Origin of the sequence: Paenibacillus sp. DS2015 (genome assembly GCF_050433705.1) — a bacterium.
In the GTDB taxonomy this organism is placed as follows: domain Bacteria; phylum Bacillota; class Bacilli; order Paenibacillales; family Paenibacillaceae; genus Paenibacillus_AQ.
Genome location: NZ_JBNPWS010000029.1, coordinates 1 through 57671, shown reverse-complemented (window position 1 = coordinate 57671; position 57671 = coordinate 1). Strand labels below are relative to the sequence as shown.

The 57671-nt window shown below is 42.5% G+C and carries 48 protein-coding genes (1 of these 48 running past the window's edge); 40 read left to right on the top strand and 8 right to left on the bottom strand.

What is annotated here, in order from left to right:
* On the bottom strand, window positions 1-676 hold the 5' portion of the coding sequence (locus J2T13_RS20425; RefSeq protein ID WP_429374212.1) for an IS256 family transposase. It extends 509 nt beyond the left edge of the window; the window shows 676 of its 1185 coding nt (coding positions 1-676); its start codon is at window positions 674-676; the stop codon falls past the left edge of the window.
* Window positions 677-1057: 381 nt separating this feature from the next.
* Here J2T13_RS20425 and J2T13_RS20420 point away from each other — a divergent pair, with 381 nt between their 5' ends.
* Window positions 1058-1408 (top strand): hypothetical protein, encoded by a 351-nt coding sequence (locus J2T13_RS20420; protein WP_429374211.1) that lies wholly within the window; start codon window positions 1058-1060, stop codon window positions 1406-1408.
* 221 nt (window positions 1409-1629) lie between these two features.
* Here J2T13_RS20420 and J2T13_RS20415 read toward each other — a convergent pair whose 3' ends face one another.
* Window positions 1630-2379, bottom strand: a complete 750-nt coding sequence (locus tag J2T13_RS20415) for a C40 family peptidase (protein ID WP_429374210.1) — start codon at window positions 2377-2379, stop codon at window positions 1630-1632.
* A 187-nt stretch (window positions 2380-2566) separates the two neighbouring features.
* Here J2T13_RS20415 and J2T13_RS20410 point away from each other — a divergent pair, with 187 nt between their 5' ends.
* The 3 genes from J2T13_RS20410 to J2T13_RS20400 all read left to right on the top strand — a co-directional run bounded on the left by J2T13_RS20410 (window position 2567) and on the right by J2T13_RS20400 (window position 5186).
* Entirely contained in the window at window positions 2567-2935 is a 369-nt protein-coding gene (locus tag J2T13_RS20410) for a PH domain-containing protein (RefSeq protein WP_429374209.1), read from the top strand.
* Between the two features lie 174 nt (window positions 2936-3109).
* Window positions 3110-4234 carry a GNAT family N-acetyltransferase gene (locus J2T13_RS20405; protein ID WP_429374208.1) on the top strand — a complete coding sequence of 375 codons (1125 nt, stop codon included), beginning with the start codon at window positions 3110-3112 and terminating at the stop codon, window positions 4232-4234.
* 370 nt (window positions 4235-4604) lie between these two features.
* Entirely contained in the window at window positions 4605-5186 is a 582-nt protein-coding gene (locus J2T13_RS20400) for a lysozyme inhibitor LprI family protein (RefSeq protein WP_429374207.1), read from the top strand.
* Window positions 5187-5297: 111 nt separating this feature from the next.
* On the opposite strand, the gene J2T13_RS20395 is transcribed toward J2T13_RS20400, so the two are convergent.
* The gene (locus J2T13_RS20395; protein ID WP_429374206.1) at window positions 5298-5957 is read right to left on the bottom strand and encodes a M50 family metallopeptidase; all 660 of its coding nucleotides are present in this window, start codon (window positions 5955-5957) and stop codon (window positions 5298-5300) included.
* Window positions 5958-6277: 320 nt separating this feature from the next.
* Between J2T13_RS20395 and J2T13_RS20390 the strand changes: the two genes are divergently transcribed.
* The 10 genes from J2T13_RS20390 to J2T13_RS20345 all read left to right on the top strand — a co-directional run bounded on the left by J2T13_RS20390 (window position 6278) and on the right by J2T13_RS20345 (window position 17770).
* The gene (locus J2T13_RS20390) at window positions 6278-6964 is read left to right on the top strand and encodes a response regulator transcription factor (RefSeq protein WP_429374205.1); all 687 of its coding nucleotides are present in this window, start codon (window positions 6278-6280) and stop codon (window positions 6962-6964) included.
* On the top strand, window positions 6961-8220 hold the full coding sequence (locus J2T13_RS20385) for a HAMP domain-containing sensor histidine kinase (RefSeq protein WP_429374204.1): 1260 nt from the start codon (window positions 6961-6963) through the stop codon (window positions 8218-8220). Before J2T13_RS20390 ends, J2T13_RS20385 begins: the two co-directional genes overlap by 4 nt.
* A 147-nt stretch (window positions 8221-8367) precedes the next feature.
* Window positions 8368-9129 carry an ABC transporter ATP-binding protein gene (locus tag J2T13_RS20380; RefSeq protein ID WP_429374203.1) on the top strand — a complete coding sequence of 254 codons (762 nt, stop codon included), beginning with the start codon at window positions 8368-8370 and terminating at the stop codon, window positions 9127-9129.
* 1 nt (window position 9130) lies between these two features.
* Complete coding sequence (locus J2T13_RS20375) at window positions 9131-11452, top strand: ABC transporter permease (RefSeq protein WP_429374202.1); 2322 nt, start codon at window positions 9131-9133, stop codon at window positions 11450-11452.
* A 344-nt stretch (window positions 11453-11796) separates the two neighbouring features.
* Window positions 11797-13386: an ABC transporter substrate-binding protein gene (locus tag J2T13_RS20370; protein ID WP_429374201.1), complete on the top strand. Its 1590-nt coding sequence runs from the start codon at window positions 11797-11799 to the stop codon at window positions 13384-13386.
* Between the two features lie 94 nt (window positions 13387-13480).
* Window positions 13481-14431: an ABC transporter permease gene (locus J2T13_RS20365; RefSeq protein WP_429374200.1), complete on the top strand. Its 951-nt coding sequence runs from the start codon at window positions 13481-13483 to the stop codon at window positions 14429-14431.
* Between the two features lie 13 nt (window positions 14432-14444).
* Window positions 14445-15353, top strand: a complete 909-nt coding sequence (locus J2T13_RS20360) for an ABC transporter permease (protein ID WP_429374199.1) — start codon at window positions 14445-14447, stop codon at window positions 15351-15353.
* Between the two features lie 22 nt (window positions 15354-15375).
* Window positions 15376-16386: an ABC transporter ATP-binding protein gene (locus tag J2T13_RS20355; protein ID WP_429374198.1), complete on the top strand. Its 1011-nt coding sequence runs from the start codon at window positions 15376-15378 to the stop codon at window positions 16384-16386.
* Window positions 16383-17366 carry an ABC transporter ATP-binding protein gene (locus J2T13_RS20350; protein WP_429374219.1) on the top strand — a complete coding sequence of 328 codons (984 nt, stop codon included), beginning with the start codon at window positions 16383-16385 and terminating at the stop codon, window positions 17364-17366. Before J2T13_RS20355 ends, J2T13_RS20350 begins: the two co-directional genes overlap by 4 nt.
* Before the next feature lie 17 nt (window positions 17367-17383).
* A complete protein-coding gene (locus tag J2T13_RS20345; protein ID WP_429374197.1) occupies window positions 17384-17770 on the top strand; it encodes an OsmC family protein in 387 nt (128 codons plus the stop codon).
* 86 nt (window positions 17771-17856) lie between these two features.
* Here the strand turns inward: J2T13_RS20345 and J2T13_RS20340 are convergent, their stop codons facing one another.
* Window positions 17857-18243: a hypothetical protein gene (locus J2T13_RS20340; RefSeq protein WP_429374196.1), complete on the bottom strand. Its 387-nt coding sequence runs from the start codon at window positions 18241-18243 to the stop codon at window positions 17857-17859.
* Window positions 18244-18463: 220 nt separating this feature from the next.
* On the opposite strand from J2T13_RS20340, the gene J2T13_RS20335 reads away from it, so the two are divergent.
* From J2T13_RS20335 to J2T13_RS20325, 3 genes are all read left to right on the top strand, one after another.
* Window positions 18464-23539: an AAA family ATPase gene (locus tag J2T13_RS20335; protein ID WP_429374195.1), complete on the top strand. Its 5076-nt coding sequence runs from the start codon at window positions 18464-18466 to the stop codon at window positions 23537-23539.
* The gene (locus tag J2T13_RS20330; protein ID WP_429374194.1) at window positions 23536-24189 is read left to right on the top strand and encodes a response regulator; all 654 of its coding nucleotides are present in this window, start codon (window positions 23536-23538) and stop codon (window positions 24187-24189) included. Before J2T13_RS20335 ends, J2T13_RS20330 begins: the two co-directional genes overlap by 4 nt.
* 333 nt (window positions 24190-24522) lie before the next feature.
* On the top strand, window positions 24523-25338 hold the full coding sequence (locus J2T13_RS20325; RefSeq protein ID WP_429374193.1) for an endonuclease/exonuclease/phosphatase family protein: 816 nt from the start codon (window positions 24523-24525) through the stop codon (window positions 25336-25338).
* Window positions 25339-25503: 165 nt separating this feature from the next.
* Here the strand turns inward: J2T13_RS20325 and J2T13_RS20320 are convergent, their stop codons facing one another.
* Both J2T13_RS20320 and J2T13_RS20315 read right to left on the bottom strand, forming a co-directional pair.
* A complete protein-coding gene (locus tag J2T13_RS20320) occupies window positions 25504-26490 on the bottom strand; it encodes an aldo/keto reductase (protein WP_429374192.1) in 987 nt (328 codons plus the stop codon).
* A gap of 226 nt (window positions 26491-26716) precedes the next feature.
* The gene (locus tag J2T13_RS20315; RefSeq protein WP_429374191.1) at window positions 26717-27952 is read right to left on the bottom strand and encodes a peptidase; all 1236 of its coding nucleotides are present in this window, start codon (window positions 27950-27952) and stop codon (window positions 26717-26719) included.
* 667 nt (window positions 27953-28619) lie between these two features.
* Between J2T13_RS20315 and J2T13_RS20310 the strand changes: the two genes are divergently transcribed.
* The 14 genes from J2T13_RS20310 to J2T13_RS20245 all read left to right on the top strand — a co-directional run bounded on the left by J2T13_RS20310 (window position 28620) and on the right by J2T13_RS20245 (window position 44915).
* Window positions 28620-29219 carry a glycoside hydrolase family 9 protein gene (locus J2T13_RS20310; RefSeq protein WP_429374190.1) on the top strand — a complete coding sequence of 200 codons (600 nt, stop codon included), beginning with the start codon at window positions 28620-28622 and terminating at the stop codon, window positions 29217-29219.
* Window positions 29198-30250 carry a hypothetical protein gene (locus J2T13_RS20305; protein ID WP_429374189.1) on the top strand — a complete coding sequence of 351 codons (1053 nt, stop codon included), beginning with the start codon at window positions 29198-29200 and terminating at the stop codon, window positions 30248-30250. The genes J2T13_RS20310 and J2T13_RS20305 overlap by 22 nt, the downstream gene beginning before the upstream one ends.
* Window positions 30251-30313: 63 nt before the next feature.
* Window positions 30314-31171 carry a DUF4380 domain-containing protein gene (locus tag J2T13_RS20300; RefSeq protein ID WP_429374188.1) on the top strand — a complete coding sequence of 286 codons (858 nt, stop codon included), beginning with the start codon at window positions 30314-30316 and terminating at the stop codon, window positions 31169-31171.
* Window positions 31172-31225: 54 nt separating this feature from the next.
* Window positions 31226-32248: a LacI family DNA-binding transcriptional regulator gene (locus J2T13_RS20295; protein WP_429374187.1), complete on the top strand. Its 1023-nt coding sequence runs from the start codon at window positions 31226-31228 to the stop codon at window positions 32246-32248.
* A gap of 277 nt (window positions 32249-32525) precedes the next feature.
* Window positions 32526-33851 (top strand): ABC transporter substrate-binding protein, encoded by a 1326-nt coding sequence (locus J2T13_RS20290; protein ID WP_429374186.1) that lies wholly within the window; start codon window positions 32526-32528, stop codon window positions 33849-33851.
* A 93-nt stretch (window positions 33852-33944) separates the two neighbouring features.
* Window positions 33945-34814 carry a carbohydrate ABC transporter permease gene (locus tag J2T13_RS20285; RefSeq protein WP_429374185.1) on the top strand — a complete coding sequence of 290 codons (870 nt, stop codon included), beginning with the start codon at window positions 33945-33947 and terminating at the stop codon, window positions 34812-34814.
* On the top strand, window positions 34811-35644 hold the full coding sequence (locus J2T13_RS20280; protein WP_429374184.1) for a carbohydrate ABC transporter permease: 834 nt from the start codon (window positions 34811-34813) through the stop codon (window positions 35642-35644). The genes J2T13_RS20285 and J2T13_RS20280 overlap by 4 nt, the downstream gene beginning before the upstream one ends.
* A gap of 53 nt (window positions 35645-35697) precedes the next feature.
* Window positions 35698-38007 carry an FAD-dependent oxidoreductase gene (locus J2T13_RS20275; RefSeq protein ID WP_429374183.1) on the top strand — a complete coding sequence of 770 codons (2310 nt, stop codon included), beginning with the start codon at window positions 35698-35700 and terminating at the stop codon, window positions 38005-38007.
* Window positions 38008-38240: 233 nt separating this feature from the next.
* Window positions 38241-41111, top strand: coding sequence for an ATP-binding protein (locus tag J2T13_RS20270; RefSeq protein ID WP_429374182.1), 2871 nt, complete (start codon window positions 38241-38243; stop codon window positions 41109-41111).
* Window positions 41092-42726: a GGDEF domain-containing response regulator gene (locus tag J2T13_RS20265; RefSeq protein ID WP_429374181.1), complete on the top strand. Its 1635-nt coding sequence runs from the start codon at window positions 41092-41094 to the stop codon at window positions 42724-42726. The genes J2T13_RS20270 and J2T13_RS20265 overlap by 20 nt, the downstream gene beginning before the upstream one ends.
* Window positions 42727-42740: 14 nt before the next feature.
* Window positions 42741-43103, top strand: coding sequence for a response regulator (locus J2T13_RS20260; RefSeq protein WP_429374180.1), 363 nt, complete (start codon window positions 42741-42743; stop codon window positions 43101-43103).
* Between the two features lie 197 nt (window positions 43104-43300).
* Complete coding sequence (locus J2T13_RS20255) at window positions 43301-43627, top strand: hypothetical protein (protein ID WP_429374179.1); 327 nt, start codon at window positions 43301-43303, stop codon at window positions 43625-43627.
* Between the two features lie 217 nt (window positions 43628-43844).
* Window positions 43845-44177, top strand: a complete 333-nt coding sequence (locus tag J2T13_RS20250; RefSeq protein ID WP_429374178.1) for an antibiotic biosynthesis monooxygenase — start codon at window positions 43845-43847, stop codon at window positions 44175-44177.
* Window positions 44178-44234: 57 nt separating this feature from the next.
* Window positions 44235-44915: a peptide-methionine (S)-S-oxide reductase MsrA gene (locus tag J2T13_RS20245; RefSeq protein WP_429374177.1), complete on the top strand. Its 681-nt coding sequence runs from the start codon at window positions 44235-44237 to the stop codon at window positions 44913-44915.
* 30 nt (window positions 44916-44945) lie between these two features.
* Here the strand turns inward: J2T13_RS20245 and J2T13_RS20240 are convergent, their stop codons facing one another.
* Window positions 44946-45149 (bottom strand): hypothetical protein, encoded by a 204-nt coding sequence (locus tag J2T13_RS20240; protein ID WP_429374176.1) that lies wholly within the window; start codon window positions 45147-45149, stop codon window positions 44946-44948.
* 1096 nt (window positions 45150-46245) lie between these two features.
* Here J2T13_RS20240 and J2T13_RS20235 point away from each other — a divergent pair.
* Window positions 46246-48621, top strand: a complete 2376-nt coding sequence (locus J2T13_RS20235; RefSeq protein WP_429374175.1) for a GH36-type glycosyl hydrolase domain-containing protein — start codon at window positions 46246-46248, stop codon at window positions 48619-48621.
* Here J2T13_RS20235 and J2T13_RS20230 read toward each other — a convergent pair.
* On the bottom strand, window positions 48618-49493 hold the full coding sequence (locus J2T13_RS20230) for an AraC family transcriptional regulator (protein WP_429374174.1): 876 nt from the start codon (window positions 49491-49493) through the stop codon (window positions 48618-48620). The two genes, J2T13_RS20235 and J2T13_RS20230, sit on opposite strands and share 4 nt — an antisense overlap.
* A 227-nt stretch (window positions 49494-49720) precedes the next feature.
* On the opposite strand from J2T13_RS20230, the gene J2T13_RS20225 reads away from it, so the two are divergent.
* The 8 genes from J2T13_RS20225 (at window position 49721) to J2T13_RS20190 (ending at window position 57589) form a co-directional block, all read left to right on the top strand.
* Window positions 49721-50677 (top strand): ROK family protein, encoded by a 957-nt coding sequence (locus J2T13_RS20225; RefSeq protein WP_429374173.1) that lies wholly within the window; start codon window positions 49721-49723, stop codon window positions 50675-50677.
* Window positions 50678-50755: 78 nt separating this feature from the next.
* On the top strand, window positions 50756-51526 hold the full coding sequence (locus J2T13_RS20220; protein ID WP_429374172.1) for a sugar isomerase domain-containing protein: 771 nt from the start codon (window positions 50756-50758) through the stop codon (window positions 51524-51526).
* Between the two features lie 61 nt (window positions 51527-51587).
* Window positions 51588-52541, top strand: a complete 954-nt coding sequence (locus tag J2T13_RS20215; protein ID WP_429374171.1) for a phosphotriesterase family protein — start codon at window positions 51588-51590, stop codon at window positions 52539-52541.
* Between the two features lie 124 nt (window positions 52542-52665).
* Window positions 52666-53310 (top strand): bifunctional 4-hydroxy-2-oxoglutarate aldolase/2-dehydro-3-deoxy-phosphogluconate aldolase, encoded by a 645-nt coding sequence (locus J2T13_RS20210; RefSeq protein WP_429374170.1) that lies wholly within the window; start codon window positions 52666-52668, stop codon window positions 53308-53310.
* Window positions 53311-53375: 65 nt separating this feature from the next.
* Entirely contained in the window at window positions 53376-54158 is a 783-nt protein-coding gene (locus tag J2T13_RS20205; RefSeq protein ID WP_429374169.1) for an SDR family NAD(P)-dependent oxidoreductase, read from the top strand.
* A 73-nt stretch (window positions 54159-54231) separates the two neighbouring features.
* Window positions 54232-55524 (top strand): FAD-dependent oxidoreductase, encoded by a 1293-nt coding sequence (locus J2T13_RS20200; protein ID WP_429374168.1) that lies wholly within the window; start codon window positions 54232-54234, stop codon window positions 55522-55524.
* 135 nt (window positions 55525-55659) lie between these two features.
* Window positions 55660-57396 carry a sensor histidine kinase gene (locus J2T13_RS20195; RefSeq protein WP_429374167.1) on the top strand — a complete coding sequence of 579 codons (1737 nt, stop codon included), beginning with the start codon at window positions 55660-55662 and terminating at the stop codon, window positions 57394-57396.
* A 28-nt stretch (window positions 57397-57424) separates the two neighbouring features.
* Window positions 57425-57589, top strand: coding sequence for a hypothetical protein (locus J2T13_RS20190; RefSeq protein WP_429374166.1), 165 nt, complete (start codon window positions 57425-57427; stop codon window positions 57587-57589).
* Window positions 57590-57671: the final 82 nt, after the last annotated feature.

Here is a 57671-nt window from a genome sequence, read left to right as displayed (position 1 = left end):
TAAATAGAAGGATTTCTTCGGTGCCACGCTCTTTTACGTCCTGGAGCAGTTCTTTCCAGATGTATGCAGATTCGGTCGGTGCAACGGCGTAAGAGAGTACTTCCTTGGTGCCATCCTCACGAATTCCTACGGCAATGTAGATCGCTTCCTTTGATACCGTTTTACGTTTAACAGCGATGTAAGTCGCATCGATATAGACGCACACATAACGCTTCTCAAGTGGTCGTTTCATAAAAGCATCAACATGTTCGACCATTACTTTGGTCATGTTCGATACGGTTTGCGGCGTGTAGTGGTGACCATACATTTTCTCAATTAGGTCGGCAATCTCCGTCATCGTTACACCCTTTTGAAACATGTGAATGACGAAGGATTCTAGCGTGTCATTCGAGCGTTTATACGGTGGTACAGTCTGTTGCTTAAACTCTCCATTACGATCTCGGGGAATGTTTAACTGTAGGTCCCCATACTCAGTGTGAAGCGTACGGCAATAGCCACCGTTACGAGAATTACCTGAATTCACGCCTATACGGTCATATTTTTCATAGTCTAGGAATGCAGTAAGTTCCGTCTCTAGCAGATGATTCATGGCAGACTCTAAGTGACTGCGAAATACTTCCGTTACATCTTGCTTTGTGACTAGAGCTTGGACTAAATCTGTTGTAAAATGATTCATAGGGAAGACCTCTCTCTGTGAATTTTGTGTGGTAACTCAATTCTACAAGAAAAGGTCTTCCTTTTTCTATTTATCTATTTACACATAATATTTTACGCTCTCCTAGTTAAACCAGAGAGAAGAGTGTAAAATATATTTATAATTATTACATCCTCTATTATTGAAATAATATTTTTTGGTTTAATATAATAACATCGAAGGAGTCTTGTAAATGAGGTTAATGAGTTTTCGAGTAAAACAGTTTCGATCTGTTGAAGATAGTGGTTGGATTAACACGAATGATGTATAAATAAGCTTGAGTGTGACCCTTTTGAACATGGTGTTATTTGTTCGGTAGCATATGGAAAATGTGAAAACTGTGGAATTACTCGTAATATTAACTTGGATGAATTTTATAATACAGTTAAAGATCTATCATACTTTAGCCCAATAGTTAATGTTGATGTATACCTAGACGATGATATGCCAAGCTATATGGTTGGCAATATAAGAATTGGTGCGGTAAACATAAATCGTATTGATGGAACAGTTACTCATAGTAATAATCTTTTGGATAATAGGGAATTTAGTGTTGAAGAAGATATTATTAAATATGTAAGTAGGGAGCTGAAAATTCAGGACGATATGGCCCGCTATTTGAAGTGGAATATTTTTACAAGTCCTGATGGGGACGCTCCCGAGCGTCCTTCCGGCAGCCGCAAAGGAAGGCCAGGAAGAGCCGGATTTGTTTGAGGAGGATTTTACGTTCTGACATTTGTTCGACCAAGAGAGGACTGCGTTTAACCGCTGTCCTCTCTTTTTCTATGACCTTGCACGCGTGGTCGCATGCGGTTAAAACATCCAGGCACCTATTTGTGTGACACGGCCGTCATTCTCTGTCGGTGCGGGAATGATTGAACCTGTGAAAGTATTCGGGCAATTCAAAACCACCAGAGACCAGCACAGCTAAAAAGTTAATCAAGAATACTTCCTCCAAGGATGAAGCGGTTATTCAGCTGCCTCCACGTCAATTCGCCAATATGAACGCCGCCGCTGTTCTTAGAAGGGCAATGAATGATCTTTCCATTCCCCATATAAATACCTACATGGGTAATGATCTTATCGGATGGCTTCAAATTTTCATAGTCAGATGCGTTGTCTCCTCTATAGCTAGAAAAGAATAACAAATCACCGCGCTGTGCCTCTTTCAGTGAAGTATATTTTTTTTTGGAAAAGGCCTTAACATATGCAGCTTGACTCCTCGAATCCCACGGCAAGTGCATATCCAATGAAGTCATGAACACCCACTGTATATAATCAGAACAGTCGAAGGTAGAAGGCTCAGTTCGGTCAGAACCATACACGTAAGGGGTTCCTATATAAGACTCAGCGGTTGTGATGACATTCTCCACATCATTCTTATGGCTCAGACCAATGGAAGGTTTAGGGTGTTGCTCGATGAGTGGTAATCCATTCGGATCTAATAATGTCTTTTGGTTCGGATCTGCAGTGTAACCCCGTAGGCGGTGGGCATTAAATCGTTGTTCAACACCTAAATCTCCGAAGTACAGATCGGGGTCATTGGTTTGTTCTTCTGTAACTATTTTTGTCTTGTGGTCATTAACGGAGCGTGGGCGTATATCATGGTTTGAAGAGCATGCAGATATCAGGATAAAGCTACAGCTTAATCCTAAGGTTAGCACCTGAACCCATAGCTTTTTCACAATTTCACGAGCCTCTCTAAGATAGTATGATTTTAGAATGTCTCTATTTGTTTTATTTGATTCAAAAATGATGGGAAGGTTCGAACGTTAGGCTTGGGAGAAGTCGAATTAGATGGATGATAGAGGAATAAAAGGGATAATGTCGAATAATACCATCAGATAATAATATGATCAGGGGGCTGGGTAAATGGCGGCAACTCAAAGTGTTTTAGAATGGACCTTGGTTTCAGAGTGTCCGATTCCGCAAGATGTTAACGATATCCTAGTAAGTGGAGAAGTAGCTGTTGCAGCATATAAAACCTTTCGAGATTCGGCTATTTTTACGAACAAGAGGCTAATTGTGAGGGATGCACAGGGTTTTACAGGCAAAAAGATTGAAATATATTCCTTACCTTATTCCTCTATTAATATGTGGTCCACAGAGAACGCGGGTGGATTTCTGGACACTAATTCGGAAGTTGAGCTGTGGACACGGGCAGGTCATATCAAAGTGAAATTGCAAAAAGGTGTAGATATTCGCAAGTTTGATAAGCTGATTGCTAATGCGATTTTGTGAGACTAATCGATAAAGATAACATGTAAATCCACAACCGCATAAGGGTGTGGATTTTGCTTTTTTTCGTTAAAACCCCAATATTTTAACACCTTATGTAGTTAACTTGTTTTCTAATGGATACATAAACACTTATTGGCTGATTCATATTTGGCTAACAACTAGGAGGAAACATTCTTGATATTCAGATTGATACAGGATCATGAACTAGGACAAGCGGTGACATTAGTGGAAGATGTATTCTGTACAGAGGGGGATCGTTATATGGAATCCTCGTTTCCAAGCCTATTCCGACCTGGAATAAGTCATTCTTATGGAGCATTTGATGAACAGGGTAAGATCGTGTCATTTATGGGGATGGTACCTGTAATGATTAAATCACTGAACGCTTCTTTATTCGCCTTTTCTATGGGTGCAGTATGTACGGATCCTCAATACCGAGGTCAGGGGATTGCAAGCAAATTATTAGATTTATGCCAGCAACATGCCCGTGAAGCTGGAGCCTCTTTGTTGTTCATATCGGGAGAGCGCTCCTTGTATACGAGAGTAGGTAGTGTCCATTTTGGTAAATCTAGAAAATTTGTGATTGACGCAGATATGACATACGGACTCACACAGGGTTCATTACCCTGGAAAATACGTGATATGGAACCTACGGATATTTTTACAATTCATGCGCTGCTACATCGTCAATCGGCAGCGATTCAATGGGGGATATCTGACTTACAACAAGCTATTTGTGCCCAACCTGTTGCCAATATTCAACGTCAGGACCAACACATATTCGTGGCTGAGTCCACTAACCAAGAACCCGCCGCTTTTGTTGTATTAGCCATTTCTAAGAGTCATGAGGGTGGCGAAGAACCCATAGGTACTGTTGTGGAGTGGGCAGGAACATCAGCTGCCGTCATTGCACTTCTATCCCATTCGATCCGACAATTCCATTTATCTTCGTTGACTCTCATGGTAACTTGGGAACAAACAGAGCTCGCAGATCTTCTGGATCATGCCGGAGTAAAACCGACTTCGTATGAATCCAATGCAGGAACCGTTCTAGTCGTGGATGGCGCTACACTAATCTCTCAAGTCGGATTAGATAGGACTAGTGATCAGAATATGAATATCGCTGTTCTGCCAGACGGCAGTTATGAATTGACTACGCTGGATAGCGTCACTACGATCGCTAACGAGGCTGAGCTCTGTTCGCTATTATTCGATCCCGATTCACCCATCACAACGTCTGGAAATACCAAAGTGAAGACTCTACCGCTACCCTACATGTATGGGTTGTACTTTATTTAGTTTATATAGAAGAGAGTGCTTCAAAATTAAGTGAACAACGCTGGAATGAGGTCTATGCATCCTCACGGGCGCGCATTACTGCACATTACTCGCTAAACTTTCTCAACATCACAAGACGTCGCTTTGTGGATTTACCACGCCACGGCTCGTTGCCATATCTAGTACCAGAAGAGACGCCTTAATGGGTGTCTTTTTTTCATCTTTGTATTCGTTAAGCCATCTTTTATTGCTAGCTATTTCTCCAACGGACTCCCATAACGCAACAATATTCGTCGAGTATTCGTCTATCGTTATAAGGTTGCCATAAATCAGACACCTGAAAATGGCGGAGGTAGAAAGAAAAATAATTGGATAATAGGAGAGACAACAGATGAGAAAGCTAATGATATCGACCTTGCTAACATGTATTTTAATAACAGGGTGCAGTAATAACGTGAATGAGGGTTCGAATATACAGCAACCAGTACCAATAGAACAAGAGGAAACGATCAAAGAAGAAAAGAACGAAGTAGATAAGGAAGTAGATAAGATTGAAGAAGAAAAGATTGAAAAAGAAGAAGCGCCTACGATAGAGAAAGAGATTGCCACTTCAGAGAAAAAGGAAGAGTATATCCAAAAGCTAAATGCTATAGAAGAAGGTCTTGCCGATTTACAAGACCTATACGAAGAGGGAACAACAGTATCCATGAAAACTGCGGCAGGAGAAACGTATAAAAGATGGGATACTGCCTTAAATGAAATATATAGTGTGTTAAAGGAACAGCTATCCACAAGCGAAATGGCTGGATTAAAGAAAAAGCAATTGAATTGGATAACATTTAGAGATGAAACAGCGAAGGATGAATCACTAGAATATAAAGGTGGAACTATGGAGTCATTACAATACACCGCTTCTCTATTACGAATTACAAAAGAAAGATGTTATGAGTTAGTGAAACAATATATGAAGTAATGAACAGGAAGTTTGTTTAAATAGAACAAGAATCAAACGGTGAGCATGTCAACAATGCACACCGTTTGATTCTTTTTTTGATTGTTTTACGGAACATGAATTTAAGCGGGTTCAACGTTTTCTCCAGAACAGCTGAAGGGCAACCTTAGCACACCCTAGGGAAAAGAGGAAAAAGAGCAGCCCCCATAAGAACGCTGGGAGAACGGTCATATTCGCCAGATTGGTGGCATCTCCAGCTTGTTTCGGATGGCTGAGCGCTCTCAGCCCGAGTGTGAGGGGCCCGACAACCGATTCTTCGAGACAGAGAAAGGCGAGCAGCAAATAATAGAAATTTCGAACTTTGGGTCCAAGATAATAAAAAATGAGATTCACGATGATGAATACAATCAGCCACCATAACCCGTAACCTGAGTGTACGAAGAAGATGATCGACAGGAGCGCTAGAGCGGTAATTGTTAGAAGACCTGTAGCCTGTTTTTGTTTGGCATAACCGTAGAACATCAGAATGGCGAATAGAGAGGCGGACGTGTAACCCGCCAAGGAAACAATGATCGGGCTCCAACCTGAAGTCAGGATGGAATACGTTACGCCACTGTGATCCGGGTTCAACTCGATGCTGAGTACTTGACCGGACATGATCAGGGTCATCACCGCGTGTCCAAGTTCGTGTATCATGGTGTCGAGAATACGAAACCAGGATGAAAAGGGAATCAGCCGAGTTAAAAAGGCAGAACTCACGAGAAATATAGCTGCTTTAAGCCATTTGTTCATTAGAATATCCTTTCAAGAATAAAGTCATTCGCTATAAATGGAGCCGTAATATAGGTTCGTTTAATAGGGAACATAGCAAGAAAAACCACGAATCATATAGATAGCATACGATATCCGAGCGTAAGCCACAACCGCATCCGCTTCGCTGGACTTGAGCAAAGTAAAGATGAGAAAAATGAATGTTTGGATCACCATTGTCATGAGTTGGGGGGAATGCCTTTCGATCATATTTAATTAAAGATACCGGAATCCTCCTAACTTATGGTACATTATCGAAGTAACAATTGGGTTATCATTCTATTGTCTAATGGAGAGCATATATGAACTATGATTGTTTAATTGTAGATGATGAGATTGTCCTTGCTGAGACAACAAGTGAGTACTTTAATATGTTTGAGGTCACATCTGCTTATGTCACTAGTGCAGATGCTTGTGTACAGTTCTTAGAAGAAAATGAAACATCACTGATCCTTCTGGACATTAATCTGGGTGATACATCGGGATTTGATTTGTGCAAAAAATTGCGGCAAACCACGCAGATTCCCATTCTGTTTATTAGCGCACGCTCTAGCGATGACGATATTCTGATTGCACTCAACATAGGTGGAGACGATTACATACACAAGCCATATACACTTAGCGTGTTGCTTGCCAAAGTTAAGGCCGTTCTCAAACGGTATGGGGGCAATAGCAACTCCGCTGAAATGCTAGAGTTTGGCCAGGTCAAGATCGATTGTATGCTTTGTCGTGTCCGTGTCAACGGTGTAGATATCAAGCTTAAGACGTTGGAATATAAACTGCTCTGTTATTTAGCGAACAATAAAAATAGAGTGGTCTCCAAGGATGAGTTGTTTCACAATGTATGGGGTGATTCCTTTACCGGAGATGGAACACTCAATGTACATATCCGTCATTTGCGCGAGAAGATTGAAGTCAATCCCACTGAACCACAATATATCAAAACCATATGGGGAACGGGATACGTCTTAGAGGATGGCGGAATATGAAGGCAAAATGGTTATTGTTAACGATCTCTGCTGTTTTAATTGCTGGCGTCATCTTGTCTATTCTAGTGATCGAGACTAAGTTAGAAACCGACGTGGATATTGTCGCTGTGAATAAGGTGTTAAAGACGATTGAAAGCCAATGGGGTCATTTGGAACAAGGAGACTACAGCGCTCTAAAGCAGCAATTTTACGTTATAGATAACAGTGAAAACCTACTATACCAAACTGCTAGCGTGACCCCCACGACAATAAACGATGCCATTAGAAATAGAAATACGATCGTAGACGTGATGCAAAAGGGTAGTCTCATGGGCAAGCTTATCATTCATAATGATGACAAAGAAATTGTGCGGCATATGAAGGAACGGCTTGTGGTCATCATCGTTCTGACATTTATGACGATAACGTTACTGTGCACGCTCTATATATTATTGTTAAATCATAGCGTATTTAAACCGTTCAAAAAGCTGCAGAGCTTTGCTGTAAATGTAGCGAGAGGCAATTTGGACATTCCTTTAACAATGGATAAAAACAACCTGTTTGGTGCTTTTACCGAAAGCTTTGACATCATGCGCGAGGAATTAGCTGCAGCGCGTCAGAGTGAATATGATGCAAATCGCAGCAAGAAGGAGCTAGTTGCCAGCTTAAGCCATGACATCAAAACACCAGTTGCCTCTATTAAAGCAGTGAGTGAATTGATGCTGATTCGTGCTGCCGATGACAAAGTAATGAAGCAGTTAAACACGATCTATTCGAAAGCAGAGCAAATCAATCTATTAGTAACCGATATGTTCCATGCGACTTTAGAAGAACTGCAAGAGTTAAAAGTAACGGTTACTGAGGAATTAAGTGGTGTCCTAAATGGGATGATTGAGAATGTGAATTACGATGATCAAATTAGCTGTGATCCGATTCCGGAGTGTATCATTTTAACGGATGTAACGCGCCTACAACAAGTATTTGATAATATTCTGAGCAATTCCTATAAGTATGCGGGTACCTCTGTCACAATTACTGCTCTTGTCACGTATACGCATTTAGAACTTCGTATTATGGATTATGGAAGTGGCGTCCATAGCGATGAATTACCGCTCGTGTTTAACAAATTTTATCGAGGGAATAACGTAGCAGGCCACAGTGGGTCAGGGCTTGGTTTATACATTTCCAAATATTTTACGCAGAACATGCAAGGGGATATTGAATGTCATAACCGTGAGGACGGTTTTACTGTTATCCTGAGAATCAAGCTCGCCTAAGCGATTTAAGAATTGGTTAAGGATTGGATAAAGATTAAATAAGAATTGCTCTTGTATGCTAGGACTGTAATCTTTATTGCAGTCTTATTTGTTTAGGAGCGAATAGGAGCAATGCAATTATAAATACGAGAATAGGGTGGTTAATCCATGCAAAATAGGCTATTAAGAACAGAGAAATTATGCAAAACGTTTTCCAGTGGTGGCGTTCAACAGCATGTACTGAAGAACCTGGACATCAGCCTGCTGGAGGGGGATTTTACGGTTATCATGGGCAGCTCGGGTTCAGGGAAATCCACCCTCCTCTATGCACTTAGTGGTATGGATAAGCCGTCATTAGGTGAAATACATTTTGAGAAGAGGAATATCTCCAAGCTGAATAACGACCAACTTGCGATTTTTAGAAGGAATAATTGCGGGTTTGTGTTTCAACAGGTCTATTTACTAGACAATATGAGTGTTCTAGATAATGCATTGGCGAGCGGCTTGCTGGTGAGTAAGAACAAGCGGGACATCGTGGCAAAAGCCAAACAGTTACTTTCCCAAGTGGGATTAAATGAAGCGGCATGGGGGAAATTCCCCTCACAGCTCTCAGGTGGTGAAGCGCAGAGGGCAGGCATCGTGCGCGCATTGATCAACAGTCCAAGAATCGTGTTCGCAGATGAGCCAACGGGTGCACTTAACTCTGCTGCAAGTGATAGTGTCCTGGATGTCTTGACCGCGGTCAATTTAAATGGACAGAGCATCGTGATGGTCACGCATGACATCAAAACAGCTTTGCGGGGAAACAGAGTACTCTACCTCCGTGATGGCGTGATTTGTGGAGATTTACAGCTCGGTGCCTTCGATGTGGAGCATAACGATGATCGGCATGAGAGGCTAAAAGCATTTCTCGCCGAAATGGGGTGGTAAGATGAAAATCATTAATCTTGCCAAGGCCAATATTAGAAAAGGAAAGAGTGCGGCATTATCATTATTTATTTTGATTTTTGTTGCCAGTTTACTGCTCAGCGTAGGCATAACCGTTATTTCCAAAATGAACACCTTCTACGACGATAAGGTTGAAGAACTGCATGATCCACATATAAGCATCATGATGAACCATGCAAACTATAAACAAGCCTATGGCGACTTCTTTAAAAACAATCCTGGCGTGAAAGAAACAGAAATGGAAACGATTATTTTGATGGAAGCAGCTAAATTTCGGTATGGTGATAGCGATATGAATAGCGACGCTGCGCTGCTTAATGCGGATGCCAAGCGGAATTTTTCACCTCTGAAGTTGACCGAGAAGCTGGATACGATTCATGACAATGATATCTATGTATCCTACAGCTTTAAAGCAAGTGGGGGCTACAAACTAGGGGATACCTTCACCTTGACCTATCAGGAAAAGGCCTATAGCTACCGTATCGCGGGATTCTATGAAGCAACTTTGCTGGGTACACCCAGTATGGGCATTATGAAATTCCTTTTACCGGATGTTGCGTATCATCAGTTGTCTGATCAATTAGGGGAGACAGCGGAAGGAAACTTTTTGTCCGCAACTCTTAACGATAATAAACAATCGACTACATTGCTTAATGATTTTAATAAGAAATTCCCGAATCAGAGTTGGGAGACGGATATCGAGACGACGAAAAGCGTGGGCACGATGACGATCAATATTGTCTCCATGATTTTGGTTGCGTTCGCAGCGGTAATTGTGCTTGTCGCCCTGATTGTCATTAAGTTCCGTGTGACGAACAGTATTGATGATGGCATCGTTAATATCGGCGTCCTGAAAGCAGTAGGTTACACGAGCAGGCAAATTCTTGCCTCTATCATTTTACAGTTTATGCTCATTACATTTTCTGCAGGTATTGTTGGCGTTGCTACCTCTTATGCTGTGATTCCCGTATTTGGTGACATTGTCTCATCTTTAACGGGACTGCAGTGGATTCAGAGCTTCGATATAGTGGCTAATGTTCTCAGTATTCTCATTGTTGCCGTATTGGTGATGGTAGTGACATTGCTCGCCTCCATACGCATCAGGGAACTTCATCCTGTCGCTGCGCTGCGGGGTGGTATTATGACGCACAGTTTCAAAAGGAATCCTTTCCCGCTTGAGAAGACCAAGGGTGGACTCCAGTTCGTGCTTGCTTGCAAGACAATCATTATAAATAGTAAGCAGAACATCATGATTGCTTTTATTATCGTCGCCATTACCTTTGCTTCGGTCTTCTCCATTGTGCTGTATTACAATGTTGCGTCAGATAAAACGGCGTTTGTTCATCTTGTCGGTGCGGAGACGTCGAATGCTATTATTCAGTTTAAATCTTCAGCGGACAGTACTAAGCTGCGTTCAGCTATTGAACAAATGGATGGCGTAGCAAAGACAGTTATCCTAGACTTCACTTCAACGAGGATTGACGGGCAAGCCATATATATGAATATCTCGGATGATTTCAGTAAACTGGAGAACCAGACAGTCTATGAAGGCCGATTTCCGCAATACGATAACGAAATTGCTATATCTTGGGGAGTGTCAAAGCTCCTTCATAAAGGCATCGGCGATACTGTAAAGGTGGAGGTAGACAATGCATCCCGTCCCTTCTTGATTACAGGGATGAGCCAGTCGATTAGTAATATGGGGCAAGCCGCCTATTTAACTTTGCCTGGGATACAACAGGTCATTCCCGACTATAAAGGCACTTTAATCAATGTTTATCTGAAAGGGATAGATAATGCTAGTTTTATCCAGAACATCAAGGCACAATACGGGAATATGACAGCGGATATAATCAACGTAGATGAGACGATAAGCAGCCAAACTAGTATCTACATTTCAGCTGTATTTGCCGTCATGGTTATGATTCTTGCAATAACTGTACTGGTCGTTGTTCTGATACTCTTTCTCGTCATCAAAACCATGATACTCAAGCGTAAAAGAGAATTTGGAATTTTGAAAGCAACGGGGTACACCACGCTCCAGCTTATGAATCAGATTGCGATGAGCTTTGTTCCGATTGTGATCGTAGGTGTACTGATCGGCGGTGTGCTCGGCTGTCTATATACCAATTCGATGCTTACGCTACTACTCTCTGGAGCGGGCATTCACAACGTCCAGTTCATTGTGAATATTCCCCTTATCATTATTCTTTGCATCGGACTTGTTGTGTTGGCCTATCTAGTAGCGATGTTAGTAGCAAGGCGGATCAAGCGGATATCAGCTTATGGCTTGATTACAGAATAGGACTTAACAGGAAGTGGTTTAAACAAAAAAGGAATCAAACGGTGCGCATGTCTACAATGGCCACACGTTTGATTTTTTTCTATAGTGACCGATATGTTCCATGCGACTTTAGAAGAACTGCAAGAATGAAAGGTAATGGTGACTGAGTAATTCCTATAAATATGCGGTGCCTCTGTCAAGATTACTTCTGCGGGTCGACCTAATATTGTGTTGACAATTCTTAAATAATAGACTAGTATTCTATTATTAAATTAAACCAATGAGATAACTAGGTTTAATGAATCGAGAATCGGTAGAGATATGTTGTTCAACATCGAAACTTAAGACACATCAGGGGGATTAAAATGAAATTTAAAAAGATTAATGTACTGGCATCTGTGTTATTATTGACGATATTACTTGTCGCATGCGGTAAAGAAAGTGCAAACGTAAAGGACAAAGAAACAGAAACAGGAACAGAAACCAGTTCAGTTCAAGAATATAAAAATGAATTGAATCTAGCACTTACAGCACAGCCGCCAACGTTAGATTCGGCTATAACTGTGTCGCAAGCAGCATTGGATACAGCAGGTAATATTTTCGAACAACTGTATACACTCAATGCTGATTATGAGCCGACACCTATGCTTGCTGAATCCGTAGTAGTCAGTGAAGACGGGTTGACGTACACTTTCGTACTTCGCCAAGGTGTGAAATTCCATAATGGTAAAGAGATGACCTCTGAAGATGTTGTGGCATCGATGAATCGTTGGGTAGTTACATCATCGCGTGCCAAATTACTATTAGCGAATGCAAAGTATGAGGCTGTTGATACATATACAGTAAAGTTAACCGTAGAAAAACCATCATCTGATGTTCTAACCATTATGTCTGCTCAAGCACAGTTTCCGGCTATTATGCCCAAAGAGATTGTAGAATCTGCACCAGCAGAAGGTGTTACTGAATATATCGGAACAGGCCCTTATAAACTCCAAGAATGGAAGCAAGATCAGTACATTCACTTAGTGAAGTATGAAGATTACCAATCCGTAGATGCTGAGCCGAGTGGATTTGCAGGGAAAAAAGATGCACCTACAGAAAATATCTATTATTATTTCGTAACAGATCAATCTACGCGTATTGCAGGCTTGAAAACTGGAAAGTATGACGTCGCTGATAGCATTCCAATTGAGAATTATGATGAACTTGCAGCAGACAAAAATCTTGAATTGCAATCCATCGCGGATGGTGCTTTAACCGCATTCTTAAATACAAGTGAAGGATTGTTAGCGGATGATAAAATCCGTCAAGCGATTATAGCTGCACTTAATGACGATGAAATTATGTTAGCCAGTTTTGCAAATCCGGAATTATATTCGTTAGCACCAGGTTACTTAAACGCAAAATCGGCACAATGGGGAAATGACGCCGGTAAGGAATATTACAACCAAGCTAACCCGGAAAAAGCTAAGCAATTGCTTGCAGAAGCAGGATATAATGGGGAAGAAATTACCTTGCTTACAACAAAGGATTACGCTGAGATGTACGCCGCAACATTAGTCATTCAGGAGCAGCTTCGTCAAATTGGTATGAATGTAAAGGTTGATACCTATGAATTCGCTACATTCTTAGAAACAAAAGGCGATCGTAGCAAATGGGATTTGTTCGTAGCAAGCACAGGTTACCAAGTAACACCACCACAACTGTTAGCTGTTAATCCGGATTGGGCTGGATTAGATAATGAAACAGTGAAGAGTTCACTAGTGGCTATCCGTGAAGCAGCTACGCCAGAAGAGGCTAAGAGTGAATGGGAAAAGCTACAAGGTTTCTTATATGAATTTGGTTCTTCGAGTGTTATCGGTCATTACAATAGTGTTGTAGCTATAACCAAGTCAATTGAAGGGTTCAAACTTTTCGAGGCACCCATTGTATGGAATGCAAAAATAGCGAAGTAATTAGCATATGGAGGGTGTTATAAGTTACCCTGAGTAACTTATAACATCCTCTTTTCTTTCGATGACAAACAAAATATATAAATGAGGGGTTTTAGTGCTAGCTTATATTACAAAAAGAATTTTATCGCTGTTTCCTGTATTGTTCGTTGTCACCATGGCTATTTTTTTAATCATTCACATTACACCTGGTGATCCCGCAGCTGTGATTTTGGGAATTGAAGCATCACAAGAGGAAATAGAAGCGCTCAATGAGGGACTTGGATTAAATCGTCCGATCCACGTGCAATATATAAATTGGGTTTCTGATTTATTAAAGGGGGATTTAGGCGATTCTATCTTTATGCACCAGCCCGTCACTGAGGCGATTGTCGAGCATATTGGACCGACACTTTCTTTGGCAATTCTGGCACAATTCATAGCACTTATTCTAGCCATCCCATTTGGAATTATTGCCGCTTATAAACGAGGGTCTAAGGTGGACTTTTCTCTAATGAGTGTATCCTTGCTCGGAATGGCCATACCAAGCTTTTTATTAGGTCTATTTCTAATGCTAATTGTAGGTGTTCAGCTTCAGTGGCTACCAGTGGCAGGCTATGAGCCGCTTAGTAATGGGATATGGGCACATCTTCAATATTTAATTCTCCCAGGCATTTCCTTGGGGGCAATCCAGGCCGCGCTTATTACAAGAATGACTCGTTCGTCTATGCTGGAAGTTCTAAACTTAAATTATATTAAAACAGCTCGTTCAAAAGGTTTAAATGAGATGAAGGTGTTGCTTAAACATGCTTTTCGAAATGCCTTTCTACCAATCCTCACTGTAATCGGACAAACGTTCGGTGTTTTAGTTACAGGAGCAGTTGTAGTGGAGTCCATTTTTAATATTCCTGGCTTAGGACAGTTAATATTGAATTCGATTGCAAGAAGAGACTTTGCGGTTATACAAGGTGTTGTGCTTTTCGTAACGATCATATATGTAGTCATAAATTTAGTCATCGATTTACTATACGGTTTTGTCGATCCACGTGTTCGTTTGGACCGCAAATAGAGAGGGGTTCAATATGATTACACTTCAGGAGAAAGAAACGATAGCTCAAATGAGCGAGAAATTAAAAAAAGAGCAACGTACATTACGATATCGGCGTATGAAATCCAATTATGGATTGTTAGTTGGCGCGGCAATTATTATTCTATTCATTCTACTTGCGATAATGGGTCCATTATTCACACCGTATGGTCCCTATGAAATGAGTGTCATGGATCGATTATTGGCGCCGAGTGCTGAACATTGGCTAGGTACAGACGAGTTCGGTCGGGACTTGTTAACAAGAGTCATTTATGGTGCAAGAGTGTCCATCAGCGTAGGACTCATTGTTGCGCTCCTTTCTTCGACTTTCGGATTAATTATTGGGCTTTATGCTACTTATTATAGAACATTAGACCATATATTAATGCGCATTTGTGATGGATTGATTGCGATTCCTGGTATTCTGCTTGCTATTGCATTAATGGCGGCACTTGGGGCATCTGCATTAAATGTCATTATTGCATTAACGATTGTGTTTACACCTAATATTGCACGAGTCGTAAGATCGACTGCGTTGGTGGTTCGTGAACAAACTTATATTGAAGCTATGCATGCTCAAGGTGCTAGTAATTTCCGTATTATCTGGTTACATATCGCGCCAAATACGTTATCGCCTTTACTCGTACAAGCGACCTTCGTGTTTGCTGAGGCTATTATCTCAGAGGCAGCATTAAGTTTTCTGGGAGCTGGAATTCCTGCTCCGGAAGCGAGTTGGGGCAATATTCTACAAGCGGGAAAAATGGTGATTTATAAGGCCTGGTGGATGGTTGTTTTTCCGGGTGTATCCATTATTTTATCTGTTCTCAGTTTGAATTTATTAGGCGATGGCCTCCGTGATTTTTTAGATCCTCATGTGAAGCATAAGCACAAGAAGTCAACATAATGATCAAGTTGGAGGTATTACCATGAACAAAGAGCCTCTATTAGAAGTTAAAAATTTAAAAACACATTTTCATACAGAGCGAGGAAGAGTGACGGCAGTAAATGGGGTCAGTTTTTCAGTGAATAAAGGAGAAATTGTCGGCATAGTAGGGGAATCTGGATGCGGGAAGAGTGTGGTGTCTCAGTCTATTCTAAGATTGCTTGATCATACGGATTCGGTAGAGTATGAAGGCGAAGTTAGATTTGAGAATCAGGATCTGCTTTCATTGTCGCTTTCCAAATTGCGAGCCATTCGGGGGGATGAGATCTCGATTATTTTCCAAGATCCTCTTTCTTCGCTTAACCCTGTGTATACCATTGGTAATCAAATTGAAGAAGTACTGCGCTTGCATCAGAAAAAGTCAAAAAAAGAAGCACATAAAAAAGCGATTGAAATTTTGAGATCAACAGGTATCCCTTCTCCGGAAATACGAGTAAATGAATATCCTCATGAATTATCAGGGGGCATGCAACAGCGAGCGATGATCGCTATGGCTCTTTCTTGTGAGCCGAAGCTCTTAATTGCAGATGAGCCGACAACTGCGTTGGACGTTACGATTCAGGCGCAAATTCTAGAGCTAATCGTTGAATTAAATCAAAAACTGGGTATGGGTGTTTTGTTTATTACGCATGATTTAGGGGTTGTATCTGAAATTTGTACAAGCGTGAAAGTGATGTATCTAGGGCAGATTGTTGAAGATACGACGAAGGAAAGATTATTTGGAAATCCGTTACACCCATATACACAGGGATTGATCAAGTCCATACCACAATTGGAAGGAAATCGTCATGAAAAGCTGCACGTGATTGAAGGGACGGTCCCCTCTTTATCCGATATTCCACAAGGATGTAGATTTTCGACGAGATGTCCTTTTGCCGATGAACAATGCTTTAATGAGGAGCCATTGATGGAGAAAGTGGATACGGAGCATAGCGTTAAATGCTGGCATTATGCAAAAATAAACAACATAGAGGCGGGGGGCAAAAGGTGGTGAATCCAACAACGAATAATCCGATTCTAGAAGTTATTTCGCTTCAGAAGAAGTTTCCGGTGTATGGAGCGTTTGGAAAATTGTTCGGGACTAAATCTTATGTGAACGCGGTGACAGATGTTTCTTTTCGATTGTATGAAGGAGAAACGTATGGATTAGTTGGAGAATCAGGGTCGGGTAAAAGTACAACGGGCCGCACAATATTAGGGTTAACTCCTGCAACCTCAGGCCAAGTGATCTATCAAGATAAGGATTTAGTGAAGATATCGAAGAATGAATTTCGGAAGCTCCGTAAAGATATTCAACTTGTCTTTCAAGATCCTTTCTCCTCATTGAATCCTAGAAAAAGAATCGGAAATATTTTAGAGGAACCACTCATTATTCATAAGATGGGGAGTCGGACTGAGCGCCAGGAACAAGTATTTAGTATTCTAAAAACAGTTGGATTACAGCCAGAGCATTACTTCCGATATCCGCATGAATTCTCTGGAGGTCAACGGCAGCGATTAGGCATAGCACGAGCCTTAATTATGAATCCAAAAATTATAATATGTGATGAGCCGGTGTCGGCGCTGGATGTTTCAATTCAATCGCAAATTCTAAATATACTGAAACAATTGCAAAAGGAGCTAAAATTAACGCTTTTATTTATTACACATGATATTAGTGTAGTCCGTTACATTTCAGATCGCATCGGCATTATGTATCTAGGAACCATTGTAGAGGAAGCTTTAACAGATGATTTATTCAATGAGCCATTACATCCGTATACGAAGGCACTGTTCTCCGCCGTACCTGATTTCACTCGTAATCGTTTGAAAGAACGGATCATTCTAAAAGGCGAAATCCCTTCCCCATTATCTCCGCCCACGGGCTGTGTATTTCATACGCGCTGTCCAATTGCGATAGAAAAATGCAAAGTTGAAGTACCAACTTTAAGGGAAGTACAGGCCAATCATTGTGTTGCTTGTCATCTAATCTAAATAAAGGGGTTTTAATTATGACAACAGTTAAGTACGCAGAAGGACAAAATGAAATATACAATGAGGCGGGATTACAAATCATTGGGAGTACTGCGCCAAATCAAAGTGGCTTGTCTCCGAGAGAATTGCTAGAGGCATCTTTGGGCTTGTGTGTGGCAATTTCTCTCCAAAAGATACTAGATTACGATAAGAAAGAATATGATAAATCTTCGATAGGTGTTGAAGTTACGGCTGTGAAGGCAGCAGACGGAACGAACAGATTCACAAACTTCAATGTACAAGTTAAGTTACCATCAACATTAGATCCAACATATAAAGAGAAGCTAATGACTGTAGTGGAGCGTGCTTGTACAATTGGCAATACACTCAAGGGAGAGGCAATCATTGAGACAATTGAAATTTAACCTCCATATGCAGTATTAAAGGCAGACACCCTGAGGTGTCTGTTTTTTCTTATTACAAAAAGACACCTTGAGGGGTGTCTTTTACGTTAAGCTATTAAACCTTTGAGTCCCCCCATCAGGGGCATAATCGTCCTAATCATTTTATAACCCATTTGCATAAAAGGAACAGCTTTTTGTATCATTCCTAGAAATCCAATGGAACCTGCAGTCCCAGCTCCCGCGGCCCCTATCCCTCCTGCATTCCCCAAGAGTGAGCCAAATAACGGCATAAGTCCAGATACGGTTGCTTTTTGCGAATGAGAGTGTGAGTTTCTTGTGGATTTTCTAGGACTACGTTGTTCAGAGAGGATCAGACCTTGCTTCTCAATCCCGCTTATCCACCCAACATAGGAACGTCCATCATGCAGAGTAACACGGACGGGTCGACCCTTCAGTTGTTGTGCCCGCTTGCGGACCCTTGTTGAACTTGACATAAGTGAATCACCTCGTTGTCCTTTTTTATTCTATCATACTCAAATCATCACATGTTACCTGTGCTGTTAGCCGTAAATGATATACAAGTTATGTAATTTGGACACTTGTTAACTTTAGATGTTAATTTAATTCGTTCCAATGTTATAATAGTTGTAATTTACTTTCGAATTCTTTTGGGTAACTATTGGCCACATATTTGCAATTGGGGAGTGCGGCATCATGATCGAGATACCAGGTTATCTAACGATAGATGTAATAGGTAATAATGGGGATACAAAGTTATATAGACTGTTGCGTCAAGAAGATAATCTTAGCGTGATTGCTAAGACGACGTGTGATGAATATCCGGGCCCTGCCATGATTGAGGCTTTTCAGTACGAGTATGACATCCTAATGAAGTTAGGCGGCCGAGGGGCAAATGAGGCGTACAGTTTGGAGATTGTGGCGGATCGACCTGTCCTGCTCTTGCAGGATATTGGGGGGAGTACGCTCGATCAGGTGTTACATACGCGCACCCAACCTTTAGCGTTTTCGGATTTACTTGGCATTGCGGTAGCTATAGTAGATTGTCTTATGCACATACATAACGAAAAAATTACACTGAATGAAATAACGCCCTTTCATCTGATCGTCAATCCCGATACACATGAAGTGAAATTTAACGATCTCCGCATGTGTTCGACCGATTTGGGCAAGAGCCCACTGTCTACGGGTCTGCCGGACTCCGTCCTGCCATACATATCCCCGGAACAGACGGGTAGAACAGGAATGGTTGCGGATTATCGATCCGATTTTTACTCACTTGGTGTCACCTTATATGAATGGTTATCAGGGAGCCTGCCTTTTGAGCCTCAGGACGGGTTGGATATCGTATATCATCATCTGGCTAGTACGCCTGATCCTCTACATGATAGGTTCCCAGGTATTCCCAAGCCCATCTCCGATATTATCAGCAAATGCATGGAAAAGATGCCTGACGCGAGGTATATTAGCGCGTTCGGGATCAAGTCGGATCTGGAGGAATGTCTGGCCCGATTTAGGGTATCGGGTAAAGTGGGTTTTTTTGAGCTAGCAAGCCAAGATATTCCGCATCGCTTGAGTTTTTCTGCGAATTTCTACGGTCGAGAATCCGAACAACGAAGCTTACGAGAAGCGCTCCAGCGAGCATCGGAGGGAGCTGTAGAGGTTGTCTCGGTCAGCGGCAACGGGGGCATTGGGAAAACTTCCTTCGTAAAGGAAACCCTTCGAAAAGTCATCGCGCCTGAAGGTTTTTTTGCTACGGGTAAGTTCGATCCACATCATAGTGCTCTCCCTTACGAAGTGTGGATTCAAGCCATCGGAGAATTAGTCAGTCAACTGCTGATGGAAAGCAAGCTGCAAGCGGAAGTGTGGAAGCTACGTATTCTAGATGCAGTAGAAGGTTATGGACAACTATTGATCGAGCTGGTTCCCAAGTTAGAATTACTGATTGGCCATCAGCCACCTGTACAGCAACTGCCTCCAATGGAAGCCCAGCGCCGATTTCATCTTATCTTGAACCGGTTTATTAAGCTGTTTCCAGGTCAGGATCGCCCGTTGGTTCTTTTCTTTGATGATCTTCAGTGGGCGGACGAGGAGTCACTCCAATATCTTGCTTATCTTCTAGAGGACAGAGAAACAAAGAATGTACTCGTCGCCTTGGCTTATCGGGATGGGGAGATAACGGGGCTTCATCGACTTAGTCGGTTGAAGAAGCATCTTGAAGAGATTAACACAGTGATGAGCAGTATCCATCTGAACGCTCTCGAAATTGCCGATCTAAAGGAACTACTAAGCGATTCTATGCGTTATGAAGCTGCTGGAATCGATGATCTAGCCACGGTATTGTTTCATAAGACGGAAGGAAACCCCTTCTTTCTTAGACAATTCCTCCAAGATTTGATTGACGACGAGCAAGTCACTTTTGATGAATTGAACCGTTGCTGGCAATGGGATCTGCAGCTTATTAACGGTATGAACGCTCCAGATAATGCGGGTGCTTACATGTCGAATAAATTGAAACTTTTTCCGAACCAAACGGTTGATATGCTTGGTCAGGCTGCATTTTTGGGCAGTAGCTTTGATCTATATACGCTCGCATCCATCACAGAACTCCCCTTATATGAGGTATCCGAAGTGTTGGAGATTGCTGTGCGCGAGCATCTGCTACAGACGTTCAACAATGGAGAAGGGACAGAGTATAAATTTCAGCATGACCGGATCCATCAAGCTGCGTATGCGCTTGTATCCGAAGATGAGCGTCCCCATTTGCATTTGAGGATAGGTTCGCTGTTGTTGCATCGCATGAAGGTAGGCGAAGATACAAGCGTATTCGAAGTGGTTAACCATTTGAATCAGGCAAAGGAACAGATTGATCATCAGGCACAGCGATTAGAATTAGCGGAACTAAACTTGCAGACGGGTCTGAAGGCGAAGCAATCAACGGCATACGAGACGTCGTTAGAATATTTACGTCAAGCTACAGCGCTGTTGGAAGAAGATTGTTGGGATACAGACTATACTTTGACCTTCCGATCTTTCCTAGAAAGGGCGGAGGCGGAATATCTGTGTGCTCATTTTGGGACCGCGTATGATTTGTTTAATCTGTTGATGGGCAAAGCGGCGACGAATTTCGATAAAGCGCTTGTCTGCAGCATAAAGATTCGATTGGAGTCAAGCAATGATAACTATGAAGAAGTCATTTCCTTAGGTCATAAAGCATTAGAGTTATTGAATGTTCATCATAATTTCGAGCCGGGTTCACTTGAATTGTCTCTCCAATGGCTAAGACTGGGTCGAAGAATTCGTAAACATCCGATCCATTCGCTGAACACACTGCCGCCTATGACCGATGAAGTGTGCAAGGTGGCTATGTCCGTATTGGTCCATACGAGCAATGCTTGCTTCTTTGTAAATAAGAGAGGTTGGCTAGCGTCTACGTTCAGGATGATCGAAATGACGCTGGACCACGGTATGACTCCGGAGGCTTCCATTGGGTTTGTCGGATATGCCATGTTCCAATATTTTTATTTCCGAAATTATGAAGAGACGTTTAAGTGGGGCATGTTTGCTTGCAGTTTATCACAACCATACCCGACGCTTCATGTTAAAACGCTTACTTCATTTGGATTGTGTTACGATAGCTGGCGACGTTATGATCCGACTGTACTCGATACTTTGACCGAGCATGCTGGCAAAGTGGGATTGGAATCTGGTGATCTGTGGCAGAGTAACCAAAGCGTACTCATTAATTGTGGATTGCTTCTGCAATACGGTCATCCAATCGGGAAGATCTATGATCGGTTGATTGCCCATTCAGGCGATTTTCTAAGGCACAATAACAGTCTCCATTGGAAACAAGCGACCGTATTTGTCGCACTTCTCGTTCGTCTGACGGGGTACCGTGCACCGAACGATCCATTTGGGGGAAATGATATAAGTAGTAAGGAATTCGCCGATTCGGTTCACGGAGACGAGTTCAATGTCATTCAAGATATTGTATGCACACTTCAGTATTTACCCGGTTATTTGTTTGGTGAATATAGAGAAGCCAATGATGCTTTGAAAAGGGCGGCATCGATCCGAAAGTCGCCTCAAGATAATTTTCATTCTACTATTCAATACGTGTATGAGTCGCTAGTCTGGGCACAGCTTTATGAGGAAGCTTCAGCCGAGGAGCAAACCACATATATATTAGGCATAGGCATGCGTGTAAAGAAGATGAAGCAGTTGGCTCTGCGTTGCCCGGAGAATTATCAACACAAATACATGCTAATCAAAGCTGAAATGGCTCGCTTGAAGGGGAAGAATCGCCTAGCAGAAGAGTCATACAAACATTCGATTGAGGCTGCTCGTATGTATGGTCATATTCACGATTTGGCGATTGCCGCTGAATGTTACGGTAAATATGGTCTTCGTCAAGGTAAGTTACAGCTCGCAAAAATCTATTTAACTGAAGCGTACGAAGCTTATCTGATATGGGGAGCAACGGCGAAAGCTACTGATCTAGAACAAAAATATGGACATCTTCTACATATCAGGCCAGAGTCGGGCTTGGAGCATGTCGATTATCTCTCTGTCGTCATGTCGGCGCAAGCTTTATCGGGTGAAATGGAAATGAACCGTTTGCTGGACACGCTGTTGCGCATTATGCTCCACAATGCAGGAGCCGAATCCGGAGCGCTCATCTTCGGCAATGAGGGCAGATGGAGTGTCGAAGCTTATGGAACGTCTGAGGAACTTCACGTCGAGTCAGTTCCACTTGAGGAAGAGATAGACTTTGCATCAGCGGCCATTATAGGATATGTAGCAAGAACAGCAGAGGAAGTAGTGCTACAGGATGCAGCCAGAGAAGGTATGTTTGTGCGTAATCCATATGTCAGGAACAATGGGCTGAAATCAGTCCTCTGCCTCCCAATCATGCATCAGAACAAGTTGATTTGTTTGCTTTATATGGAAAATAAATTATCTGCTAACGTGTTTACACCGGAGCGGCTGGATGTGCTGAGACTGCTGTGCTCCCAGTGTGCGATCTCCATTGAAAATGCTAGGCTTTACTCAGGGATTCAATATCTTAAGAATAGTCTAGAAGATCAAGTTATAGAAAGGACTAGCAGTCTAGAACAATCGATGCGCGAGACGGCGGCTGCCCTGGCTGAAGTTTCTATCTATGAGGAACGGAATCGAATTGCCCATGAAATTCATGATATTGTCGGACACACCCTCACATCAACGATTCTCCAAATTGAGGCGGGTAAGCGGCTGCTGCACAAAGACGTGGATGGCGCCACTATACGTCTGAAGGAGGCGCAGGATCTAGTCCGACATAGCCTGAATGAAATCCGCGGATCTGTTCATATGTTGAAGGAGGACAAGTTTACTGACCTCGTACTCATGATGAATCAACTGATCCGTAATACAGAACGGAATACGGAAGTTGTTATCCATGCGGCGCTTCATGAGCTACCCGAGATGCCGATTGCTCATAAGAAGACGCTCTATCATGCACTACAAGAAGGCTTGACCAATGGTATCCGACATGGCGCGAGTACGGAGTTCCACTTCAGTCTGGAGATTGTTGGGTCATATGTGCAGTTCAGACTCGAAGATCAGGGGATAGGAGCAAGTAATATTGTGATGGGATTTGGTTTGAAAGCGATGAAAGAACGTGCTGAACAATTGGGCGGTAGTCTATCTATTGATTCCAGGCCTAACCAAGGCTGTCTGTTGAGGATAGATCTGCCGTACCCGATGCGAAGGAAAGGGGGTAACGAATGAGGCGGATCAGGATAGTAGTTGCCGACGATCAAATGTTGACACGAGAGGGACTCAGAACCATTCTTGATTTGGAGGATGATATGGATGTCGTTGGTGTCGCCAAGAATGGACTGGAAGCTTGTGAAATGACGGAATTGCTTCGTCCTGATCTAGTGTTGTTAGATATTCAAATGCCGATTATGGATGGGATCGAGGCATTGAAACGAATGAAGAGGATCTGCCCGGAAACGTTCGTCCTGATCTTGACCACCTTTATAGATGCAGATTACATCGTAGATGGAATGGCCAATGGAGCAAGCGGCTATATGCTGAAGGATATGGACGGGGATAGAATGATTGCTTCGATCCGTGATGCAGTATCGGGGCAGTTTATTCTTCCTGCTACTGTTGCAGCCCAATTGGCAGTGAGGATGAACAAGTTTACGGAGGATCAGGAACAGTGGCAAACGGCCAGTCTGGACGGGATCAAGCTGACAGAGCGGGAAGAGGAATTGGCCCTGCTTATTATCAGGGGACTGAACAACCGTGAAATTGCCGATGTGATGCACATCGCCGAGGGTACGACCCGTAACTACATCAGCAATCTGTATGGGAAGTTAGAGGTTACTGACCGAGTGCAGGCGATCGTTCGGTTGAAATCTCTTATATAAACCTTGATAAATCCACAACCGAGTGAGGGTGTGGATTTTTGCTTTTTTTGCTGCAAGACCACAGTCTGCATATACAAGCAAGTGCGTTGCTCAACGCCTGCCCTGCGTCTATTCGACATAAGTAAGTTTAATTAGCGGATGCTCCTGTCTACTGTTTTGTTTATTATCCCCATTAGGGTACACTAAAAGGCAGGATGTAGTGATCCAGATAGAATGAACTAAAGATCAACCTTTACTATTATTGATTACCTTTGGAATCTATAGCGCTTTTGGGGAGAAAACTTTAGTTCAATCTATCCGTGTATTCAAACTAAACTAACGCAGGTGATACGATTGAGAATATTAACGTTAAACACACATTCGTGGCAAGAGAATGATCAGTTAGACAAAATTAGTCAACTAGCTAATTTTATTAATGAGCAGCAGTTCGATGTGATCTCTCTACAGGAGGTCAATCAGTCGATGGACGAAACAGAAGTTCCTCTTGTTGAACTAGGAAACTACGTTCAAACTGAACGGGAGGTAGTCATCAAGCGGGATAACTTTGCATATCTTCTTCTGCAACAGCTGTCCGTAACGTATTATTGGACCTGGGTTCCTGTACATGTCGGTTTTGTTAAGTACGATGAGGGGTTGGCTATCCTGACGAGAACACCTATGACGGATACGATGAGTGAATATGTATCCGTTATTCGTGATTATGAGAACTATCGTACACGAAAAATCATAGGAGCCCAGATTGTGGTGAATGGAGAGAACACTTGGTTTGTGAATGGTCACTATGGTTGGTGGCATGACACAGAGCCATTCAGAGGGCAGTGGGATCTAACCGATTTGAAGATAGCGCCTTATCGGGCATGTCCCATTTTTATTATGGGTGACTTTAATAATGTGGCGGAAATTGGGGAGGAAGGTTACGATTATGTGGTGAGCAAAGGCTGGCATGACTTATATCTATCCGCAGAAGTGCGTGATGAAGGATCTACAGTCGTTAAAGCCATTGCGGGTTGGGAACATAATAAACAGAATCTCCGAATCGATTATATTTTTGCTAGTGTGCCTGTACAGGTTAAATCTTCAACCGTCGCACTAAATGGGACAAATGGTCCAGTCGTTTCTGATCATTATGGTGTTGCAGTCGAATTGTAACAAATAAACATGAAGTTGTATTGTTAGTGAACAACCCTAAACGACCATTCATTTAGTGATTTGGGGTTGTTTAAATTCCTGTGCTGTCATAAATACAATTAAATATAAAATAAAGCCCCACCAACTTGGAAATAAGAGCCTAAGTTAGTGGGGCTAACAAGTCTTCTACCACATTGAATGAACGGAATCCTTAATATACTGAATATATACGGCTTTTACAGCATTCATCTGTTCTGCGGTATATGCAGGTAAGCTTCCGGCTTGTACATTTGAGAGGACTTGTTCTGCACGGCTGGCTCCGGGAATAACCGTCGAGATCGCATCAAACATCAAGATCCAACGTAAAGCATAGGGTGCTAATTCCTCTGTTCCCAGAATCCCCTTGATCACCTCGATGGCTTCTAACCCCTTATCGTAGTCTACACCAGAGAATGTCTCGCCTTTATCGAACATTTCGCCATTTCGATTGTTGCTTCTATGGTCATCTTTGCCAAAGGTGGATTGCGGGTTGAATTTTCCTGTTAATAGTCCGCTCGCAAGGGGGACACGTGCGATGATTCCAACATCTGCTTGTTGGGCTTGTTCAAATAAAGCGTCCGCCGGCTTGTGTCTGAACATATTGAATATAATCTGAATCGTTGCAAGGTTCTTGTGTTCTAAAGCTTTCAATCCCTCATCTACACGCTCAACGCTTACGCCATAATTTAGTATTTTGCCTTCTTGCTTCAATTGATCAAGCGCTGCAAAAGCTTCGGGCATTGAATAGACCTCTGTTGGCGGACAGTGAAGCTGGATCAAATCAAGCTTTTCAACACCCATATTTGTCAGGCTTGCTTCTACGAAACCGCGAATATTCTTCTCGTTATAGCCAGCTGCGTTATGCGAATTGAGTCCTCTTCCACATTTTGTTGCGACATATACTTCATCTTTATGGTCCTTGAGGAATCCCCCAATGGCCTTTTCACTTAACCCATCGATATAGATATCGGCAGTATCAATGAAATTAATGCCATGATCAAAGGCAGTGTCCAGTATCTTTCTGGCCTCTTTCGGATCAAACGGGTCACCCCAACGCGTGCCTAATTGCCATGTTCCTAGGGATATTTCAGAAATATTAATATTTGTTTTGCCTAGTTTCCTGTAATTCATCATGGATTCTCCTTCATTTAAATGAATTTAATAACATGAGAAGGTCACTCTCTTATTTCAATATACACTTAGTATAACAGTTTAACGGTAAGCGGAGTCCCTTATAGTTGTCTTCATACTTCTGATGGTGTTCTAAGTTATGCCAGATTGGGTGTAAATGAAAAATAGAAACCATCCCATCCCCAAAGAGATCGACTGGTTTCTATTCATTCTAATATATGGTTCAGTATTATCTAGGCACAACTCCATTGTCATCAGCAGTTATGATGACAATTTCAGCATTTGTGATACCAGGCAATGATTTGGTCATGATTGGGGAATGGTAAGCGACAATTTTCATTCCAGCGCTCAATTCCGTCTCTCCGCCAAGTATAGAGATGACCTTTGTATCCTCCGAGATGTTCAGAACTACATCGTTGTATGGAGATTGGTCAGTACCCACATTTACATATACTTGGTCTTTTGTTATATCGTCTGATGCAACAACGGTACCCTCAACTTTGATGCTATCTGTTGTTTTTATGACGATTTTATCAGCATGTGTCTGGCCTGGGTAGCTCATGGCCATGACTTCACCGTAGTAGGCAGAGACACGAACATCAGCTTTGAGTGCATCTATTGTTGATGGTGTGCCATCTTGGTTCATGATTTGAGTTTTCTCATCGACGGTTACGATGACATAGTCCACTCCACCTTTTTCCGCAGGAACTCCAATTACGGTGAGCTTGTTATCTGCTACATTCGTAATTATACCATCTGTGCCTGGGGCACTTTCTTGAACGGATTCTTCTTTTGCTGTGTTCACAACCATATAGTTCGTTGTTGCTTGAGGCGGAAGACTCATCATAACTTCAGGACCATAGAATGCTGTAATGCTCATGCCTGGTTGCAGTTCACTTTCTTTGATAGCTTTACCATTTGGGTCCAAGATCTGAGTTTTGTTAGCAAAATGTAATACAATCGTGTCTTCGTTCAAAGTATAGATATCTGTTCCTTTTACGACAATCCCGCCTTCATTTACCTCGGATATCGTACCGTTAATACCCGTGAAGCTCTGATCTTGAACAACAAGCGTTAACGCTGTTCCACGAGCTGGAATGCTCTTCGTGATGTTTGGACCATAGAATGCTTTAACAACTTTTTTCTCATCAATAATGGTTTTTAAAGGTATTGTTTTACCTTTGGAATTCACAATTTTAGTATCCTTGGTGATGGATAGAATGATCTCACTTTGATCTGTTATTGCAAGACCGCGACCTGTTACGGTAATGAATTTACCTGTTTTATCGTTCGTGAAATCTGTGATTTGTCCCATTGTACCTGGAACTACCTTCACTTGATTTAGAATGGTATCTTGTCCTTTATGATTCGGGGTAGATGGAATGGCCTGTGCTTGGATTACCATCGGTATAGCTGTGATAGATAGAATAGTTGCTGTTGCTAACACTTTGTACATTTTGTTCATCTGTCATACCTCCAGTTGATTGTATAGGATAGCACTTGACTAGTCCTTTGGGTGTTACTGTATGTTTCATTTTTATATTAAATTAATCTTACTTACATCATTCTAGACGGTGTGTTCTCTTGGAATGTTGCACAAGATAGTGATAAGGTAACCGACTCACCGTGGCTAACTGAGTGTCGTATATAATAATGGGTTGTAGGAGAAGGGAGACTCTGCTCTGAATATATGATTGTGAAAACCCGATACTTCAGGCATCTATTTTTTATTGGTATATCTATTAAAACGCTTTATATTTTTAATTGACAAGTTTTAAATATATGGATAATATTGCAATTGAAAGCGTTTTATTTATGATTTATTTCACTATAACGTTTTAAAATAATGAAATAATAGGGGGTAATCTTTTTTTGAATTTAAAATTGGAGGGTTATAACGACGGATGTACAGTAACCATTAATGATACGGAGGAGATTGATGATGCTCACGGGACATATTAAAGATTGATTTCGTTAGTTATAGTGTTCTCCTTCATGTGGTCTATTTGTATTGTAAATATAGAAAAACAGGTAGCTTATGCTTCGGGCGATATCATTCTTGATGATACGGATGCGGTATATACGGGAACGTGGAGCTCATCCTCGTATAATCCTAACTATTATGGGAGCGGATGGATGAAGTTTGGCCAAATTTAGAAGCTTGGGCACCACCTGAGAGCGGAAATACAATCAATATCGTAAACATAGATAACACGACGAATATGGGCGGGTATAATAAAGCCGGCTATCATGTCATTTCACAGTATCAATATACGAATGCGCTTGCAAAAGGCGCACGCTATTTTTACTCAATTGGTCAGAATACCTATGCAGATCAATTGAGAGCACAAGCGATAGATTCATGGAACTATATCGACACATACGATGAAATGAGCCATGTGAAGAATATTGGCGGCACGGGTGAGTATTTCGGTTCGATCACGGTCATTAATTATGCTACAAAGGTCCTTGCTGCTCTGGAATTATATCAACTTACAGGTGACGGTACTTATAAGGCAAAGGCAGAGACATATGGTACAAAAATTGTTGAATCGCAGTATCTAGGCCATCAATGGAATGATAAGGGTGTCACAGGAATGATGCTTCGCGATGATTCGGGCACATCGGAATTTATGAAAAGCCGGATATGGTCTGGGCTACCGATCTATGCCTTGGCCAGAATGGTCGAGGAATTCCCTGAAGCTAGCGAATGGTTCGATTGGTATCCTTGAAAATTTACTCAGAAGGATATGTGAAGGCGTTTACGAATCAAACGGCCTATGATATTCTGCCCTATCAATTTGGAGCGGGTCCTAGAAAGCTGAATGCAGCCTCGGCAGTCAACTATTCCTTCTTTCTAAGTGGTAGCACGCTTGCGGATGGCAATACAAAAACGAATGCACTGAATGCTGCCTCTATTTCGTATAGCTCAATTGCACTGAATGACATTGAATTGGAGAATATTGCCCACCGCCAATTGGACTGGAATTTCGGAGCTAATCCATTTTCGACTCCAACTATGGCTGGTATAGGTGAAGTGAAATTAACAGATAGCCGCTACTATTCACATGGTGAGAATGCTAACAGCTGGGCGGCGATGGGTGCGATGGTAAATGGGATCAGTGGTAGTGTTTCGGCGGATACACCACAATGGTCCAACGGATGGATGGAAGGTGAAACCTGGGGGATCAATCGCTCATGGACGGAGCTGGCTATTGCAACGTTGGGACAACAAGGACAAGTGAGTGGGTCGATATCCACCGATGGGACAGCATATGCCAATAGTAGCTTCACCATTGTAAGTCGTAGCACGAACAGTACGGTGTATACCGGGACAACCGATGGTAATGGACAATTTGGTGTGATTCGTCTGAATGGAGGCGGTCAATACACGCTGCAAACGGGCGCCCATTCGAAGGACTTCGATTTACCATCAGGTAAGAAATTGAGCTTAAATATGGATCGGAATAAGGAAGTGGCAATTACGAATGTAATAGCTCCTTCGAACATAAATGCGGGAGATATCTTTGCGGTGGATATCGACTTAAAGAACAACGGATTAATGAACAAGACGTTTGCAGTGGAGCTGAAAACGCAGAACGCAAGTGGTGGCTCAACTCAAATAATCACGTTGAATGCAGGCGCATCGGGCACTTTGTCATGGTCGTTAACGGCAGGAGTGGCGGATCAACCGTATGTCGTACTGGCGATTCCAGAGTCGGAACATGAATCCGGAAAAAGTGTTATGGGGTACGTTCAATAATAATGAATAAAAGAAAGAACCTCCGACGGGTATCGTCGGGAGGTTCTTTATGGGGGAGTCCTAATGAATATTGAAGAAGGCGAATGTCTCGGTTTTCGTTCCATTTTGATAGATAATGGCAGAGTTCAACTGGAAGTCTTACCCGAGATCGGAGGGCGAGTCATGTCCTTTGGTTTTCCGGGTCAGAATATATTATTCGTCAACCCGCAAATGAGAAACGTTAGGGCATCTTATGAAGCTCTTTCACCGGCTCTAATTCAAGCGGAGAGAGAAAAGCAGGGATTGATGTTATATGGTGGGGAGAAGATCTGGCTAGCTCCTCAAGACGACTGGGGTCAGGCTCCATACGTCGATCTTGATCATGGTGTATATAACGATCATGTAACCCAGGGGAGCGATCAGATAGAAGTGGTATTAGAAAGTCCAATCTGCAGGGAAACAGGGCTTCAAATAACCAAAACCATCACAATACTGGAGGAGCAGGCTAGCGTTCATTTCTCTCTCCGATTGAGTAATCACGGGACTTCGCTGGTCCACAAAGGGATCTGGCAGGTCACTCAGTTAAATAGGCCCGCAGAGGTTAGGATTGCTGCGAATGATGCGAATGAGCTCTATTATTCAAGTTATTATGGTAATGCCTTTGTACATACAGAACCAGGGGGACTCTGCAACAGAGTCAATCATGGTGAACGGTATAAAGTTGGAGTTCATTCGGACAAAGGTGAGGTTACGATTCAAATGGCGGGTATCCAATTCCACCAGCACTTCCCTGTTTATAAAGAGCTCTATCCTCATGCTTTTATGTTTGAAGTTTTTAACTCTGACAAGCACCCCTATTTTGAGGCAGAGATACATAGTCCACTTATGTCTATTGAGCCGCAGTCTAGTGCTACCTTCGAGATATCATGGAGGTTGACATAATAGACTAAAGCGTTTTATAATTTTAATAAAATGAAGAATAAATGGAGACTAATCATGACCCCTAAGATACAGGATATTGCGAAGATAGCAGGGGTGTCGATAGCTACCGTCTCGCTAGCGTTGAACGACAAGAGGGGCGTCAGCAAAGAAACGAAACGCCGAGTAATGGAAATCGCACACCAAATGAATTACACCCCGAATGCGATGGCTCGAGGCCTCTCTGGTAAGAAGACGAACAATATAGCGGTTTTTATGTCAGGTCCGCAATATGACTATTTTAACAGTCCATTTTACTTTGAAACGTTGAAGTATTTTGCGAAGAATCTTGCCGATTCTCCTTATCAAATGGTCTTGACCTTGACGACTGTGGCCGAAGAGCAGACTTGTTTGCGACAGCTTGTCTCTAAGAGGGGGATCGATGCGATCCTGTTCTTGGGACTTCGGATGCCCGTTGAGGAAGCTGCGGCGATTGCCGGAGATTTGCCATGCGTATATATTAATCGTCACTTAACCGACTTTCACACGATATCGGCTGATTACGGCAAGGGTGCTTATCAAATAACGAAGCACCTATTAGAATTGGGGCATCGGGAAATTGCGATGTTTGGCTATATCCCTAAGCTGGCATCCTCAGAAATGCGAATCGAAGGCTATAGGAACGCACTTGAAGAGTATGGTATTGAATTTAAGCCAGAGAGATTGGTGCATGCCGAGTACTTTCAAGAATCCGGTTATTTTGCGATGAGGAAACTCATCCAATCGGGCGTGAAGCTTCCGACTGCTATTATTGGGGGTAATGATCTGATCGCCATTGGGATTATGGAAGCCATGTTTGATGTTGGCATAAGAGTTCCAGAAGATATTTCATTGGCGGGAATTGATAATTTACCGAACTCTCATCTTCTGAAGGTGCCACTAACGACGGTTCAGATTAGACACGATATTATCGGGGAGACGGCTGCTCAGGTTATTGTTGGTCTTCTGGAGGGTACAGCAGAAGACGAAATCAACATCACCGTAGATGTGCAGCTAGTCATTCGAAAATCTACAGGAGCGGTGGCACAAGTCCTTTCCTAAATGACGGCGATTGAGCTTCTTTTTGAGAGGATAACTTAGGTCGCGCTATTGAAATTGTTCGTTTCTAATTCATCATGATTTAATATGAAAGAGGCAATCTCTATGATCTTTATAGATCCAGAGAGAGCTTCTTTTTATTTTTGTTAATTTTATTAAAACGTTTTAAATATTTTAATTGACAAGTTGCCTCTCTGCCATTAAAATACATTTGAAAGCGCTATTATAATGAATTAAATTATTGTAGCGTTTTAATAAAATCAAAAAAGGGCGGATTATAATGAGGAAATGGATTGTTTTACTTACCGTAGTAGGCATGACATTTAGTTTGGTGGCGTGCGCAGGTCAGAAGTCTAAAAATAGCGAAATTACCTCCCCTGCTGCTAGCGAAGCTAAGGAACCGGTAACGATTCAAGCTTGGTTTCCACCAGTTCTACCTGAGGCTAGGCTTAAGGAATTAACGGCTGCATTTAATGCGCAATCGCCAGATGTGAAAGTAGAAATGACTGTTCTTGATTGGGAGAAAGGCCGCGAGAAGATTAAAACGGGTATGATCTCTGGTGACGGCCCGGATGTATTCTATCTGGCGAACGGCTTAGATCAGGCTTACATAGACGGTAAAGTGCTTGCGTCTGCTGCTGACGCAGGGATATCGGAAGAGCGTCTTGCGCAGTTCGACCCGTTGAGTAATATGAACTCTATAGACGGAAATATTTATGCGTTGCCGCTCAATTTCGATGTATCTGTTCTTTATTACCGTAAAGATATGCTTAAGGAAGCTGGCTTCGATAATCCCCCTACAACTTGGGAAGAGCTGAAGTCCATGTCCAAAGCAATCTCCAAGGATACGAACGGGGATGGTAAGCCAGATGTAATGGGCTTTCAGTTAAAAGGTGCAGATGATCATTTAAATGCGATTAATTTCTCATGGCAGTCGATGCTTGCGGCATCGGGTGGTAGCTATATTAATGCGGAAGGGAAATCGGGGATGAACTCACCGGAAGGGATTGAAGCGCTGAATTATTTACAAAGCTTCTATACTGAAGGGATTTCTACAGTCGGACCAAGTTCTGTTACGGGGTTCGCAGAGGGAAAAATAGCCATGTTCTTCTTCGTTCAGAATGTCGGCGATGTGAATAAATGGTCGGAAAATGCGGATTTGACAGGTAAATGGGGGATGGCTCCAATGCCTAAGGGTCCAAATTCGTCCGCGTCTTATGTGGGAGGACACGGGATCGGCATCAATGCAGGTTCGAAGGATGTGAAGGCTGCTGGTAAGTTTGTTGAGTGGTTCGCTTCACCGGAAAATTCCGTTGATTTTATGGATAATGGTATGGGGATCCCACCATACAATCTGGATAAAATTGATGCAGCAACCAAACAAAAAATTCAAGAAAAAATTGATACAGATAAAGAGAATTGGGATGCTATCTATGCCCAATTGGCGGCGAGCTCCCCTGATCTAAGTATCCAAGGCCGCGTAGGCTACTCTGCTCGGTGGGATGCACAGAAGGTGGAACTACTTTCGACAATCATCGGAGATGTCACCCCTGAAGAGGCATTAAGTAACCTAGATAAACGGATTAACCAAGCAATTGGCAAATAACAAACTGCGCCACTGGTTGCAGGGGCGGCAAATGCTGGCATTTGCCGCTTCATATTCCGGTGAGATCTAGTTAGGTCGAGGTGAAGCGGTACGATGCTCAAACTGCAAAATAACCAAAAATTTCTCGGGTGGTTGCTTGTGCTACCGGCGTTAATCATTATCGGAATGTTTATCTTTTATCCGATGTTGCAAGCATTCTCTTATAGTTTTGTAAAGTGGGATTTCTTCTCGGAAAAGCAGTATGTCGGCTTGAGTAATTATAAATATCTAATATTCGATGATCTGGTATTTAGAAAAACGTTAATCAATACGTTCTATTTTACTTTATTTAATGTGTTTGGCAGTTTGGCACTGGCGCTCAGCATCGCTTTAGTAGCTAGTCGCGAAATGAAGGGAGTCGGATTCTTTAGAACGATGCAGTTCGTACCGGTAGTCATTCCCATGGCGATCGCGGGTATTGTCTGGAAGCTCATGTTCGAGCCGAGCTTCGGCGCCATCAATTCGATCTTGGAGTGGTTTGGACTTCCAACACAAATGTGGCTGTTCGATAAGAGTCTGGCGATGCCGACGGTAATACTGCTTAGTGTTTGGAAGGATTTCGGACTGTATATGATTATTTTCGTCGGAGGATTGCAGAAAATCCCAGGGGAACTGTACGAGGCGATTCACATTGATGGTGCTAACCGTTGGCAGGCCTTTTGGAAGCTGACTCTACCGATGCTCAAGCCGACGACATTTTTCGTTACCACGATGTTGATGATCAATTCGTTCAAGGTGTTCGACCAAGTGTGGGTCATGACGCAAGGGGGACCAGGAACGTCGACAATCACGCTGGTTACTTATATCTATCAACGTGTGCTTGAATCGGTCGGCATTGCAACGGCTGCATCCGTCATTCTGTTTGTAATTGTTCTAATATTAATGTTCTTGCAGTATCGCATTGTGGGGAGGGATGACAAATGATAGGAAAGGCCCATAAGAGGAATTGGCTATCTTACGTCATTCTGATCCTGATTTCTGTATTCGCGTTGTTTCCTTTCTACATTATGTTAAAGAGTTCCCTGGAGCCAGTTCAGCGCATTGTATCCACGGAGTTTCATCTATTTCCTGATAACTGGTTTTACTTTGAGAACTACAAAACCGTTCTAGGTAAGTATCCACTTGGAAAATGGTTCATGAACAGCGTGATTGTATCCGGTGTTGTAGTTGCGGGTAATCTACTGTTCGATACTTTGGCTGCGTATGCCCTAACAAGGTTGGAATTTAAGGGAAGAAATGCTGTGTTTCTTATTATCCTAAGTACGCTTATTATTCCGTCCGAGGTCATCGTCGTACCGCTTTACTTGCTGATGGTGCAACTGGATTGGGTGAATACGTATCAAGCGTTAATTGTACCGCTATTAATCAGTCCATTCGGGATTTTTCTACTGCGACAGAATTTCATGAGTATCCCCAAGGAACTTGATGAGGCAGCGATGATTGATGGCTGCAGTCGCATTGGAATTCTCTTTAGAATCATTTTACCTAACTCATTTGCGGCACTTGGCACACTGGCGGTCATAAAGTTCATGTGGACCTGGGGTGACTTCATGTGGCCATCTCTAGTTATCAACCACGAGAGCATGAGAACACTTCCAGTTGGGATTGCAATGTTCCAGACCGATGCAGCTACTATACCTTGGGATTTAATCATAACAGGTTCCGTGATTGCAGTAGTTCCTGTTATTGTATTGTTCCTATTCTTACAGAAGTACTTCATTAAAGGAATGACAGACGGTGCTGTTAAAGGCTAAAGACTAAAGACTAAGACTGAAGATACATTGACAGAAGTCGGAGGGATAATGGTATGAAATCTATTCAAGAGCATTATGACGTAGTGGTGTGTGGTGGCGGAATGGCAGGTTTTTGTGCGGCGGTAGCAGCTGCACGGCAAGGGGCTTCGACTTGTCTGGTTCAAGACCGTCCGGTATTCGGCGGCAACAGTTCCTCCGAGGTTCGTGTTACGCCTCACGGTGCGGCTGCGTTTCATGCCTACGCACGTGAGACGGGAATCATTTCGGAGCTTCTCATTGAAGAACGTGCGCGCAACCATGAGTCTATTTTTGAGAATGGCTGGACGAATAGTGTGTGGGATTTGACGATGTATGATATGGCAGTGGGGACGCCTAACTTATCCTTTCATGTTAATACAACGGTGCAGGAGGTCGTGAAGAGTAGCGAGAGGCAAATATCCGCTATTATATGCAGAGTGGCCAACGCGGAGACGATTATTACGATTCGTGGGGGCATCTTTATAGATTGTACGGGAGATGGAGTAGTCGCTGATTTGGCAGGCTGCGAATGGCGGATGGGTTCGGAGGGTAAGGATGAATTTAATGAATATCATGCTCCTGAGAAGGCGAGTAAAGATACGATGGGCAATTCCATCCACTTCAAAGCGGTAGATATGGGTTACCCTGTTCCATATAAAGCACCGGAATGGGCTGTGAAGCATGAAGATGCCAGCTATTTCTACGATCAGGGGCGTTTGCCCAAGGAAATGCGTGGAGGTTATTGGTGGCTAGAGATTGGTGTGCCGTATGATACGATCTATGATTCAGAGGATATTCGCCATGAGTTGACCCGTCATGCGTTAGGGGTATGGGATTGGATAAAGAACAAAGATCCGAAGCTCAAAGAGAAAGCTGCCAATTATGCTTTGGACTGGATTGGTCAGGTACCAGGCAAACGCGAGAGTCGTCGAATTATGGGTCAATACCTTATGACGGAACATGATCCAGATCAACGGACTGTGTTCGATGATGAGATTGCTTTTGGTGGTTGGTTTCTTGACCTTCATACACCAGGAGGCCTCTTGGCCGAGAACAGTGAGCCTGCTAGCGCGGAAGGTTACAAAGATAGCAGCGAATATGCAATTAAGAGCTACTGCGGTCCATATGGAATTCCACTGCGCATTCTGATCTCTAAAGATGTTGACAATTTAATGATGGCTGGCCGGAATGTTAGCGTGACACATGCAGCTCTAGGTACCGTAAGGGTTATGTCCACGACAGCTCTACTTGGCCAAGCTGCTGGAACGGCTGCGGCGTTAGCCATAGCCAACAGTACGCTTGTGTCTGAAGTAACGAGTAAATGGATGGGAGAGCTCCAACAGCAACTTCTTAGAGATGGGTGTTTTTTACCAAATGTACGGAATGAGGACGCGCACGACTTGGCGCGAACTGCTACAGTTTCGGTTAGTAGTGAGCATGCTCTAGGAGGCGTAGGTCCCCGCAGTGAAGGGGCACATCAGGGTCTGGCGGTATGGAGAGACCAGAACCATGCCACGGCGGATGATCTTCTGCATAGCCGCAGAGGACAATGGATTGCTATTGGAACGCCACAGCTGCAAAAGGTTTCTGTATGTCTAACGAATGAATCTAATCAGGTACAATATATACAAGCTAAAATATATCGTGTGAATGATATCTGGGACTATCGAGTCGAACCAGGGCAAGCGCTTGCCGAAACGACTCTGGAAGTTCCAATGGGTCAGGAGATCTGGATTGATTGGTCAGTAGACTTGGGGGCGTCAACAGGTCTGGAGGCTGGTCGTTATATTCGGATCGATCTACTTGCCAATGAGGCAGTGACATGGCACCGGGCGGGCAGAATTGAACCGGGTCATATGTCTGCTTTTGAGATGGGTATGGGCAAGATGCGGAGGTATGATAATGGGGTAACGATGAGTTTCAAGGTGGAGCCTGCTCAGCCTTGTTATCCTGGGTCTAATGTTACGAACGGGGCGACTCGTCCGCACGAATATACAAATATGTGGAAATCCGATAGTAGCGAACCGTTGTCGCAATGGTTACAGCTAGAGTGGGATGGTGTGCAGAGTATCGGTACGGTTGAATTGACATTCCCTGGACATCTGATACGGGAATATCACGCTTACTCACCGTTTTATTATGATCCTCAGTGTGCCAAAGACTATCAGATTCAAACAGAGCGAGATGGATGTTGGGTAACCGTCTTAGAAGTGAAAGGTAATTATCAACGTCATCGTAAACATGAGCTCTCAGCGGCTGTTAAGACGAACCGCTTGCGTATCTTAATTCAATCCACAAACGGAGATCCTTCAGCAGCAATCTACGAAGTGCGTTGTTATTCGTAGGGAAGAAGCTATTATCTACATCCTGCTTGTGGTCAAGACGAAAGGCACCCCTTGGGGTGTCTTTTCTATGTTTTTTACTTATTGGGAGAACAACAAACAATTCCTCATCTCCCTTGCATCAATAAGAGAGATAGGTACTTGTTTTATGAAAATTTTTCCTGCATTATTTAAAGGTTAAGAGCGAATATTGTCGAATGATAAGAGTTTAAAGATTATCGAGGGAGATCATTTTAATGGGTAGAATGCTAGAATTCATGAAACATAGTATTAAGAGAAGAATAACCTTTATGATGGTCGTCAGTCTTTTGCTCATTCTGATCAGTGCCATCATCGTGCCATGGAGCACCTTCCTGATTGTTAAGAGTTATGATGAGACAACCCGTAACTTGAGCACAAGTCAGGAACACATTACGGATATTGCTAGCCATACCAATGAAATTATTTTGAGAGTAAGGGGCTATTTCGCATACTTGGATAGTTATGAGTATGAGCAGATATTTAAGGCCAAGGAGGAACTGGACAAGTCTCTAGCTGCGATCAAGAGTACTCCTCTAAGTGATAAAGAGCAGGATCTTGTTCAACGTGTGGAAACCTTCTTTGATAATTATTTAACGAATATCGTACCCAAAGGGGTCGTGTATGCTGAGAATGAAGATTATGAGTCACTACGTAAGCTGATTACGCTTGGGGCTAGTAATCCTGTTAACGATATTATTCTCTATGCCGAACAGTCAGAGAAACAAATCCGAGTACAACTTAATAATGAGAGCCAAAAGTTGCTCCGGAATTTGTTCCTCCAAGGGATCTATTTTATCGTATATATTATTGTCGTCCTTATTATATCTATCGTTACAACTCGAAGGTTAGCGAAGGATATTGGAGATCCGTTAGGCCGCTTATCTCATTATGCACTGAATTACATCAAGGGTGAGACGATACAGGAAGAAATCTTGGCTCGTAAAGATGAAATCGGACTCTTGTCTAGATCCTTGAATAATATGATTTATGAGATTCAAGAAAAGGAAGAAGAGTTGCTTGCTCAGAATGAAGAGCTTCAAGCTCAGCAGGATGAATTACAAGCTCAGCAGGATGAGCTTCAGATGGCACTTGGTAATATGGAAGAGAATGAGGTGTATTTGAACAAGCGTAATTTGTTGATGCAATCATTGGCCAATACGTTGGACAAAAAAGAGCTTCTGAACAGCATTATTCGTAATGTTGTGGAAATTACCCGTTCAGACAAAGGCATTCTGTTATTAATGAATGATTCGAAAGATTATGCGGCTCATGGGATCTCGCAAGAAGAAGCATTACAATTTGTGGATGGATTTGGGCAGAGCGTTGCAGTTCGATCCTTGTATAGTAAACAATTGTATTCCCGGAAAAGGGACGCGACAATCGGAGAGAAGGGTTATATTACAGAAGCCGTGCAGGCTTACGATATCTTCGTTCCTATATTGAAGGGGAATGGGGACGTCGCGGCTTGTATGGTGTTAACTCGTGTGGGCAGTGTGCTTGAGAAGCGAGATGAGAAAGAAATAGCAGGTTTGGCCGGGCAAATATCACTATCACTTGATAAGCTGGAGTTGTTCGAAGTAACGGAAGGGCAGCGGCAGATGACGCAGGATATGTTGAATACAATTCAAGAGGGCGTTCAGCTAATGAACCTTGAGGGGCAGTCTCTCCAGGTCAACCAGAAGTTATATGATCTGATGGAGCTTTCCTATGAAGACTCTGAGCTGAAGGGAGTTCCTCTACAAGATTTCCTGACTCATTTGGCTCCCAAGATTGAGGATTCTGAGTTATTATTTCAATTCATTAGAAATGCGTTAATGGATGGAACCGAACAAGCCCAAAGTATGAATTATGTGCTCAAGAATCAGGATACTCGATATATTCAAATCTATTGGGAACCTATATTCCGAAATAAGCAGAAATTTGGTATTCTACTCGTTCATCGGGACATCACTAAGGAGCATGAGGTAGACCGAATGAAATCGGAATTTGTTAGCACTGTAAGCCATGAATTACGAACACCACTGGCTAGCATTCTTGGTTTCTCGGAGCTATTGCTGCATCGGCAATTAAAGCCTGAACGCCAGCATAAATATATGACTACGATTCATCAGGAAGCCAAACGATTGACGCAGTTGGTCAACGATTTTCTAGATCTACAACGAATGGAAAATGACATGCAGTTCTATGAATTGAAGCCGATAGATATCCTTCCTCTTATAGAGGAAGTTAAGGAATTACAGCAAGCCAGTACAACGAATCATAGAATCATCTGGGGAGCAACTGAGGACACGGCATGGGTGCTCGGTGATCGGGACAAGTTATTTCAAGTGATGGTCAATTTGGTGAGTAATGCGATCAAGTACTCACCAGCCGGTGGTGACATTCATATATCCTCTCGCCAAGAGGGAGATAGTCTGTGGATTGAGGTTGCAGATGAGGGGTTAGGGATTCCCGAACAAGCTCTTTCGAGTCTTTTTGCCAAATTCTATCGTGTTGATAATTCCGATCGGCGTGAAATCGGGGGGACGGGACTAGGGCTCGCTATTGTGAAAGAAATTGTCAATCAACATCATGGTGATGTGAGCGTGAAGTCCCAATTGGGAACAGGGAGCACATTTTCAATGATTCTTCCTGTTTATGTGAGGCCAGTCGTCGAGACAAGTGTGAGTCAAACTGTAGGCAATGCTCATGAAGCCGTGTCCTTAGATGTAATGCTTGTGGAGAACGATTACAGTTTATCGCTTATGCTTCAAGATGAGTTAATGGAGAGGGGATATCGCACAACTGTATTCTCGGACGGGTTGAGCGCGATTCGTGCAATGGAGGATCATCAACCCGATATTATCATCCTAGATTTAAAGTTATCACCGGAAATGAGTGGCTGGGAGGTTATTGAGCGAATGAGAACCTCTGAAAGACTTAAGGGAATCCCAATCATTATTTCCAGTGCCTTCGAAGAGAGGAAGAAAGCATTGCAATGGGGCATTACTCATTTTTTAATAAAACCGTATGTGCCGATTAAGTTGATTGAGACCATTGAAGCTATCATGTGTAAGGAGAAATCTATTGATTATAGAAAAATATAAGCCACTTGTCGAACAAAGGATCAGAAGCTCCTTCGATCAATGGGCGAACAAAGTCTCTGTAGAAGAAAAGGAAATCTATCGATTCCTGCACAATCTTAAGGGTACAGCGGGAACGATCGGAATGAAGGAAATAGAGAAAGAAGCGGAGCTTAAGTTGAATTTGTTCTCAGATACGGGTACCCGGGATTTCAAGTATTCGGAATGGTACGCGTTGCTAGAGTCTCTGTTAGACGATGTTCCAACTCATCTTACGGAGGGTAACCCTTCGGAGGGTGTATTTACTCAACATATCGCGTTATCAGATCTATCAGGAAATCGAATTCTGATTATTGATGATGATGTTGATCTGGCTGCTTATCTAAAAGGGATACTGGAGGAACGAAACTATCCAGTTAATATCGCATTAACAGCAGAGCGGGGATTAAAGCTATTCTACGATTGGAAACCTGACATGATTCTTCTCGATATTCTTCTACCAGATACGAATGGTATGGATGTTCTTAAGCAAATTGTAGAGAAATCTCAACTTGAACATTCACCGATCATTGTCATTAGTAGCGAAGATACGAGAGAGCGCCGAATTCATGCTTATCGCTCGGGAGCGATGGATTTTTTCGGCAAACCCATAGATTCAGAGCTATTGATTGCCTTAATAGATAATCGGTTTCGAATTAAGCAACAATGGGAGCATTCTATCATTATTGACGAGTTAACGGGAATCTATAATCGCAAACATTTCAATCGTATGATTTCACAGCTTATTTCGAATTTCTTGCGAACGAATGCTGTGTTTTCTGTTGTCATTATGGACTTGGATCACTTCAAACAGATTAATGATTCCTATGGCCATCTTATGGGGGATGAGGTGCTAAGAAGTTTTGCTGCAATCGTCATGGATATGAAACGTGAGGAAGATATTTTTTGTCGCTATGGTGGAGAGGAATTTGCACTTCTTCTTCCCAACACGGACAGGGAGCAAGCTCTAGAACTCCTACAGCATATACGGGAGCAGTTCTTAGCTCATGTATTCTCATCCGCGGGTCAGCACTTTATGGTTACTTTCTCAGCAGGAATAACCGATAGTCAAAAGGATAACGCACATATAGATAAGTTGGTTAAAGAGGCGGATCAAGCCCTTTATTTAGGGAAACAATCGGGAAGGAATCAGACGATTCTATTCTCACCACAAATGATTAATAATCATAACCAGCCACGGCTGAATATCCTTGTTGTGGACGATGATCCGTTGATCCGTGATCTCGTGGTCACCCATTTATTACAGTGGCAACAGAATAAGAATATACAAGTGTTGGTGAAGGGATATGAAGACGGTCTCCAATTTATTCATTCGGACTGGTACTCAGAGCAAGATAAATATATTATTTTGCTGGATGGCGCCATGCCGACAATGGACGGAGTAGAAGTGCTAAACAAGCTTCGTGAGGAATATCCAGAACGTAATATTGTGGTTGCGATGCTAACCGCTAGAATTAATCAAACGGATATTATTCATGCGCTACAGCATGGAGCGGATGACTATATCGTTAAGCCTTTCCAAATCTCAGAGTTGCTGTCAAGAGTAGAACGATTAGTGAAAAAGATACTAAATAAATAAGCTATGGAGGTTCTATGAAGAGAATATTGATTGTGGACGACGAGGAAATCCTTCGTATGCTAATCTCAGATACGCTTGAAGATTTAGATGTAGAGATAGATATCGCGGAGGATGGCAGGATAGCTCTTGAGAAGTTAAATCAAGCTCACTATGACCTGATGCTTCTTGATTATATGATGCCAGAGCTAACAGGAATGGAAGTACTGGAACAGCTTCCAGAGGACAAGAAGAATAGGATGCCGATTCTTATGCTTACAGCGAAGGCACAGGACTCGGATCGGACGAAAGCCTTGGATGCTGGAGTTAGCAGATTCATCCCCAAGCCATTTAGTCCATTAGAGCTGTTGCGAGTGGTGGAGGAAATATTGAATAAATGAGAATAAGGGTGCACCATACCGCCATGGTTCACCCCGATCATCAGAGCTCAGCCCATGTGCAGGGCTGGGCTCTTTCAGTAATTATTTCCCGGAAAATGGATTGAATTCCCTGTGCAATATGTGAACACTCTGTTACGATCATGTTGTATATAGTTGTATATATATGTAAAAATGACGGTCCGGAGGTAAATGGACATATGAAAATTAATGGTTTGGATGGGATATCTCAAGAAACATTGGAGTATGAACTGCAACAAGGTGGGAAATTTGTTACCTACACTTACTGTATTTCTATTATATTTATGACATTTCGGAGAAATTCAGATGTGTACTACATAGGTCCGCATATGAGTGCTGTTAGCAAAGGCTTAAAGTTTACACTAATAAGTCTGCTGCTCGGTTGGTGGGGATTCCCGTGGGGCCCCATTTATACGATAGGTGCTCTTTTTACTAATTTTGGCGGTGGAAAAGATGTTACGGAGGAATTATCCCCTACATCAGCAGAAGGAAGTATTGCTTATTAATAACTGATCTATTTTGGTGTTTTCATAAGATTATGGAGTCCTATATGGCAAGGTGCTTCCAGAGAGAGCTGCGGTTGCCGAGCAGGCAAGCTCTTCTGATGGAGACGCCTTTTTTGACAATGATAATCAGTATCACATAAAATAGACATAACATGATGGCTTCGGCTTGCCAGGTTGAATTCGTTTATCCACATAGGAGCATAAGGAGGCGTTAACTTTGTTTGTACAGAATAGAACGATCTTAGTAGAAAAGGGTAATAGTGATAAGGTGATTGCACGTTTTAGCAAGGAAGGCCCACTTGATCATATGGAGGGCTTAATAGATATTAGCGTTATGGTCAATAAGAAGAGTAAAGATAATGAAGAGGTTGTTGTGGTAATCCGTTGGGAGTCTCAGGAGGATTGGAAAAACTGGGAGAAAAGCGATGCTCATATCCAGGGGCACCGTGACAAAAGAGGCCAGGAGTCCCCTGCATTTATTATCAGCACTTTAGTAAATATGTACGAATCACAAATCGTCAAGCGTGGTAAAGCTTACGCGAATCAATAGCATTATATCGATTCTGCAGATCAGATGAAATAATCGCTCACCAACGGAGGGCAAGAGATGAACAATCAGAGCAACATCGAAGATAGCGTCAGCGCACTGTCATTTTCGCAGGATAAGGTCCATACTGCAACTCTGGGTATGGGCTGTTTTTGGAGTCCAGAGGCTTTGTTCGGTCATTTACCAGGTATCATTAGAACACGTGTCGGATATGCTGGGGGAACCTCCACGAGTCCTACGTATCATCAGATGGGAGACCATACGGAGACGGTCGAATGCGACTTCGATCCTATAATAATAAGCTTTGAGGAAATCTTAGATGTGTTTTGGAGCAACCATAATCCTGTGAATATCAATGATTATAGAGGACGGCAGTACAGATCCCTGTTGTTATATCACAATAAGTTGCAGCAAGTAACGATACAGCATGTTATACAGAAAAGACAGAAGCTGGGTATGGGGGTTCCTGAAACAGAGGTGTCCCCTTTTTGTGGATTTACGCTTGCAGAAGATAGGCACCAGAAGTATTATCTGAAAAGATATCCGAACGCGATGGAGAAACTAACGCTTCTGTATCCTGTTCAAGATGATCTATTGAGCTCTACCTTAGCTGCCCGGTTAAACGGATTGGCCAAAGGATATACCAATTTAGAACATATAATAAAGGAAATCAATCAATGGACAATGAGCCTAAGTCATCGAGAAATGATGATTGATCTAGTGAAACAAATTCGGTGGTAAGACAGGTTGTGACAATCAGTCCGAGGTGTGTTACGTTTTTCTTCCTATATATAATAAATGAGATGAGACGCCTAAGACGGAGGGGTCTTTAGCCGTTCTAATTAACAAATCAATAAATTTCTTATACTCTTCCTCGGACTGTTCCGCCCAATATTGTTGTTGCTCGTTAGTCAATATTGCACCAATATTCGTAGAACCAATCAGAGCCATCGTTTCAAACCCATTACTCTCCATAAAAGGTTTTATTTCCTCAACATCAAAGTAGTAAACTCCTGTGAATCTCCCTTGATCACTATGATTGAAAATCCCGGTATCATGAAATTGATTTATTGAATCTATATTGTCGTTAGGTTTCCATAAATTAACCTTCCTGAGTAATCAACTATTTGTTATTCATGCTTTAGATTTAGTATATATCCGAAAATCTAGGCTACCTATGATAGATCTTTCTAAAATACAATTAAGATCATAACATGATGAGCAGTCAATCTATTATTTCCATCAGAGATGTTTATTGATTCGTCTCATGAATTGACCCACATGGAGCTTAATCCGATAGAATTTTTCAAAAAAGACATTGTTGACCACATCTGCTTTGAGCCAAAGGCGTAATCCTTCGACCTGATTGAGATTAGGGCTATATGGCGGCATAAAGCAAGTGAGTTTGTTCCTTCTCTAAGAGCAGAGCGTATAGAAATCGAATCCAATTCGCAATATCTGCTTTTCCTTCTTCCTGGTGATGTATTTGCCCGGGTTTGTGGTTAATTAATCGCTCCGAACAACTTGGATGCTAATGCTTGCCATATGTCGGCACTCTGTGTTTTTTGCCATGCGGAGACCAGTTATACTGCAGCGCTTGATAGGAACGAATGATCGACTCGGATTCAAACAGCAGACGCGTTGAATTTCTTAGTTGGGTCTTATATACAAAGGAAATAAGATTCAAGACAGTTGGAAAATTATAATAACAATACAAAATAACTTGTCCCAAACTTGCAGTTCATTTTGCATGAAAATAGTTCCTAAGCAAGTGTAATATATTAAATCTGAAGATAGTGTAAGTGATTGTGAATAGAGGTGAAGATATTGTTTTGTGCTGGAAATATAATAATAGTTAAGAAAAGAAAAGAAAAAGAGGAGGTCTATACTATTTAAGCGATTGAGAAAAAGCAAAAAATACGTCGTTTTGATTATTATTTTGAGGAAGTAGGAATGACCCCTATGACTGCCCGTAGTGCAAGGATTGTGTCGGGTGGCGCTACGGTTGCTTCTGAATTTAAAAATACAATAAATTATGTTTGAGGCGAATTTTAAAAAAACGGTTTATACCTTGAACAAAGCGAAAGGAATGGATATAAAGATGAATAACACAGCTCATCAGAAAGTGGAAAAAGATTTGATGTCGTCTACTCATTCAAGTGTCTCATCTATTCAAAACGTCACGGGTGCTCATAACAACGAAATAGGTAATTGGATGAGGGATGCAGAAGGAATGCCTTGTTTTAATTACATTGGAAAAATTCCGTATTCCTCTATTTTACCCGACGGTACAAAGGTGAAATTGCCTGATGACCCGTGGTTCCTGCTGGGAAATTACCAACTGACGCTTTTTACTCATGTCAGCGGTGAGTATGAGCTGATTACGGGGCAACGGTCCTGGGGACGTGTGAACCAAGGCGTAAAGAGGAATTCCGGGATGAATCGATCTGTGCTGGAAATTCTGGACAGAGGGAGTGTAAAGGAGTCCATCCCGTTGACTGGTATTAACTCCCTGGCGGCTGATCCGTCTGTCTGTAAACGCATATTCGGTTGCGGTTTTGCGGATTATTCTTACGCTATCGGAGACCTGTCGGTTGAAAGAAACTTATCCGTAAAGCCGTCGAGCACTCCTTATAACGGGACATCGGCTTTCCTGCTCACTGTGACGATCTGCAACAGAGCCAGCCAAATGGTGGATTTAGCTTATACTGAAGCGGTAACCGCAAATTACGAGGAAATCCAATACCAAGCAGTACCTCCTGAAAACAAAAAGGTAAAATACGCTAATTCTATATTCTATGATAAAGAAAATCATCTGATCGGTGTCAATACAGAAAGTATATCGGAGGATCCGCTACTGTTCCCATCCAGGGAGTCCATGTCTATGTACGAAGGGTTTCCTCCATCTTTGTTCATCCAATCGGTTTCAGGTGATGCGGCCTTGTCTGATAGTAACAATGAAATTGCTGCAAGACATACGTTTACATTGCAAGCCGGTGAAAAGAAAGTAATCCGAATGATCATTGGTTTTGCCTTTGAGGACGGGGCCTCTTCAATTGGAAGTATTATTAAGGAACTGACGGTGGAACCTGAAAACGGATACATTTCCGTTGAGCATGCCCCGGCTTCTGCTTTTTCCGAATACTGGATGGAGGTTCTTCCTGCATTTGACGACGAGCAGGACGATGAGCTAAGGCAGGAATTGAGATGGCACGCTTACACTCTGGAAGCAATGGCAACCTACAGCGATTATTATAAAGAGACTAAAATTCCTCAGGGTACCATATACGATTACGATTGGGGAGTTCACGCCAGTGCTCGGGATAACTTCCAACATGCACTTCCGCTTGTTTACTACAATCCGCAGCTTGCGCGTAGTGTACTTCGCTATATGCTCAAGCGAACTACACCGTTCGGAGATATCCTTTTGATGGAGAAAGGCAATGGATATGCCGGTAATGAGAGATACTTTGCGAGCGACCAACAATTGTTTTTCTTTATGCTGCTTTCCGAGTATCTGCGGGTCACCGGGGATTATGAGTTTCTGAAAGATGAGGTTGAACCTTATCCGGTTGTTAATCAGGCCAAGACGACCGTACTAAATTTGTTGGAAAAATGTTTTATATTCTTGCGTGATGATATCAGAGTAGGTTCTCACGGTCTGGTCAGGCTGCTCAATTCGGATTGGAATGACGCTGTCTATTATATCGTTGATGTTCCATACAATACTGTTCTATTCACCGGTGAGTCGCACATGAACTCTGCTATGGCAATCAGCATTCTCCAAGATTTAATTCCTGAATTGCATAATGCGGGAAACATACCGGCAATGGAATCCTCCAGACCGAAAATTGAAAAGCTCTGCAAAAGTATGAAGCTGTACCGTTCGTCTGTTCTGGAGGCTTTTATGAAGGACTTGGGCGATCGAACATTTCCTCGCCGGATGTATTTCAATGGTAAAGCATATGGTGATGACAATATGTTTCTTGAACCTCAAGGTTATACTTTGCTGATAGACGAGCTTCCGGAACCACGGAAAAAAGTATTGTACAATGAAATGCTTCAAAGGGTCTATTCTGGAGAAAAGTTAGGCGCCCGTGAACAGGAAACGCCTGAATTTGAAGATGAGCACTTTGATAAAGGCTCACGGGAAAACGGAGGATTCTGGTGGGCATTGAACGGTCCTGTCATCTTGGGAGTATCACAATTTGATAAAGCGGAAGCAAGGCGTTTGATAAAGAACATGACGTTCAGCAACTATGCCAAGTCTTTCCCAGAATATTGGTCGTCTTACTGGTCCGCAGCTGACAATGTGGAGTCATCACTGATTCCCGAAGAGGGATTACCGGACCAGTCCAACGACTATTCCAACATACCGGTGTTCTGCGCTCATCCCCACGCCTGGATTTTATACTGCTGGTTGAGACTGAACGAACGATCTGCCTAATAAATTTGCCTTCTATACTCTTGTGGAGTCATCCCGAAATGCTTTCTGAAGGTTCGATTAAAGTAAGATACATTATTGAACCCGGAGTCAACAGCTATGCTAATTATACTTTCTTCAGAAGTAGTGAGCTTGAGGCAGGCATATCTTAACCTTCTTTTAATGATATAAGAGGATACTGGATAATTCATTACTTGATGGAAGTATGTTGAAAAATAGTTTGGGTTCATGTGTACTATATTAGCTAATTGATTAAGTGTTATAGGTTCTTTAAAGTGCTTGTCTATATAGTTGATTGCATCAATAATCCGTATATATTCATTTTGAAATTGAAGCACCTTTTCAGAATACTGGCTGGTTGCCTCGAAGCAGCGGTACAGAATTGCGAGCAGCTTTAGAAGGAGCGCCTTTATAACGAGTTTATATCCGGTTGCTTGTGAATTCCATTCATGTTCAATTTCAAAAATAATATGGGCTATATTTTCTGAGATATGATTGTCAATGGACAGACGATGCTTGAAGTCGTCTGTCCATTCATAAAATGCCTTAATATACTGATAATCCATCTGCTCATTCTGCCAGATCAGGTCAGGATCAAATACAATGATCTTGAGTCTCATATCCTTCGAGGTACTCATAGCAGCGTGGTATTCGTAATTATTGATGATGAATATATCATTCTTTTCAATGGGATAAGTGCTGTCGCCGATGTAATATATGCCACCAGATGCCATAGCATAATTGATCTCCAAACAATGATGATTGTGCATTGACATTTTTTCGTTTTTGTAATCATCGCTAGAAAACCCTTTTCCATTAAACACTGCGAATGGAAAGTTTTTTTCTAGAGTTATCAATTCAGTTTTGTATTCCATCGAATATTCCCTCTTTATATATAGTGATGTTAATTTGTCTAAATGTGCAATTGTTCTCATTCAAATATAACTTCTCAATAAATATAGTATGTGATATCTGAAGATAGTGCAATTGTTTGTAAACAAGGGCAAAGATAACTTGTTGTTCCGGCAATATAATAGAAGTGAATAATGAAAAATATTATTTGAATGCACTGACTTTATTATCCTAAGGAAGCAGGAGTGACATGAAATATTATGTTGGTGTTGATTTAGGTGGTACTAATATTGCCGCCGGAGTCGTAGATGAAAACTATCAGATTATATCAAGGCATCATGTTAGAACTTATGCGAGTAAGACGTTTGAGGAACTCATAGCTGATATTGCAAAGGCGGTATATGATGTCGTCGATAAAGCTAATCTTTCTATGAGTGAGATTGTATCGGTTGGACTGGGGACACCAAGCTGCATAAATCCGGAAACGGGCATGCTGGTGCATGCCAATAATTTAAACTGGGAAAATGTACCTCTACCAAAAGAGATGGAAAAGCATTTTCAAGTTCCTGTATTTATACGAAATGATGCAGATTGTGCTGCACTTGGAGAAGTACTTGCAGGTGCAGCTAGCAAATATGACAATGCATTGATGGTGACACTTGGGACAGGTGTTGGTGGCGGTATCATTATGGATAAGCAAATATTCAACGGTAGTGACCATATGGGGGCGGAAGTTGGACATACAAAGCTTGTATATGAAGGAATTAAATGCACCTGTGGCCAATATGGCTGCTTTGAATCCTATGCATCAGCGACAGCACTGATACGACGGACCAAAGAAACCATGCAGCAACATCCGGAAAGTATTATTAATGATCTATGCGAAAACGATACGGACGCTGTAGATGCGAAGATGGTGTTTGATGCGGCACAGCTTGGAGATGTAACCGCGCTTGGACTTATAGATCAGTATATTAATTATGTGGCAGCTGGACTTTCAACACTTATAGTTATATTTCGTCCACAGGTTATCATAGTTGGCGGAGGTATCAGTAATCAGCGTGAATACCTTATCGATCCGTTGAAGAAGAAATTAATTAGATATACATTTGCTGCGGAGAAAATAGGCGTTCCGCATGTGATTGCTGCCGAACTTGGAAATGATGCAGGAATTATCGGAGCAGCCATGATTGGATGTCAGACATAAGAATTAGTAAACAGGTATTACTTAACACCATCTACAAGGTGATTAAATATAAATTATATCAAAGGATGGGATCTAGACATGGAAAAAGTATATAACGATTATTTCAAGGCAGGAGAAAAAATTATTCGGGACATTCACGATACGCAGATTGAAAACATTGAAAAAGCTTCGCAATTGTTTGCACGGAATATTGCATCTAATGGCTTGGTGCATATGTATGGATCTGGACATTCGCGCATGGCCGTTGAGGAAGTCTTTCCGCGTTACGGAAGTTATCCCGGTTTTCATCCCATTGTTGAACTGTCGATGACTTTTCATAATCAGGTGGTAGGCGCGAACGGTCAGCGTCAAGCGATGTTCATCGAAAATATAGAGGGCTTGGCGAACCGGATTTTGCGCAATTTTGTGTTTAAGCCTGAGGACAGTTTTCTGTTATTCTCGACTAGTGGAACAGGCAACGTTGTTATTGATATGGCTTTAGAAGCACGTGAACGCGGATTACCGATAGTAGCTATAACGGGAGTGGAGAATAGCACTAAATCTGCTGCCAAACATTCAAGCGGCAAGAAGTTGCTTGATCTAGCAGATATTATCATTGATACATGTGTTCCTCCTGGTGATGCAGCCGTTCACATTGACGCTTTGAAATATCCGGTAGGGCCAACATCCACAATTGCTAACACTTATATTGTGAATTTAATTAAGGTTCGTACTGCCGAACTGTTGACTCAAGCTGGGCAACCACCGCTGGTGCTGACAAGCGCACACTTTATCGGCAAAGAAGCCTCGGAACAAATCTTTGAAGAGACCTATGACGATTACCGCAGAAGAGTGTGGCGCAATCAATAAGTAGGAACTAATAAGAGTAGAATTCAAAGAGTGCGGCTAAACGAAGAAAGAAGGTAATAAATTGACTGGAAAATATATTCAATCTACTTCTGGAAAAATACCGGTTAGCGATATTAGTTATGCTCATAGCCATGAACATCTGTATACGTATGCAACACCGACTATAGCAGCTGAAAAACCTGAAATGGTTCTGGATAGTGTTGATGAAATAGGTGAAGATATCCGGCTCTTTAAAGCTGCCGGCGGAAATATGATTGTTGATATGACGACTGTGGATTATGGCAGAGATGTTGCGAAATTGAATGAAATCGCTGTGAAATACGGTATTTACATTATTGCAGCCGCAGGATTCAATAAAGGATCATTTAACAGGAGTCTACTTGAAAACCAAAAGATTGTTGATGTGACTGCCCAGTTGCTGGACGAGCTTTACAATGGTGTTGAAGAAACAGGAATATTGCCTGGTGTTCTGAAAATTGGTACCAGTCTTAATGTCATAACACCATGGGAAGAAATTGGGTTGCGTGCTGTCGCTCAGGCAAGTAAAGAGAGCGGGGTTCCCGTCTCTACACATACTCAGGAGGGAACCATGGCTGAAGAGCAACTTGACTTATTCTTGGAGGAAGGACTACCTGCACAGAATATCGTGCTTTGCCATCTGGATCAGAACCCTGATCTGGAACTGCACAAAAGACTTGTCGAAAGAGGCGCATTTCTAAGCTACGATTCGATTCCCAAACCTCAATATAAAACGGAGCAACGCTCAATCGAGTTTATATCCGAACTGGCCAAAGCGGGACTCCATACCCAAATCGTGGTGGGAGGGGATTTTTCCAGAAAAGGGTATTATAAGGGCTATGGTGGGACTATTGGGCTTGATTATATACTGAAAGTTTTTATCCCCAAACTCCGGACATTTCTTGAACATAAGGGTCAAGATGCCCAAGGTATTATTGACGATATTATGAGGGAGAATCCCAAACGGGCATTTGCTTTACGAAAAATTGCAAACTAACGGCCAAAATCAGAGGGGAAAGCTTGCGATATAAGGAAAATTGAACAAATTCAGAGAGAGGTAATGACCAGAGAGAAAATGCCGTCGTATTAATTCATGAGCATTAAATAAAGGTGGGTTAAGAATGGAAACTTTAGAGGTCATTAAGACAACAGGCGTAGTAGCGGTTATACGGGGAGCAACAGCGGAAAATATTGTACCCGCAGCACGCGCTTTGAGCAATGGCGGAGTTAAACTGCTGGAAATTACCGTTGAAAGCCCGGGAGCTTTGGCGGCGATTGAAAAAGTTGCATCTTGTGTGAGTGACGTGATTGTTGGGGCCGGCACAGTATTGGACAAAGAAACTGCGAGGATGGTAATTTTGTCTGGTGCTAAGTTTGTTTTTTCTCCAACGATGTCGCCAGAAGTAATTACTATGGCTAAGCGTTACGGAGTTGTTAGTGTTCCCGGGGCGTTTACGCCAACAGAGATTCTAAATGCGTACGAGTATGGAGCGGATCTTATCAAAGTCTTTCCGATTAACGTTGCGGGACCGCGTTACATCAAGGATTTGCATGGTCCGCTTCCTCACATTCCATTAATGGTTACCGGAGGCATAGAAGCTTCAAATGCGGGAGAATACATTAGGGCAGGGGCTGTTGGCGTAGGCGTAGGCAGTTCACTGGTTAATATGAAGAATAAGATGAGTGAATCTTATCTGCAAGAGATCACTTCCAATGCCAATCGGCTGATTAGTATTGTAAAGGAAGCAAAAGGGTTAACGAACTAACTGACTCATAAGTGTAATTTATAATTTTTAGTAAATAGAAATTAGATAATTAGGAGTGAATGCAATTGAGCTTCACTAACAAAGTGGTGGTTGTTGTTGGCGGAACCGGAGGAATCGGTATGGAAACATCCTATCGGTTCATGGAAGGGAAAGCGCAGGTTATTGTGATTGGCAGAACAGAGGCTGAAACAGATTCGGCAGTACAGTTATTGAAACAACGGTCAACGGGAGACGCTGCGGTCCGGGGGCTGTATGGGGATGTCACCAACCACGAAGACGTTCAACACATCTTTAATTGTATTAAGAATGAATACTCAAGAATAGATATTCTGGTTCATATCGTCGGGATCAGCGGGAGAAAATGGGGAGACGGACCTCTTGCCGAGTGTAAGGAAGAGGGGTGGGATATAGTCATGAATACGAATGTCAAAAGCGTATATTTGACCAACCACTTTGCACTACAGATGATGCAGGATCAAAAGAGCGGATCGATCATTAATATCTCCTCTGTTCTTGGCATAGTCGGAGCACAAGCCCATTTTACAACGCATGCCTATGCGGCTAGCAAAGGAGCTATCATCTCGTTGAGCAAAGCGGCGGCTGTATACTACGCAAAGGATAATATTCGGATAAATGTTGTTTGTCCGGGTTTGCTGGATACTCCGATGTCGCAAAGAGCAATTAGCGATGAGATTATACGGGAAGCACTCACGCATTTTCAGCCTCTAGCTCCTCATGTCGGATATCCCGAGGATGTGGCCAATGCCATACTGTTCCTTGCTTCCGATTCGGCTAGATTTATGACAGGTGTTGTTCTGCCAGTGGATGGAGGTTGGACAGCACAATAGTAGAACAACAAGTGAAGAAATGCATTAATCGAATTCAATATTGCCACCATAGTTCTAAGGGGAGGTTCACTTAATGACTACTAATATTATGGAAACGGATGTACTGGTTATCGGTGGCGGCGCTGCCGGAACAATTGCCGCTATATCTGCGGCAAAAAGAGGTCTGGATGTTGTTTTAATTGAATCACAAGGTTGTTTGGGCGGTTCCAGAACGGCTACCGGAGTGGATACATTTTATGGTTTCTATACACCTGGGGAAAAGAAGCAAAGACTCGTTGGAGGAATTCCGTGGGAGGTCGTTACCAAGTTGTACGAAGAAGGTGCTTGTTTTGAACGGCCAAATACTTACGGAGCAGGGACCGGGATTACCTATGATGTAGAAAAATTAAAGGTGATTTATGAAGAAATGGCAATTCATGCTGGCGTTAAGCTGCTGTATCATACGTATGCATGTCAAGTAGATGTACAAGAGGGAAATATTGTTGGAGTTGTCATCGCTAACAAAAGCGGCTTAACCCAAATCAAGGCAAAATGTTATATTGATACTTCCGGAGATGGAGATATCGCTGCAAGAAGCGGTGCCCCTTTTGAAAAGCTCAAAGAGAATGAACTTCAATCTCTGACCACCATATTTAATATGGGCAATGTTAATGTAGAAGAGGCCAAGAAAACAAGTCATGCAGAATTGGTCAACAAAATGAAAGAGGGTAATCGTAGTGGGAATTATACGTTGCCTAGGGAAGATGGTTCCTGGCATGTGACGCCAAATTTAGGGGTCATACAGACGAATATGGTCCGAGTTCCGTCCGTGGATGCTACTGATCCCTTTGCCCTGACACTCGCCGAGATTGAAGGCAGAAAACAAACACAAGAGTACGTAAGATTTCTAAAAAATGAAGTTTCAGGATTTGAGCATTCGTTTTTGATTTCTACTAGCCAATACATCGGAGTACGCGAAACTCGCCGTATTTTGGGGGAATATATCCTGACGGAGGAGGATGTAATCCATGCGGCCAAATTCCATGACGCTATTGCTTGCTGCGGTGCGCCTGTCGAGGATCATACTTCCGGTGTCGGTACTCGGTGGGCATATGTACAAGGAGACGGATTCTATCATATTCCTTTCAGAACGCTTATTCCCAAAAAGGTAAATAACTTGTTGGTGGCTGGCCGCTGCCTGTCTGCAACGCATGGGGCGCACGCTTCCGCAAGAAATTCAGCTCAATGTATGGCAATGGGACAAGCGGCAGGAGTAGCGGCTGATCATTTTATTCAGGAGGGAAAACCTTTCAGTGAACTGGATTTTCCGAAATTAAAGGATGCCCTTCTAGCACAAGATGTTATTTTAGGCTGTCTCGAAGAGTAAGTTTTAATTCAATAGTTCAATAAACTGTATAGTGTTGTCTAAAGCGGATTAATAGTTTCGCTACATAAGAGGCTATTTATCCGCTTTTTTTATTGATAAATGTAACGCCGGATCCAAGGAAGGGGATGGATCAGAATGCTCCACTTACAGGACTTTCGACGATCATCCATCCGGATGAAAATGTTAACGGGCTTGTTCCTGATCGTCATACCGCTCATTGGTTTTATCATTTGTTCAAATCTCTATGCGATTGAAGTTGTCCGCAATCAGGTCGCCAAATCCAACAAAGACCTCCTGTCCCTGTACCGGGACCAACTTGATGCCCGGTTACAGGAAGTCAACAACTATCTCATCGGCATTATGCTTGAACCGGACTTGTCGAATCTGGAATTTGTGGTAAACCCGGAGCAGCGTACTTTATCTACACAACGTATCTACACCAACCTCTCTAACGCTATTTTGCGATATCCGGTACTGGACGGGCTTTTTGTGTACATTCCTTCCGACGATAATTTTCTATACTCGTTTACAAGCCGTTCCACCATGTACGACCGCATGTATATGAAATCCCTAGTATCTGCGACCATAAGCCAAAGCCCAAACCCGGTCAGCGGGAACCACAAAGACTGGTATGTTCAGAAAAACGGCGATCAGGTGTATATTGTCCGTTATCTTATGCTAAATAATGCTTCAATCGTCGGGGCGTGGTTCAATGCCAGTTCCTTGCAAACACCGCTGGACTTGCTAGAGATAGGTGAGCAGGGTGCGGCTTTGCTTGCCGATGATCGTGGAAGCACAATCACTAAATTGGAATTTGTTAGTGGAAAGGGTATCGAAATTCGGCCTGATGCGTCATCTTACTATATGACGGGAACGAAGCGCCGTTATATTTCCGTCGGTGAACGATCACATGAGGGTAATTTCATCCTGTATGCCTTTATTCCGGAAAACAGGATTTTGCAACACTTGCCTACGTTAAAGATGATTTCTTACTTTCTTCCTTTTGCTTCGATTGTCATTCTTCTGCTTGGTTTACTCTTCCTCCGGAAAATATTGTTGCTTCCATTGAACAGACTTATTAAAGTTATGAACCGGATTAAACAGGGCAATTTGGATATGCACATTAAGCAGGAGGCCACCTCAATGGAATTCCAATTGGTCAACGAAACGTTCAACAACATGATGGAGCAAATAAAAAATTTGAAGATCAACGTATACGAAGAACAGCTGAATAAACAAAAGGCGGAGCTTCAGCATTTGCAACTGCAAATCAAGCCTCATTTCTTCATAAATACGCTCAATATGATGCATACGCTAGCCCGGATGAAAGATGCGGTACGTATGGAAGAAATGTCGCTTTGCCTGATCCAATATTTTCGCTATATGTTCCAAAGTAATCTGACTGTTGTTTCGCTTGAAGAAGAATTGAAGCATGTCAGAAATTATTTGCGCATTCAGGAGATGCGTTATCCCGATTTGTTGAAGTATGAGATCAAGGTGCCTGATTTCCTGATGGGAACGCCCGTCCCGCCTCTTATTATTCATACGCTTGTAGAAAATGCTATCAAACATGCCGTTAATCTGGATGATCCCGTCTGGATTTATATCGATATGGAGATGATGGAGCCGCCGGATTCCGTCTTGTTGATTCAGGTCTGGGATACCGGTCCGGGCTTTAAGGCAGGAGTAATCCAACAGGTTGACAATGACAAGCGGATACTCGATGAAGAAGGGGAGCATATCGGCATTTGGAATTTGAAACAGCGTCTAAAGCTGCTGTACGAAGATCAGGCGGCCGTTGTGCTAAGCAACTTGCAGCCGCATGGAGCCAGCGTCGAAATTTCGCTCCCGTTCACGCCAACTTCAAGGTAGATTTAAGTGCAGGGGGAGGCTATTCAATATGCTAAGTATATTAATTGTAGATGACGAGAAGCTGCTAACCGATTCACTTAAAGAGGATACTGATTGGGCAGCAATGGGAATAGGGCCGGTCTATACAGCCTACAATTCGCGCCAGGCGAAGCAAATGTTCGAGCGGGAAGCGATTAATCTGATGTTGAACTAAACCGCTACGCGGTAGCTTTTCAAATCCTACAAACCTTTAGTGCCATTCACCAAGCCTTCCTTTATCATCTAGTGAAAAAGGA

Bases quoted from the DNA above. Each gene is read 5' to 3' on its own strand.
- J2T13_RS20285 (WP_429374185.1), top strand. From the start codon at position 33,945: ATGCTCAAACTGCAAAATAACCAAAAATTTCTCGGGTGGTTGCTTGTG.
- J2T13_RS20330 (WP_429374194.1), top strand. From the start codon at position 23,536: ATGAGGCGGATCAGGATAGTAGTTGCCGACGATCAAATGTTGACACGA.
- J2T13_RS20400 (WP_429374207.1), top strand. From the start codon at position 4,605: ATGAGAAAGCTAATGATATCGACCTTGCTAACATGTATTTTAATAACA.
- J2T13_RS20255 (WP_429374179.1), top strand. From the start codon at position 43,301: ATGAAAATTAATGGTTTGGATGGGATATCTCAAGAAACATTGGAGTAT.
- J2T13_RS20230 (WP_429374174.1), bottom strand. From the start codon at position 49,493: ATGGAATACAAAACTGAATTGATAACTCTAGAAAAAAACTTTCCATTC.
- J2T13_RS20380 (WP_429374203.1), top strand. From the start codon at position 8,368: ATGCAAAATAGGCTATTAAGAACAGAGAAATTATGCAAAACGTTTTCC.
- J2T13_RS20320 (WP_429374192.1), bottom strand. From the start codon at position 26,490: ATGATGAATTACAGGAAACTAGGCAAAACAAATATTAATATTTCTGAA.
- J2T13_RS20370 (WP_429374201.1), top strand. From the start codon at position 11,797: ATGAAATTTAAAAAGATTAATGTACTGGCATCTGTGTTATTATTGACG.
- J2T13_RS20210 (WP_429374170.1), top strand. From the start codon at position 52,666: ATGGAAACTTTAGAGGTCATTAAGACAACAGGCGTAGTAGCGGTTATA.
- J2T13_RS20240 (WP_429374176.1), bottom strand. From the start codon at position 45,149: ATGGAGAGTAATGGGTTTGAAACGATGGCTCTGATTGGTTCTACGAAT.
- J2T13_RS20270 (WP_429374182.1), top strand. From the start codon at position 38,241: ATGGGTAGAATGCTAGAATTCATGAAACATAGTATTAAGAGAAGAATA.
- J2T13_RS20315 (WP_429374191.1), bottom strand. From the start codon at position 27,952: ATGAACAAAATGTACAAAGTGTTAGCAACAGCAACTATTCTATCTATC.
- J2T13_RS20410 (WP_429374209.1), top strand. From the start codon at position 2,567: ATGGCGGCAACTCAAAGTGTTTTAGAATGGACCTTGGTTTCAGAGTGT.
- J2T13_RS20195 (WP_429374167.1), top strand. From the start codon at position 55,660: ATGCTCCACTTACAGGACTTTCGACGATCATCCATCCGGATGAAAATG.
- J2T13_RS20390 (WP_429374205.1), top strand. From the start codon at position 6,278: ATGAACTATGATTGTTTAATTGTAGATGATGAGATTGTCCTTGCTGAG.
- J2T13_RS20290 (WP_429374186.1), top strand. From the start codon at position 32,526: ATGAGGAAATGGATTGTTTTACTTACCGTAGTAGGCATGACATTTAGT.
- J2T13_RS20200 (WP_429374168.1), top strand. From the start codon at position 54,232: ATGACTACTAATATTATGGAAACGGATGTACTGGTTATCGGTGGCGGC.
- J2T13_RS20395 (WP_429374206.1), bottom strand. From the start codon at position 5,957: ATGAACAAATGGCTTAAAGCAGCTATATTTCTCGTGAGTTCTGCCTTT.
- J2T13_RS20225 (WP_429374173.1), top strand. From the start codon at position 49,721: ATGAAATATTATGTTGGTGTTGATTTAGGTGGTACTAATATTGCCGCC.
- J2T13_RS20295 (WP_429374187.1), top strand. From the start codon at position 31,226: ATGACCCCTAAGATACAGGATATTGCGAAGATAGCAGGGGTGTCGATA.
- J2T13_RS20280 (WP_429374184.1), top strand. From the start codon at position 34,811: ATGATAGGAAAGGCCCATAAGAGGAATTGGCTATCTTACGTCATTCTG.
- J2T13_RS20360 (WP_429374199.1), top strand. From the start codon at position 14,445: ATGATTACACTTCAGGAGAAAGAAACGATAGCTCAAATGAGCGAGAAA.
- J2T13_RS20335 (WP_429374195.1), top strand. From the start codon at position 18,464: ATGATCGAGATACCAGGTTATCTAACGATAGATGTAATAGGTAATAAT.
- J2T13_RS20345 (WP_429374197.1), top strand. From the start codon at position 17,384: ATGACAACAGTTAAGTACGCAGAAGGACAAAATGAAATATACAATGAG.
- J2T13_RS20260 (WP_429374180.1), top strand. From the start codon at position 42,741: ATGAAGAGAATATTGATTGTGGACGACGAGGAAATCCTTCGTATGCTA.
- J2T13_RS20310 (WP_429374190.1), top strand. From the start codon at position 28,620: ATGGATGAAGTTTGGCCAAATTTAGAAGCTTGGGCACCACCTGAGAGC.
- J2T13_RS20305 (WP_429374189.1), top strand. From the start codon at position 29,198: ATGGTTCGATTGGTATCCTTGAAAATTTACTCAGAAGGATATGTGAAG.
- J2T13_RS20190 (WP_429374166.1), top strand. From the start codon at position 57,425: ATGCTAAGTATATTAATTGTAGATGACGAGAAGCTGCTAACCGATTCA.
- J2T13_RS20275 (WP_429374183.1), top strand. From the start codon at position 35,698: ATGAAATCTATTCAAGAGCATTATGACGTAGTGGTGTGTGGTGGCGGA.
- J2T13_RS20375 (WP_429374202.1), top strand. From the start codon at position 9,131: ATGAAAATCATTAATCTTGCCAAGGCCAATATTAGAAAAGGAAAGAGT.
- J2T13_RS20355 (WP_429374198.1), top strand. From the start codon at position 15,376: ATGAACAAAGAGCCTCTATTAGAAGTTAAAAATTTAAAAACACATTTT.
- J2T13_RS20220 (WP_429374172.1), top strand. From the start codon at position 50,756: ATGGAAAAAGTATATAACGATTATTTCAAGGCAGGAGAAAAAATTATT.
- J2T13_RS20245 (WP_429374177.1), top strand. From the start codon at position 44,235: ATGAACAATCAGAGCAACATCGAAGATAGCGTCAGCGCACTGTCATTT.
- J2T13_RS20340 (WP_429374196.1), bottom strand. From the start codon at position 18,243: ATGTCAAGTTCAACAAGGGTCCGCAAGCGGGCACAACAACTGAAGGGT.
- J2T13_RS20300 (WP_429374188.1), top strand. From the start codon at position 30,314: ATGAATATTGAAGAAGGCGAATGTCTCGGTTTTCGTTCCATTTTGATA.
- J2T13_RS20385 (WP_429374204.1), top strand. From the start codon at position 6,961: ATGAAGGCAAAATGGTTATTGTTAACGATCTCTGCTGTTTTAATTGCT.